Below are 55,313 nucleotides of genomic sequence, written 5' to 3'. Positions count from 1 at the left end.
CTGGCCGAGGAGCGGGGCCTCCGTCTTGAGACAGAGTTGCCGCCCCGGCTCCGGCTCCGGGGCGATGGCGACCTGCTGTTTCAGATGTTCGCCAATCTGCTGGATAACGCCATCAAATTTTCCCCCGCCGGAGGGGTAATCCGCCTCACGGCCGGGCTGGAAAAAGGCCGCATCACCACCTGTATCGAAGATCAGGGCAGCGGTATTGCGGAGAGTGAAAAGGCGGATGTGTTCAAGCATTTCTATCGCGGTGACAGCAGCCGCAGCACCCCCGGAAACGGCCTCGGCCTCAGCCTGGTGAAGGCGGTGGCCGAGTTGCATCAGGCGCGTATCCTGCTGGAGGATGCCGAGCCGGGCCTGCGCGTTCGCCTCATTTTCCAACCTTACCAATAATTAAGGATTGCGTAAGCTGAAGGCAAAGGCGCGGGGTTTATAAGCGTCATCACTAACAGCAGGACGACGCCTTGAGCAGCATTGAACGCAAGAAAATAGCAATTATCGGCACCGGGATTTCCGGCCTCGGCGCCGCGTCATTGCTGCATCCGCATCATGACATCACGGTGTATGAGAAAAATTCCTATGTCGGCGGGCACAGCCGGACCGTGACGGTGCCGGGGGAGGCGGGGGATATCCCCGTCGATACGGGATTCATCGTTTTCAACAATCGCAACTATCCGCTGCTGACACGCTTGTTTGCGCATCTGGAGGTGCCCGTCGCCCGGAGCGATATGTCCTTCGGGGTGAGTGTCGCGGGCGGCTGGCTGGAATATGGCACGCGCACGGCGGGCGGTCTGATCGCCCAGAAACGCAATCTGATCCGCCCTGCTTTCTGGCGGATGCTGCGTGATATTCTCACCTTCAACAGCAAGGCGCGAACCTATCTGGAGGCGGATCCCGATGTCACGCTGGGTGATTGCCTTGATGAGCTGGGCATGGGGCGGTGGTTCCGCGATTATTACCTGCTTGCCATGGGCGGCGCCATCTGGAGCACGCCGGTTGAGGATATGCTGGATTTTCCGGCGCAAAGCTTCATCCGTTTTTTCGACAATCATGGTCTGCTGACCGTTAATGACCATCCCGAATGGTCCACCGTCAAAGGCGGCAGCCGAGAATATGTCCGCCGCCTTATCGCTCCTTTTGAGAAAAATATCCGCCTTGACTGCGGCGTTAACGCCGTCCAGCGGGAGGAGGCAGGGGGCGGTGTCATTATATCGGACAGCCGCGAAGAAATGGCGCGTTATGATGAAGTTGTCTTCGCCTGCCATGCCGATCAGGCGCTGCGCCTGATGGCGGATGCAACAGGGCAAGAGCGGGATATCCTGTCCGCCTTCCGCTATCAGCCGAACCGCGCCGTGCTGCATGGCGACACGCGCTTTCTGCCGTCCCGCCGGGCGGCCTGGTCAAGCTGGGTTTATCTGTCCGATGAACGTGCCGATACGTCCCCCGCTGTATCGCTGAGTTACTGGATGAATAATCTGCAACCCCTGCCGACGGATCAGACGCTGATCGTCACCCTCAATCCGGGGCGGGAGCCGGATCCGGCGCAGGTTTATGATGATTTCCTCTTTGACCATCCCGTTTTCGACGCCGCCGCCCTGCGCGCGCAGAAGGCCATGCCGACCCTTCAGGGGCGCGACCGCTATCGTTTCTGCGGGGCCTGGCTGCGCTATGGTTTTCATGAGGATGCCCTCGCCAGCGCCGTCGCCATGGCGGAGGATATGGGGATACAGCCATCATGGTGACTAAGCCGCAAATCTATACCGCCACGGTCATGCACAAGCGGCTTTTCCCAAAGAAAAACGCCTTTTCCTATGGCGTTTATTATCTGGCCTTGCCGCTGCCCGCCGCGCCGGTGCCGGGCTGGCTCGCCAGCTTTCACGCCCGCGATGTGGGGCGGCGGGACGGCAGCGATCCGGAAGGCTGGGTTCGCGATATCCTGAACGATCACGGCCTCAATGAACAGACGGCGGAGATTGTCCTCGTCACCATGCCGCGCGTGCTCGGCTATGTGTTCAACCCGGTCAGCTTCTATCTTTGTCTCGATGGGGCGGCGACGCTTCGCGCCGTGCTGTGCGAGGTGCATAACACCTTCGGCGAACAGCACAGCTATCTCTGCGCTCATCCCGATCAGGCGCCGATCACGGGGGATAACTGGCTGGAGGCGGAGAAACTCTTCCATGTCTCGCCCTTTCTGGAGCGGAGCGGCCGTTACAGATTCCGCTTCGACCTGACCGGCGACACTCTCGATATCCGCATTGACTATCACGATGCGGAAGGAAAACGGCAGCTTGTCACCGCATTGAACGGGCGGTTTTCGCCCCTGACGCAAAGCACGCTTTCCCGCGCCTTCTGGCGGCATCCGCTTGTGACGTTGAAGGCTATCGGACTGATCCATTGGCAGGCCCTGCGGCTTTTCCTGCGCGGGATCCGCGTCCGGTCAAAACCGCCGCAGCAGGCGCAGAAGATCAGCGCAAGTCATGGCCTTGAAGCCACTGCCGCCGGTGCGGCGGCGGACAAGTCGGGGCGCGAGGGAAAGCACACAGGGGAGGACAAGCGCATTGCCTCATAATTTTGCTATCGCAAGGGGAACATCATGTTTGACCGCCAGGTAACAACCCGGTTTCTGCAAAGCCTTGAACATATCCGCCACGGCGCGCTGACCGTGACCCTGCCGGACGGCAAAATCCGGCATTTCGAAGGGCCGGAGCCGGGCGCGGAGGCGGTGCTGATCCTGCATGACTGGCGGGTCATTGGCGCGGCGCTCCGGCGCGGGGATATCGCCCTTGCGGAATGCTATCGCGACGGGCTTTGGGATTCGCCCGATCCGACCCGCCTGTTCGAATTCGGAATGCAGAATCAGGCCGCCCTCGATAGCTATATCTGCGGCGGGGCGTTTGGCCGCATTGCCGCGCGCATGGCTTATCTTTTCACCCGCAACACCGTGCGCGGCAGCAAGAAGAATATCCATGCCCATTATGATCTCGGCAATGAGTTCTACGCCCTCTGGCTGGATCAGACCATGACTTATTCCTCTGCGCTCTTTGATGAGGGGGAGGACACGCTCTTCGATGCCCAGCACCGCAAATATGACCGGATCATCGACCGTGTCGGACCGTCGGGCCGGCTGCTGGAAATCGGCTGCGGCTGGGGCGGGTTTGCCGAACGGGCTGTGCAGCGGGGTGATTATGATTTCAAGGGGCTGACCATCTCAAAGGCGCAGCATGAATTTGCCTCAAACCGCGTGGGCAAGGAGGCCGTCATCGCGCTTGAGGATTACCGATACCAGAAAGGCCGCTATGACCAGATTGTCTCCATCGAAATGTTCGAGGCGGTGGGCGAGAAATTCTGGCCGCTTTACTTTGACAAGCTGAAGTCGCTGCTGGCGGGCAAGGGCAAGGCGCTTGTCCAGACCATCACCATCAGCGATGACGCCTTCGATCAGTATCGGCGGGGCGGGGATGCCATCCGCACCTTTATCTTTCCCGGGGGCATGCTGCCGTCGCCGGAAAAATTTCGCGCCGCGAGTGCGAAGGCCGGTTTGCAGGTGACGGATGCCTTCGCCTTCGGGCCCGATTATGCCCGCACTCTCACACATTGGCTGGACAATTTCGAAGCCCAGCTTGATGAGGTGCGCGCCCTTGGTTTTGACGAACCCTTTATCCGTCTCTGGCGGTTTTACCTGACCTCCTGCATCGCCGCCTTCCGGCACGGGCGCACCGATGTCATGCAGTGGGAATTACGTCATGCCTCGTAAATTTCTTGCGGCATTGGTCGCGCTGCTGCTGTCGGCCGGGCTTGTCCGCGCTGATGATATCATTAACCAGACCGTCCCCGATGCGCGTATGGTCGGTCAGGGAGTGCTCAGCTATGCCTTCTGGGATATCTATGAGGCGACGCTGTATGCACCGGGCGGCAAGTGGGATCCGTCGCGGCCCTTCGCACTCTCCATTGACTATTTCCGAGCCCTTGACGGCCGGGCGATTGCTGACCGGTCGGTTCAGGAAATGCGCAATCAGGGCTTTACCGATGAAGTCCGCCTTGCCGCCTGGCACGGGCAGATGGCGACCATATTCCCCGATGTGCAGAAGGGCACGCGCCTCACCGCCATTCATATGCCGGGGGCGGAAACCGATTTCTATCAGGATGGCAGGGCCATCGGCACAATTCGAGATGCGGAATTCGGACGCCGCTTTTTCGCCATCTGGCTCGCGGAGAACACCTCCGAACCGGGGCTGCGGCAGGCCCTGCTGGGGATGCCATGAAGTCGACTCCCATCACCAGCCGCGCCCTTGCCCAATATGCGCTGATCGCCCTGCCGCTGGCTTTTGCGGGCTTTCCGCTCTATGTGCTGGCGCCGGATTTCTATGCGACGGAATATGGCGTACCGCTGGCGACGCTGGGCGCGGCGCTGCTGGTCATCCGCCTGTTGGACGCGGTGCAGGACCCGCTGATCGGTCGGATCTCCGACCGGCTGGCGGGGCGGCTGATGCCTATTTTGATCGGGGCGGGGATATGCCTCTGTCTGTCCGTTTTTCTGCTGTTCAACGCGACGGCCATGAGCCCGCTGCTGCGCTTTTCTCTCTGTCTATTTGTGGCGACAACCAGCTACAGCATGATTGCCATCGCGCTTGGCGTCCGGGCGACCCTCTGGACCACGGAGAAGGCGGATCAGACCCGCATCGCCGCAGCGCGGGAAGGGGTGGGCCTTGCCGGGCTGGTGCTCGCGGTATCGCTGCCGACGCTGCTGCAACGGCTGGTGCCGGAGACGCAGGTTTATCTTTATTACAGCGCCATCCTGGCCCTGTTAACGGTGGCCGGTCTGGCGGCGTTTGCCCGCATTGCAGCTGTGCCTCGCACACCGGACGGGGATATGCGACATCGCTCATTGCGCGCTGCAATCGGAGCGTTGCCATCGGCCAGCCGCCGGTTATTCCTTGCCTATGGGATCAGCATGCTGGCCTCCGCCATACCGGCGGTGCTGGTGATTTTCTTTGTACGGGATCTGCTGGGGGCAGAGGCGCTGACCGGTCCATTCCTGCTGCTGTATTTCCTCGCCGGGATGGCCGGGATGCCGCTCTGGAAACGGCTGTCGGCCCGTTTCGGCAAATATGAAGCCTGGGCCATTGCCCATCTTGTCGCCCTCGCCGGGTTTATCGGCGCCTTCTTTCTGGGGGCCGGGGATATCTGGTTCTACGGGCTTGTCTGCACCCTGTCCGGCCTTGCCCTCGGCGCGGATTTGAGCCTACCGCCCTCGCTGCTCGCCGATCAGGTGCATGCAGCGGGGAATGAATCCTATTCCGGCACCCATTACGCCTTTCTGGCGTTTCTCGCCAAGGGCAGCCTTGCCCTTGCCTCGGCATTGGCGCTGCCGTTTCTCGATCTCGCCGGGTTCCAGCCGGGAACGGGGAATACGGCCGGGGCGTTGCTTGCCCTCTCCGTCATCTATGCGCTGATCCCCTGCCTGTTCAAACTGCTGGCGGCGGGATTGCTTTACTTCCTCTTTATCAGACCATCTTCGGGACAGAATGATGAACATATTCAAATTCATGGCAATAACAGGAGTTCTTCTCATGCTGAGCGGCTGCGGCGGAAACAGGCTTGACCTATATGAAGGCACGACGCCCACGGCGGATTTGCAGGATTATTTCAACGGTCCTGTAAAGGCCTGGGGTCTTGTGCAGGACTGGCGCGGCCGCGTGGTGCAGCGCTTCGATGTGGAAATGGTCGGCAGTTGGGAAGGGAATGTCGGTACCCTGCGCGAAAAATTCGTCTATTATGACGGCAAGACGCAGGAACGCGTGTGGACAATCCGCAAGCTGGCCGACAACCAGTATGAAGGCACGGCATCGGACATCATCGGCACGGCCAGCGGCGCGACAGATGGCAGCGCGGTGCGATGGAACTATGTGATGGACCTGCCGGTGGATGATACAACCTATCGTCTTACATTTGATGACTGGATGTGGGTGATGAATGACGGCGTGCTGATCAACCGTTCCTATCTCAAGAAATTCGGCATCACGGTGTCCGAACTGACCATCTTCATGCAAAAACAATAAGAAGACTATTATGACCACAGGCGATTATCATAACCGCATTGTCTGGATCATCGGCGCCAGCAGCGGTATCGGCCGCGCGCTGGCGCGGGAGCTGGATGCGCGCGGCGCAACCTTGGCGCTCTCCGCTCGCCGTGAGGAGGAGCTGGAGATGATGAACACCGCCCTTCGCGGGCGGCACCGGGTGTTCGCGCTCGATATCACCGAGGCGGAAACCGTCGCCCGCACCGCCCGCGCCATTGCGGCCGCCTTCGGGCGGATTGATCATGTGGTCTGCCTCGCCGCCGCTTATACGCCGATGCGCTTTGCCGAAATGGATATGGCCGTCGCGCGGCAGATGGTTGATATCAATCTGAGTGGCATGCTGAATGTCGCCCATGCGGTGCTGCCGGTGTTTGAGGGGCAGACGGCGCGGGGGCAGCTCGCCCTCTGCGGCAGCGTCGCCGGTTATATCGGCCTGCCAGGCGGGCAGCCCTACAGTGCGACCAAGGCCGCCATCATCAACCTTGCGGAAAGCCTGCGGGTGGAATGCCGTGAGAGCTGCGATGTCCGGCTGATCAGCCCGGGTTTCGTCCGCACGCCGCTGACCGACAAGAACAGTTTCGATATGCCGATGATGATCGAGCCGGAGGCCGCGGCGCAGGCCATTGCCGACGGTCTTCTCTCCCGGCGCTTTGAAATCCACTTCCCGAAGCGATTCACTTATGTGCTGAAACTGCTGCGGCTGTTGCCCTATGGGCTGCTGCTGCCGCTCCTCAAGCGGATCAGGCCCTGAGGGCGGGCTTATTTCGGCGCGGTGAAGATGAAGAAGGCACCTGCCGCAATCAGCGTAAAACCGCCCAGATGGTGCAGCGTGATTTTCTCACCCAGATACAGCACGGAAAAGCCGACAAAAACGATCAGGGTGATGATCTCCTGAATGGTTTTGAGTTCCGCCGCGCTGTAGACGGCATAGCCGAGGCGGTTGGCGGGCACTGCGAAGCAATATTCCAGCAGCGCAATCCCCCAGGAGACAAGGATCACCAGCCACAGCGCGGCCTGCGGAAATTTGAGATGGCCATACCAGGCGAATGTCATGAAAATATTACTGATGGAAAGCAGCAGGACGGGCGTGAGATAGGCAAGATGCTGAAACATGGACAACCCCTGTAATTTGCCGGGAATTTACCACTCAATCAAAGGCCGATAAAGCGTGATTAACGGGCGCCGCTGCCCTTCTCTTCCCCGCAGAACAAGGGGCGCAGGGAAGGGGAAGCGCGTTGCCGTCTTCCCCTTCAGGCTGTCCTCAGATAACGCCGAGGGCGTCCATCGCTTCGGCCACGCGGACGAAACCGGCGACATTTGCGCCGAGCACATAATCGCCGGGCGTGCCATATTCCTCCGCCGTGGCGGCGCAGGTGTCATGGATGTTATGCATGATTTCTGCGAGACGGGCCTCCGTCTGCTCGAATGTCCAGCTATCGCGGGAGGCGTTCTGCTGCATCTCCAGCGCCGAGGTGGCGACACCGCCCGCATTGGCCGCCTTGCCAGGGGCGAACAGCACCCCGGCTTCCTGGAAGAAGCGTACGGCCTCGGGCGTTGTGGGCATGTTTGCGCCTTCCCCGACAGCCATGACGCCGTTTTTGATCAGTATCTTGGCGTCTTTGCCCGTCAGTTCATTCTGCGTGGCGGAGGGCATGGCGACATCGCAGGGCACATCCCAGATTGAGCCGCCCTCCACATAGCGGGCATGACCGCCCTTGATCTTCGCATATTCGGAAATGCGGCCGCGGCGCCCCTCCTTGATGTCCTTCACAAGGGCAAAATCTATCCCCGTTTCATCGACCACATATCCGTTGGAATCAGAGCAGGCGATCACTTTACCGCCAAATTCGATGACCTTTTCCATGGTATAGATGGCGACATTGCCGGAACCGGAGACGACGACCTTCTTCCCGTCGAAATCATGGCCTTTCGTCTGCAACATGCGGCGGACGAAATAGGCGGCGCCATATCCGGTCGCCTCCTTGCGCGCGCGGGAGCCGCCATAGAACAGCGCCTTGCCGGTCAGCACACCCGCCTCATAACGGTTGGTCAGGCGCTTATACTGCCCGAACATATAGCCGATTTCGCGGCCGCCGACGCCGATATCGCCCGCCGGAACATCGACATATTCGCCGATATGGCGGTGCAGCTCCGTCATGAAGGACTGGCAGAAGCGCATGATTTCGGCATCCGACCGATCGCGCGGACTGAAGTCCGATCCGCCCTTGCCGCCGCCGATGGGCATGCCGGTCAGGGCATTCTTGAAGGTCTGCTCAAATCCGAGGAACTTGATGATCCCGACATTGACCGAGGGGTGAAAGCGAATCCCGCCTTTATAGGGGCCGAGGGCGGAATTGAACTGGACGCGAAAGCCGCGGTTGATGCGCACCTGGCCGCGGTCATTGACCCACGGCACGCGGAAAATGATCTGCCGCTCCGGCTCGCAAATCCGCTCGATCAGGGCATTGTTGGCGTAGCGGGGCCGCTTGGCGATCACCCGGCCGAGGCTTTCAAGGACTTCACGCACCGCCTGATGAAATTCATGTTCGCCGGCATTCCGGCGCAAGACATCATTCAGGATCGGTTCCAGTTTTTCATCAACATTGACCACAATTCTTCTCCAATGTGGGGACAGGGGGAGGTGAAACTGGCTCTCTTTAGGCTAATAATTAGGCAAGATGAACAATTATTTTGCAGTTTTCTGATGATATTTTAGGCGGCCCGCTATTATTCCGCCGGGTTCCTCTTCTCGCGCGTCAGGAGGAGGGAGGCGAGGATGCCGGTGGCGAGGATGGCGAGGGTGATGGCGAGTGAGTATTCGGGCGGGAATTTCGGCCAGCCAAGCGCCTTGGCGATAAAAATCTTTGAGCCGATAAAAACCAGCAGCGCCGACAGCGCATATTTCAGATAGGCGAAGCGGCGCAGGATGGCGGACAGCGCGAAATACAGCGCCCGCAGGCCCAAAATGGCGAAGATGTTCGAGGTATAGGCGAGGAACGGATCCGTCGTGATGGTGAAGACGGCGGGCACCGAATCAACGGCGAAGAGGACATCGGCAAGCTCGATCAGCACAAGCGCGAACAGCAGCGGTGTCGCATAGAGCGCCTTCTTGCCTCCTTCCTCCCGGGGCAGGCGGGCAATAAAATCGTGGCCGTGCAAACTGTCCGTCACGGGCAGACGGTTTTTCAGGAAGGATATCAGCCGGTTACGAGACAAATCTGGCGTTTCGTCGGAGGCGAACAGCATCTTCACCCCCGTCACCATCAGAAAGGCGGCGAACAGATACAGCACCCAGTGATAATGCGCCACGATGGTGGCGCCGAGGCCGATCATGATCCCGCGCAGCACAATGACGCCGATAATCCCCCAGAACAGCACCCGGTGCTGATACTGCGGCGGGATGGCGAAATAGCTGAAGATCAGCGCAATCACGAAAATGTTATCCATCGCCAGCGTCTTCTCGACGACGAAGGCGGTCAGATATTGCGCCGTCGCCGCGCCGCCCATCTGCCACCAGATAAAGCCGGAAAAGGCGAGGCCGAGGGAGATATACAGGGCGGAAAGCGCCAGGCTTTCGCCGATGCCGATGACGTGATCGGTGCGGTTCAGCACCCCGAGATCGAACGCCAGCAGGCCGATAATCAAGGCCATGAACAGCAGCCACATCCACAGCGGCTTGCCGAGAAACAGGATCAGAAGCAGTTCCACACCACACCTCGCGTCAGAATTGCCGGTGGTTGCGGCTGAAATATCCCCGGTCACACGGCACGCAGAATGCGGTCCGACATCGCGATAACACAGATCGCCAGAGGGGCCCGGGCCAGCCCCGCATACGTGGGCAGTCATGCCCGTCATTACAAGAACCACGTTGCCGTTCTGTAAAATTTTCCGGGCTGAGAGGGCTGTTGATTTTGGGTCACGCGCGGCGGTTTAGGGTGCGGGGCAGGGACAACGCCGGTTGTCTTGGCGCATTTATTTCAGTAACCTTGTTCCGGTTAATCGGCCTTCCCGACACTTCCATACTGAGGACGTTGCCTGAAAGGGCGGCAGCGGCAGGGGAAGTTGTGGGCGAAGTCGACAGTACAGCTGAAAGTTCCGGATATGCCGCCCGCAACAATGATCGAACAGAATTTGCTGCTGCTGCTCGCGCTGCTGCCCTTCATCGGCGCGGTATTTGCCGCGACCCTGCCGGGCACGGCGCGGAATGCGGCGGCGCTGCTGTCGGGGCTCAGCCTGATCAGCGCGCTTGTGGTTCTCTGGGGGCTGCACCGGCGGGTGATCGACGAGGGGGTGGTTCTCAGCACCCTCGACTGGGTGCCGAGCATCGGGCTCCGCCTTACCTATCGGATCGACGGTTTTGCACTGTTCTTCTCTGCCCTGATCCTGATCCTCGGCCTGCTGATCGTTCTCTATGCGCGTTTCTATATGGCCAAAAGCGACCCGATGCCGCGCTTTTATGCCTTTCTGATGCTGTTCACCGGGGCGATGACGGGCATTGTCATTTCCGGCAACATTCTGATGCTGGTGGTTTATTGGGAACTGACCTCGATCATGTCGTTCCTGCTGATCGGTTTCTGGCATGACCGGCCGCAGGCGCGTGAGGGGGCGCGCACGGCGCTGATCGTCACCGCCGGGGGCGGGCTTTGCCTGCTGGTCGCGATACTGCTGCTGGGGGCGATGGTGGACAGCTATTCGCTGGATGTGGTGCTGCAGTCGGGAGATCTGATCCGCGCCCATCAGCTCTATCCGGTGATGCTGTCGCTGTTTCTGCTGGGCGCTTTCACCAAATCGGCGCAGCTTCCCTTTCATTTCTGGTTGCAGGGGGCGATGGTCGCGCCGACGCCGGTCTCCGCCTATCTGCATTCGGCGACCATGGTAAAGGCGGGGGTGTTTATCCTGATCCGCTTTTCCCCCGCCCTCGGCGGGACGGAGCTATGGTTCCACACCGTCACCGGGGTCGGCATGGCGACCTGCCTGCTGGGGGCGATCGTGGCGCTGTTCCGCCATGATATGAAAGGCTATCTCGCCTATTCGACGATCAGCCACTTGGGCCTGATCACGGCGCTGGCGGGCATGGGCGGGCCGCTCGCGATTTTCGCGGCCATCTTCCATATCGCCAATCACGCGACCTTCAAGGCGGCCATGTTCATGACGGCAGGCATCATTGATCACGAGACCGGCACGCGCGACATGCGGCGGCTTGGCGGGCTGTATCGCGCCATGCCGATTACCAGCGCCCTCGCGGTACTGGCGACTGCGGCGATGGCCGGGGTGCCGTTCTTCAACGGCTTTTTATCAAAGGAAATGTTCCTCGCCGAGAGCCTGCAGCCTTTTGACGGATCGCTGCTGGCCACGCTTCTGCCATGGGGCGCGGGGCTCGCCGCCTTCTTCTCGGTCGCCTATTCGACGCGGTTTTTGAAGGCGGTGATTTTCGGCGCGCCCGCCACCGATCTGCCGCGCCCGCCCCATGAACCGGCGCATGGCTTGCGCCTGCCCGTGGAACTGCTGGTCGCCGTCTGCCTGATTGTCGGGATCGCGCCCGCTGTGACGCTGGGGCCGATCCTCAATCTGGCCGCGACCTCCGTGCTGGGGCCCGGTTTCGTGGCGCCGCATCTGTACATCTGGCATGGCCTGACCCCGGCGTTGCAGATCAGCCTCGCCGCGCTTGGCCTTGGCGGCATCGCAGGCCTGCTGCTGAGCGGCTATATCGCCCGCGGACCGGAGGGGCCGCCACTTGTGCATCGCTTCCAGATCGCGCGGCTTTATGAATGGGCGCTGCTGACCTTTAGCTGGAAGCTGCCGCGCGTCGTCGAACGGCTGATCGGCTCGGAGAAGCTGCAACCGCAACTCCGCCTGCTGATCGTGCTGGTCATCGGCTTTACCGTGGCGGCGCTGTGGCGCGGCCTTAAAATCTATGACAATCCGGTGCAGAATGCGCCGAGTGTCGGCTTTGCCCTGATGTGGCTGGTCGGGGCCGCCTGCGCCCTCGGCGCGGCGTGGCAGGCGAAATATCACCGGCTGGCCGCCCTTGTCATGCTGGGCGGGGCGGGGGTCATCACCTGCCTGACCTTCGCCTGGTTTTCCGCGCCCGATCTCGCGGTGACGCAGCTTCTGGTGGAGATCGTGACGACGGTTCTGCTGCTGCTGGGCCTGCGCTGGCTGCCCAAGCGCGATGAGGAGATTGCCGCCGACAAGCGGCCCGTCGCGCATCTGCGCCGCGGCCGCGATTTCATCATTGCGCTGATTGCGGGCAGCGGCCTTGCCATGATTGCCTATGTGATGATGACCCGGCCGCTCACCCCCAGCATCGGCGACTGGTTTCTGGAGAATGCCTATCACGAAGGCGGCGGCACCAACGTGGTGAATGTCATCCTGGTTGATTTCCGCGCCTTTGACACTTTCGGCGAGATTACCGTCCTGGTCGTGGTGGCGCTCACCGTCTACGCCCTGCTGCGGCGTTTCCGCCCCTCCGCCGAGAGTGCGCCCGCACCGGTGCAGCAGCGCAATACCGGGCCCAATGCGCTGCGTGATTATCTGCATATCCCCTCCGTCATCATGAGCTGGATGTTCCCCGTGCTGATCGTCATTTCCGCTTACCTCTTTTTCCGCGGCCATGATCTGCCGGGCGGCGGCTTCTCGGCCGGGGTGACGCTCGCCATCGGCTTCCTGCTGCAATATATCGCCAGCAATGTCCGCTGGATCGAAAGCCGCCTGACCGTGCTGCCGATCCGCTGGATGGGCATCGGGCTGCTGATTGCCGGGCTGGTCGGTCTTGGCGCGCTGCTGTTTGGCGCACCGTTTCTCACCATGCATGCGCAATATATCGATGTGCCGCTGATCGGCCGGGTGCCGGCGGCGACGGCGCTGATTTTCGATCTCGGCGTTTATGCCGCCGTTGTCGGGGCGACGGTGCTGATGCTGATCGCCATCGCCCACCAGACGCTGCGTGCGGCGCGTGTGCGGGATATTGAAGAAGCGGCCGCTGCACAAGCTGCGGAGCAGGCTGAACAACCGCCCACCGGGGCCCGCGCCCCGGCCGCAGAACCGACGGGGGCCGCCTGATGGAAGTGATCCTCTCCCTCGCCATTGGCATTCTGTGCGGCTCCGGCGTCTGGCTGCTGCTGCGCCCGCGCACCTATCAGGTGATTGTCGGGCTGTGCCTGCTGTCCTATGCGGTCAATCTGTTCATCTTCTCCATGGGGCGGCTCAGCCCCGGCGCGGCGCCGATCATGCCGCGCGACGGGATGATTGACCCCGCGCAATATGCCGACCCGCTGCCGCAGGCGCTGGTGCTGACGGCCATTGTCATCAGCTTCGCGACGACGGCGCTGTTTCTCGTGGTCCTCACCGCCGCCCGCGGGATGAGCGGCACTGATCATGTGGATGGGGAGGAGCCGCGCGAATGAGCACATTGCCCAACCATCTGATCATGGCGCCGATCCTGCTGCCCTTCCTGACCGGGGCGATCATGCTGCTGTATGATGACCGGCAGCGGCAGGCGAAGATCGGCCTCGGCATTGTGTCGGTGATTTTGCAGATCGCCGTGGCGGTGGAGCTGGTGAGCGTCGCCAAGGAGGGGCTGCCGGTGGTCTACCGTTTGGGTGACTGGCTGGCGCCTTTTGGCATCACGCTGGTGCTCGACCGGCTGTCGGCGATGATGCTGCTGCTCAGCAGCGTGCTCGGCCTCGCCTCGCTCGTCTATGCGGCGGCGGCATGGCACCGGCAGGGGCAGAATTACCATTCGCTGTTCCAGTTCCTGTTGATGGGGCTGCATGGCGCCTTTCTGACCGGTGATCTCTTTAACCTGTTCGTCTTTTTCGAAGTGCTGCTGGCCGCTTCCTATGGATTGCTGCTGCATGGCTCGGGCCAGACACGGGTCAAGGCGGGGCTGCATTATATCGCGGTCAATCTGACGGCGTCGCTGTTTTTCCTGATCGGGGCGAGCCTTGTCTATGGCGTGACGGGCACGCTCAATATGGCGGATATCGCCCGCGTTGCCGCCGTGCTGCCGGGCGGGGACAGGCCGCTGTTCTACGCCGCCATCGCCTTCCTCTCGCTCGCTTTTCTGGTCAAGGCGGGGAGCTGGCCGCTCTGTTTCTGGCTGCCTGCCGCCTATATGGCGGGGGCGGCGCCGGTCGGCGCGATGTTTTCGATCATGACCAAGGTCGGCGTCTATGTGATCCTGCGTCTCGCCATGCTGGTGATCGGCGCGGGCGGCGACGCGGAGGAGGGGATCGCCGCCGAAATCATCATGGCCTGCGGCTTTGTGACCATCGCTTTCGGCATGGCCGGGGTGCTGGCGTCGCAGCTTCTGGCGCGCATGGCGAGCTTTCTGGTGCTCGTCTCCTCCGGTACGGTGCTGACGGTGATCGGTTTCGCACTGGAAGTTGAGAGCGCGGCCATGCTGACCGGGGCGCTTTATTACCTCGCCATATCGACGCTGGCGCTGGCGGCGCTGTTTCTGCTCAGCGAGCCAATGAACCGCGATGACGGCGGTTTTGCGGCCATGCTCGCCCTGACGGCGGAAACTTATGGCTTTGAGGAGGAGGAGACCCGCGAAGTCTCGCCCGCCCGGGCCATGCGCGGCGCGACGACGCTGCTCGCGCTCAGCTTCCTGATCAGCCTCTTGGTGCTGGCGGGGATGCCGCCGTTCGCCGGATTTATCGGCAAGGTGACCATGCTTGGCGCCGCGTTCGAGGTGGAGGGGTTCAGTCCGCCGGTGATCTGGTGTTTTGTCGGCCTGCTGATCCTGTCCGGTTTCGCCGCCATGATCGGCCTTGGCCGCATCGGCATCCAGACATTCTGGGGCACCGATGATCCGCCGCAGCAGGTGCCGGTGCTGGAGGTGGCGCCGATCCTGTTCCTGATTTTCATGCTGATCCTGCTCAGCATCGGGGCCGAGCCGGTGGTCCGCTATATGGCGGAGACCGTCACGGTCCTGGAATTGCCCGACTATTATATCGACGCGACGCTGCCGACGAACGATCTGGATGAGCCGAATGTGGAGGCGCCGCAAGCGCCGCCGTCGCCCCTGATGAAAAGGGGCGCGCCATGATCCGCCGCCTGATCCCCCATCCGCTGCTGTCTTTTGCGCTGCTGCTGTTCTGGCTGGTGCTGACCAGCTTTTCGGTCGGCAATCTGCTGCTTGGCGGCGTAATTGCCCTGTTCGCGGGCACCATGATGGCGAAGCTGCAACCCGCCACGCCGCGCCTGCGCCGCGTCATCCTGCTGCCGAAGCTGTTCGGCATCGTCTTTTATGACATCATCCGCTCCAACCTCGCGGTGTCCTGGCTGATTATCACGCGCGGGCGGCGGGGCACGCGGCATTCGGGCTTTGTCCCGCTGGATCTGGAGCTGAAGGACCCGACGGCGCTTGCCCTGCTGTCGATGATTATTACCGCGACGCCGGGCTCCGCCTGGATCGAATATAGCGCCGATGAGGACCATCTGGTTGTGCATGTCTTTGATCTGATTGACGAGGATCTGTGGCGCGCGCAGATCAAGGGGCGTTATGAATCCCTGCTGATGGAGATTTTCGAATGAGCGAACTGATCATGAATGCCGCCCTGTTTTATGCCCAGGCCACACTGTCGCTGGCGGCGGCCTGCGCCGGATACCGCATCCTGATCGGCCCGCGCGCGCAGGACCGCATCCTCGGCCTCGATACGCTCTATGTCACGGTGATGCTGCTGTTCCTGGTGGTCGGTCTGCGTCTCGGCTCCATCTTCTTTTTCGAAGCCGCCATGGTCATCGCCGTCATGGGCTTTGTGGCGACGGTCGCACTCGCCAAATTCCTCTATCGCGGGGAGGTGATCGAATGACCGATTTTGCGACCATCCCCCTCTGGATCATCCTGCCCATCGCCCTGTTTCTGGTGATCGGCTCAACCCTGACGCTGCTCGGCGCCATCGGGCTGGTGCGCCTGAAAAGCTTCTATGACCGCATCCATGCGCCGACTTTGGGGACGAGCTGGGGCACCGCCGGGATTGTCATTGCATCCATGCTGTTCGGCAGCTATATCGAGGGCAGGGCGGTCATTCATGAAATAGCCCTCGGGCTGTTCATCACCATTACGACGCCGGTGACGCTCATCCTGCTCGGCCGGGCGGCGCTGCACCGCGACCGGCTGGAAAAGGCGGATCACCTGCCGGAAGAGCTGCGATCGCTGCCTGAAGCGCGGGACCGGGCCGCGTCGGACTAGCGGAGCGGCGCATCCGGCATCACGCAAGAGGAGGAAGCGGATCATCATGGCGCGCAACATTTTCTTCGGCATTTCCATCGGCGGGCTGCTGTTTATCTTTCTGGTGCAGTTTTTCTGGTCGCCCGTGATCTATCTGCTGTGGCTGCTGGTGCCCTATATCCTGCTCGGCCTCTATGACATGAATTTCGCGCGGCATAATGTGCTGCGCAATTATCCGGTCATCGGCCATATGCGCTATGCGCTGGAATTTATCAGCCCGGAAATCCACCAGTATTTCATCGAATCCAATGAAAGCGGCCGTCCCTATAATCGTCAGCAGCGCAACATGGTCTATCAGCGCGCCCGCAAGGCCATGGACAGCCAGCCCTTCGGTACCCAGTGGGATATCGAGGAGGTGGGCTATCAGCGGGCCAGCCATTCCCTGGCCCCGCGGCATGTGGCGGCGGACAAGATGCGGCTTGTCGTCGGCGGACCGCAATGCACACAGCCCTATCAGGCCTCCCGCCTCAATATCTCGGCCATGAGTTTCGGCGCGCTGTCCTCCACCGCCATTCATGCCCTGAACGCGGGCGCGCGGCGCGGCAACTTCGCCCATAATACCGGGGAAGGGGGCCTCAGCCCTTATCATCTCGCGGGCGGCGGCGACATTATCTGGCAGATCGGCACCGGTTATTTCGGCTGCCGCGCGGCGGATGGCAATTTCGATCCCGACAAATTCCGTGAAAATGCCGGCAAGGACATCGTGAAGATGATCGAGGTGAAGCTCAGCCAGGGCGCGAAACCGGCCCATGGCGGCGTTCTGCCGGCGGCCAAGGTGGATGCGGAAATCGCCCGCATTCGCGGCGTGCCCATGGGGCAGGATGTGCTGTCCCCGCCTGCGCATCCGGCCTTTTCAACACCCGAAGGGTTGCTGGAATTCGTGCAGACTTTACGCGAGCTGTCAGGTGGCAAGCCGGTCGGATTCAAGCTCTGCATCGGGCGGCGCAGCGAGTTTATGAGCATCTGCAAGGCGATGCTGAAAACCGGCATCCTGCCCGATTTCATCACCGTCGACGGGGCGGAAGGCGGCACCGGCGCCGCGCCCGCCGAATTTTCCAACCGCCTTGGCGTGCCCATTGATGAGGCGCTGATCTTCGTGCATAGCTGCCTCAAGGGCATTGGCCACCGGCAGGATATCCGCGTCATCGCCAGTGGCAAGATCGTCTCCGGCTTCGACATGCTGGAAAAACTCGCTCTCGGCGCGGATATGTGCAATGTGGCGCGGCCGATGATGTTCGCCCTCGGCTGCATCCAGTCGCTGCGCTGCCATAACAACACCTGCCCGACCGGCATCGCGACGCAGGACGCCATTCGCGCCCGCGCCGTCAATGTCGGCACCCGGCAGCAGCATGTCGCCAATTATCATGCCGCCACGGTGGAAAGCCTGCGCGAGCTGATCGGCGCGCTCGGCCTTGACGGACCGGAGGATCTGGGCCCGCAGCATATTCATCAGCGCCTCGCCGACCAGACGGAGGTCACGACCGATGAAATCTATGAATATCTGGATGAGGGGGAGCTGCTTTCCGACACCATCCGGCCCGGATATCTGAAAGACTGGCAGAAGGCGCAGGCGGAAATTTTCTGAAAAAGCCGCCTCATCCGCCCCGCAACCTTGTGACAAAAAAAACGGCGCCTTGATCCGGCGCCGTTTGTCTTTTCATCTTTCGGACAGGATCAGCAGTAACGCTCAATGCCGATAATCTGCGTGTCGGAATAGCGATCGCCATGGGCGAAGCCGACGGGCAGGATCCTGTCAATCTCGGCAAGTTCATCCGCGCTCAATTTCATTTCCGCCGCCGCCGCGCATTCTTCCAGATGCGCCGCGCTACGCGTGCCGGGGATGGGAATCATGTCGCCCGGTTGCGCCAGTACCCAGGCAAGGGCCAGCGTGGCGGGAGAGACGCCCTTGTCCGCCGCGTAAGTGAAGAAGGGCTGAAGTGCCTTCATGTTATGACTGAAGTTCGGTTCGGTAAAGCGCGGGTTGCCTTTGCGGAAATCCGCCTTGCCGAAGATCTCCGGGTCCAGCCGGGTGCGGCTGAAAATCCCGCGCCCGACCGGGGAGAAGGGAACAAATGTTGTCCCGAGTTCGCGGCAGGCCTGCGTCATGCCAAGTTCCGGCAGCCGCGTCCAGAGGGAATATTCGCTCTGCACCGCCATCACGGGATGCACGGCGACGGCGCGGCGGAGTGAGGCGGGGGCGATTTCCGAAAAGCCGAAACCGCCGATCTTGCCCTCCTCCTTGAATTTGACCAGCGTGCCGACCACCTCCTCGATCGGGATGGACTGATCGCGCCGGTGAATATAGTAAAGCGCCACATGATCAACGCCGAGACGTTTCAGCGATCCTTCAAGTTCCGCCCGTAAATAGGCCTCACTGTTATCAAAACTGCGTGTGTTGGCCTTCACATCGCGCTTGATCCCGCCCTTGGTGGCAATTTTGAAAAAGCCGGGATTGTCCTTGAGGAACGCACCGATGACATCCTCACTCTTGCCCATGCCATAGATGTTGGAGGTGTCGAGAAAATCAACGCCGAGGTCCATCGCCTTTTTGAGTGTCGCATGGCTTTCCGCCATATCGGTCGCGCCGTAAAAGCCCGCGAAACTCATACATCCGAGGCCGATGGCCCCCACCTGTGGCCCGTTTTGCCCGAGCGGTCGCTTCTGCATGTTTTGTTATCCTTGTAAAATCAGCGTCTTGTATTTTTCTTAAAACCGATCCTATGCTAGGGTCAAGGCGCGAAGGTTAAAAAAAACAACAGTAAAGGAGGCGACCCGTGCAGACCCTTGAATTTTTCTTTGATTGTTCCAGCCCCTGGACCTATCTCGGCTTTGAAAGCCTGCAACAGCTCCACGCGCGGCATCCAAAGCTTGAGGTCAGCTATCGCCCTATCCTGGTCGGCGGCATTTTCAACACCATCAACCCGTCCGTCTATGCGTCGCGGCAGAATCCGGTCAAGCCAAAGCTGCGCTACCAGAAGAAGGATTTGCAGGACTGGGCCGAATATGTCGGCATCACGGTGAAGCATATGTCGGAGTTGCCGGTCTTCCCCGTCAACAGCGTGAAGGCCATGCGCGGCGCCATCTATGCCGATGAACAGGGCAAGCTCGTGCCTTACGCGCGGCGGGTGTTCGAAATTTACTGGAGCGAAGGCAAGGATATTTCCCAGGATGACGTGCTGAAAGAGGTGGTGAGCGAGGTCAATCTCGACATGACCGAATATTTCGAGAAGATCAAGGACCAGAAATACAAGGACGCCCTCAAAGACAATACCGAAGAGGTGATGGCGCGCGGCGGCTATGGCACACCGACCATCTTCCTGAACAAGACGGATATGTTTTTCGGCAATGACCGCTTCCCGCTTATCGAAGCGAAGCTGAACAAGGCATAAGGGACGCGTCATGATTGATCTTTACTACTGGCCGACGCCCAATGGCTGGAAAATCTCCATCGCGCTGGAGGAAATGGGCCTCGATTACCGTGTCGTGCCCGTCAATATCCAGAAGGGGGAGCAGTTCGAGCCGGATTTCCTGAAAATCAGCCCCAACAACCGCATGCCCGCCATTGTCGATCAGAACCCGGCGGATGGCGGCGCGCCGATTTCTGTGTTCGAGACCGGGGCGATCCTGCTCTATCTCGCGGACAAGACGGGGCAATTCATCCCCGCCGATATCCGCGGCCGCAATGAGGTGATCGAATGGCTGATGTGGCAGATGGGCGGGCTCGGCCCCATGCTCGGCCAAAACGGCCATTTCAAATTCTACGCGCCGGAACAGATTCCTTATGCCCAGAACCGCTACTCGACGGAGGCACTGCGGCTTTATGACGTGCTGGATCGCCGCCTTGACGGGCGGGACTATATCTGCGGTGAATATTCCATTGCCGATATGGCCTGCTGGCCATGGATCCTGACCTATAAGAAGCAGGAAATCGACCTCGCGGAATTTCCCAACATCCGCGCCTGGTATGACCGCTGCAAGGCGCGCCCGGCGCTGCGGCGCGGCTATGAGGTGGGGCGCGATCTCAGCAAACCGACCGGCAAATGGAGCGATGAAGCGCGGCAGAATCTGATGGCGCAGCGCGTGCCCCGACAAAGCTGATCGCGTATGGAGAGCCTCGCCGTTTATGGCGGCCTGTTGCTGTCGGCCTTTGCCTCGGCGACAGTGTTGCCCGGCACGTCCGAAGCGGCGATGGTCCTGCTGCTGAATGAAGGGAAGGGGACGCCGCTGCTGTTGCTGCTGGTGGCGACGGCGGGCAATGTGCTGGGGTCCGTTCTCAACTGGCTGCTCGGCCGGTTTTTCTCCGCCTATCGGGACCGCCGCTGGTTCCCGATCAAGGAAAAGACCTTCAACCGGGTACATGACTGGTATGAGCGCTATGGCCGCTGGTCGCTGCTGCTCGCCTGGGCGCCCTTTATCGGCGACGCGCTGACGCTGGTCGCCGGAACATTCCGGGTGAATTTCTGGTTTTTCCTGCTGCTGGTGACCATCGGCAAGGGCGCGCGCTACCTGTTCGTGCTACAGGCAGCGCAGCTTGTCATCGACTAGGCGGTCAGGCGCGGGCCGGATCGCGGACGCAGGATCAGTCTTTCAGATCCGCTTCCAGATACTGCCCGGCGGTCCAGCCGGTCATGCCGTTATATTCGATATTGCACCATTTGCGGCGGGTTTCGACTTTGCGCACCGCAGTGGTGGAGGTGCGCCATTCCAGATAGGGCATGCCCACATGGCAGCCGAGATTGACAATGCCGCCCGCTTCGGCAGGCAGGGAGCCAATCTTCTGCCCCTTCAGGGACGGATCCTTGCGGACATTGAGCGTGCCACCCGCTTTCATATTGACGCGGACGACGGCGGGATCTTCAGGGTCATCCATGGCGGTTGCGGTGCCGGCGGACAGGGTCACGCCAAGCCCGATGGCAAGAGCCCCGAAAGCGAGAGCCGACTTTGCAGCGGCGGCTTTGACGGCGGCGAGAGAAGTTGAAAATGAGCTCACAATAAACCTCATCGGCTGGGTAATCAGAATGTACAGTTGGCCATGTTCGACAGAAGGTATTAAAAAACGATTGTTAAGGAAAGTTAATAAAGGGTTATAGGCCAAAAAAAGTGCATTTTTCATCAATGGAGGCGTAAAAAATTGCATTTCCGGACCGTTATTGCCCGCAAAATGCCTTTTCCCGCCGGATTCACGTTGCCCAGAATGGCATATCCTGAGAGGGCGGAGGCTTTGCTGTTCCGTCACACAGATCCGGGCGCTTATCCGTCATTTGGGGGATAAGCGGGGGCGGAACCGGCATAAATTAACGAAAGTTTAATGTTAACTATTCGTAAATTCTGTACCCCATTGATATTAATGATAAATACTGAATTGTGGCATTTTCGGAAAACCCCCTGAATGAGGTATGCGGGGTGTTGATCATTTCGCTAATTTACCCGTAAGTGAAATATAGTCGCAGGAATTTATCGCCTGAACAGGCGGATGGAGCGGTGATATATGATCGGGGAAGACGTGACAGAGGATATTCTGTTCATCGATGATACGGCCGAAGGGCCGCGTATCGAAACCCTGCCGTATGATCTGGCGACTGTCGCGCTGATCGAAGGGCATGATCATATGCTCGGTGCACCGGGGGAGGAGCTTGTCCTCGCCGATAGCCTAGAGGAGCATGACCTGCTGCTGGAGGAGCATATTCCGCCCGTTATGGAAGATGCCTTTTTCGATGTCGATCAGGTAATCGGGGAGCATGATGGCTCTGTCCCGGCGACGGCGGCGATCCCGGATATCCCGGCGTTGCTGATTGATCCGGCGACGGACATGCTCGATCTTGACCGGCTGTATGACAATATCCGCCTGACCGCAACGGGAGAGGACAGTCCCGCCGATCTTGACTATGCCACCTCGCTGCTGCCGCCCTTCGCCGCCGTAGAGACAGCGGATGTCTCCCATGCCCTGCTGGGGGGCGATTATCCGCCGCCGGGCGGCCCCGCCCTCGATTTCATATTCAAAAATCTGCTGGCCGGCGACGAAAGCTGATCGCCGCGCCGTCCGCCGCGCCCGCGCCGCTGCCCGTGCGCTGTTTTTAGGCGCATCCCCCGCCATGAAATGCTACAACTTGCCGAAGGCATATAGACATTGAACGGGAAGGAGCGGGTCATGCAGACGGAAGAGATCACATTCGAGGGCACGGATGGACGGCTGGCGGCCAGGCTCGATCTGCCCGTCGGCAAACCGCTGACCTATGCGCTGTTCGCCCATTGCTTCACCTGCACGAAGGATATTTTCGCGGCCAGCCGCATTTCCGAAACGCTGACCGGCCTTGGCATCGCCACGCTGCGTTTCGATTTCACCGGGCTTGGCGAAAGCGACGGCGATTTCGCCAATACAAACTTCACCTCGAATATTCAAGATCTCCTGAAAGCCGCTGAATTTCTTGCTGAAAATTATCAGGCGCCAAGCCTGCTGGTGGGGCACAGCCTGGGCGGCGCGGCGGTGCTGGCGGCGGCGGTCGAGCTGCCGGATGTGAAGGCCGTGGCGACCATCGGCGCGCCGTTCGATCCGGCCCATGCGGGGCAGCATTTCCTGGATCAGCATGCCGAGATTCGCGCGAGCGACACGGCGGTCGAGGTGAATATCGGTGGCCGCCCGTTCCGGGTGAAGCGCCAGTTTCTCGACGATATCGACAATTTTGCGCAAACCGACCGGCTGAAGAAACTGAAGAAGGCGCTGCTGATCCTGCATGCGCCGCTGGATCAGATCGTCGGCATCAACAACGCCACCAATATCTTTGTCGCGGCGCGGCATCCGAAAAGCTTCCTCTCGCTCGACCGGGCGGATCATCTTCTGCGGCGCAGCGCCGATGCCGCTTACGCGGCGGAGATGATCGGCAGCTGGGCGCGCCGCTATATTCCCACCCTGATGGAGACGGAGCCGAAGACCGGTCTCACCGGAGAGGCGACGGATACCTTCGTGATCGAGGCGGGGGACGGCTTTCGCCAGCATATTTCCGCCGCCGGGCATCGTCTGACTGCGGATGAACCCTTCGCCATGGGCGGGACAAATCGCGGCCCCAACCCCTATGATCTGCTGCTGAGCGGCCTCGGGGCCTGCACCTCCATGACCATCCGCATGTATGCCAACCGCAAGAAATGGCCGCTGCGGCATGTCTCGGTCCGGCTCAGCCATGCCAAGATCCACGCCGAGGATTGCGCCGACTGCGACACGAAGGAGGGCAAGATCGACCATATCGAGCGGGAGATCGAGCTGATCGGCGATCTCGATGACGAGATGCGGGCGCGGCTGCTGGAAATCGCCGATCGCTGCCCGGTTCACCGCACCCTGCATTCGGAGGTGAAAATCTCGACCCGTCTCACCTGAACGGAGCATCCCGGCGGCGGCGGATCACTACGGAAAAACTGACGGCGGGGCAGAGTAAGGCGGCTTTCCTGCCCGTGAATTGTTCTGTGAGCTGTCTGTAATCTGTTCCCTGTTTTGTTGCCTCTCTTCCGGCAAAAACTGATTCAGACATAGTTTCGCCATGATTGTATAGCATACTGTGAAAACTCGATAAATTTTTATCAAAATGCGACACAAACAGCACAGTTTGTTCCCCCGGGTGATTTCTTTCTCCGCCGCCGTGGCAAAATTAACCAAATCTTAAATCTTTCCCGCGACACTATCCGTAGGACCTTTGTATCCATCGGGTTTGTACGGCGTATCGGTGGGAGGATTTTATCGTGACGGAACAGTTTCATCGGAATTTCGGCGTTTTGCTGGCCTTTGTGGCGGCGCTCTTTGCCCTGCTGTTTTTCTGGACCTATCAGGTCTATTCCCTGAATGCGCCAACCCGCTGGCTGAAGGAGGACCGTCACTTCGCCGATATCACCGATAACCGCGAACAGGTGATGAGCCTGGTCGGCTTTCATGGCATGATTCACAACTTCAAGGATTATCTGCTGCGCGACGATCCGGCGGACAAGGCGGAATTTTTCCGCCATTTCGAAGCGGCGCGCGCGGAGCTGACCGTCATCCGCCAGCATTTCGGCGCGGCGGCGGAAGCGGATGTGGCGGCCATCGACGCCGCCTTGCGCAATTATTTCGTCAGCCTCAACCGCATTGACCAGCTGCGCGGGGAGGGCCGGTCCATCGCCGAGATCGACGCCACCATCAATATCAATGACGATGCCGCCTTTGCCGCGTTTGGCAATATCCTGAAACTTTATGAGGCGCAGAAATCGGCCTTTCGCAATCAGGTGGTTCAGGCCATCGAGCAGGATAGCAACAATCTGCAATCGCTCTATACGACGCTGTTCGCCATCGGCCTGCTGCTGACGGTGGCGGTGGTGATGGGGCTGCGGTTTGAATATCTGAAGCGCCGCGCGGTGCGCGAGAGGAGCGAAACGAAATCGCTGCTCGACAGTTTTCTCGATCATTCGACGGTGCCCTTCCTGATCGCCGGGCCGGACAAGATCATCCGCCATTGCAATCTGGCGGCGGCGAAGCTGCTGGAGACGAAGCCCGAGAATCTGATCGGCGCCAGCCTCTCGCAGATTATCGAGGCGCCGATCCCCGATAACGCGGCCATGTCGTTCGAAACCGGCCGGGCGCGCCGGATTGCCACGGAAATCGAGCTGCAAAGCGGGCGTAAAATTCCGGTCCGCGCCGATTTTTCCACCAACCGCGCGGGCACCATGCGCATCGTCGCACTGTTTGACCAGAGCAGCGAAATCCGCATTCGCGAGCGGCTGCTGGTCGAGGCCGAGCATCGCCTTGCCAATGACACCATCGATGAAAGCCTCGCCATTCGCCGCGATATCCAGAAGCTGACCGATCTGGTCGGCGACTTCACCCGTGAGGCCGAGGCTGTGGGGCAGGATTTCGGCCCGCGCGCGCAAGAAATTGCCACGTCCCTCAAGCAGCATCTCGCCGATTTCCTGGATAGTGCCACGGCGATGAGCGAGGGGCGGCTGGCCGTCGGGCTGAACGGCCCGGCGAAGCAGAAAATCAGCAAAACCCTCGCGGATGCCCTCGCAAAATTCGACAAGCCGGTGCAGGAACGCCAGCTCCTGTTCAACTGGGTCAACCATGTGCCGGACGGGCGCGAGATCGACTTCCCCGCGCAGCTTCACCGTATTCTCTGCACGCTGGTCAGTAACGCCATCAACTATACCAAGCCGGGCGGCGCGGTGAAAATCTCCACCTCGCTGGAGGAGGAGACGCTGATCCTGAAGGTGGAGGATACCGGCATCGGCATCGAGGAGGCGGACATCCCGCGCATTTTCGAACGCGGCGTGCGGCTGAAGAATGCGGCGCAGATGGCGGGCGGCCTCGGCCTTGGCCTGCATGCGGCGGGGGAAACGCTGCGCCATCTCGGCGGCGAGATCATCTGTAATTCCTATGCCGGGATCGGCTCCGACTTCGTGGTGCGGATTCCGCTGGTGCAGCAGGCGCAGAATGTCGTCACCCTGCCACGGGGGGAGCGGAAAGAGGACGCGCCGCGCGGTGCACAGGAAGGAATCTGAGAGAGATTTAGCGACGGCGTAAGGGCAACCGGTCCGACAACGCCCCCGCCCGTGATGGTCAACACCGCCCGGTCGATGCGGGGCGCAGGGCCGGGAAGGGGCGGCGTTACAGGCGGGTGAGACCCGCCGTCTTCAGCGTGTCAATGATGAGGTCGCGCAGCCAGTTGCTATGCTGAAGAAACATATCCCGCGCCGCATCTTCGCGGGCGGCGAGCAGCAGCTCCTTCACCTCGTTATGATCGCGCAGGCAGCGTTCCTTGTGGGATCCATCCACATGGCGCATGGCTTCGAAATGCCCGCGCTGGACAATATCGCGATAGGCGAGGCCCGCCTCCTGCAATTTCATATTGCCGTTCAGGATGAACAGGCTGCGGTGGAATTTCTCGTCCGCGTCCTGCCAGGCGGCTTCGTCATGGCTGCGCAGGGCCGTTTCCTCGCCCGACAGGGCATAGAGCATCGGCATGATGTCGGTGCGGCTCAGCCCGCGCGCGCAGATATTGCCGATGGCCTGCAATTCCAGCCCGGTGATGATCTGATAGTAATCCGCAAGATCGCGCGTGCTGAGGGCGAGCAGACGGATGCCGCGCTTGGGCACAATCTCCACCACTTTTTCCGTTTGCAGCCGCAGCATCGCCTCGCGCACCGGAGTGCGGCTCATGCCGAGCTGCTGTTCGATCTCGGGCATGTTGATGAAGCTGCCGGGCGGGATTTTGCCCGCGTTGATTTCCGCCTTGATGGCGGAATAGGCCATCTCGGTGCGGGACTGTTTTTTCGGCACCAGGGAGGGGCGCGCTTTATATTGCAGGGCTGTGGTCATAGTGGCGTTATCCTGCCACCGTTATCCTTGCCAAAGTGTTAAGGAAAGCGGCAATTACGCGCAGAATTTTATCTTGTCCGCCGACTTTATCGCCATTTCAGGAAATATTTCTCCGCCTGTCCGATCAGCCAGGCGAAGACAAGCCCCATCAGCGAGAGAAGGGCGACCCCGGCGATCAGCTGGTCCGTCGCCATCAGGCTGCCCGCCAGCAGAATATAGGCGCCGACGCCATATTCCGCCGCGATCATCTCCGCCGCAACCAGCAGGATAATGGCGATGGCCGCCGAAATGCGCGCGCCGGACAGGATGGCGGGCAACGCGCCGGGCAGGATGATTTTGCGGATGATGGACAGCTTTGACAGGCCGAAGGACTGCCCCATGCGGATCAGGTTCCTGTCCACATTGTCGATGCCGCCATAGGTGGCGATGACCGTCGGGAAGAAGGTGCCGAACAGGATGGTCGCCACCTTCGATCCCTCGCCGATGCCGAACCAGATGACGAACAGCGGCAGCAGCGCGATTTTCGGTACCGGGAAAATGGCGGAGACCAGCGGTTGCAGGCCGGAGCGGGCGAGGGAGAACAGCCCGATCAGCGTGCCGACAAAAATACCGAGCAGCGTGCCCGCCGACCAGCCGATCAGCAGCCTTTGCAGTGATGCCGCAAGATGATCCCAGAGCAGCCCGGTGCGCACCAGATTCATGAAGGCGTCAAACGCCTCCGACGGGGCGGGCAGGATCAGCGGGCTGATAAAGCCGACGCGGCAGCCAAATTCCCAGAAGGCGATCAGGGCGATAAAGACAATCGGCGCGACAATCCGCCGGGGTTTCGGCAGGAAGCCGCCGCCGCGAAAGGGGACGGGTTTTGCCGGGCTTTCCGGCCCTTCGCTCTCCCGCAATCCGTCAGACATCGAGTAACTCCCGATCAGCGGCAAGGGCCTCCTCGCGCATCAGGTTCCACAGCCGTTTCTGGATCGCCTCCAGCTCGCTATTGTCACTGCGGCGGTCGCTGAGCGGCATGTCAATCTCGACAATTTCGCGGATTTCGCCGGGACGGCGCGACAGCACGACGATGCGATGGCCGAGGCGGACGGCCTCATTCAGGTTATGGGTGACATAGGCGGCGGTATACTGCTCCTTCTCCCACAGATCGACGAGGTCATCCATGAGCAACTCCCGCGTCTGGGAATCGAGGGCCGACAGCGGCTCATCCATCAGCAGCACGGCGGGCCGCACGGAAAGCGCCCGCGCAATGGCGACGCGCTGTTTCATGCCGCCGGATAGCTGTCGCGGATAGGCTTTGCGGAAATCGGCGAGCTTCGTGCGGGCCAGCACATCGGCAATGATGGCCTCCCGCGCCGCCGCGCTTAAATCATGATCCTCCAGCACGAGGCTGACATTCGCCTCCACCGTGCGCCAGGGCAGCAGGGCGAAATCCTGAAAGATGTAGGTGAGGGGGTTGAGGCATCCCTCCGGCACTTCGCCCGATTGCAGCACCTCCCCGCCTGTTGGGCGTTCCAGCCCGCCGATCAGGCGCAAAAGCGTGGATTTGCCGCAGCCCGACGGGCCGATAAGGCAGACAATCTGGCCGCGCCGGATGTCCAGATTGATATCCCGAAGGACCTCAACCTCATCATAATGATGGGAAATATGGCGGAGGTTGAGGTCCATTTTACTCAGAACGTCTCGACATAGCTGGTGTTGACCAGCGTCTCGATGGCGATGTCTTTGGAGACCAGCCCCTCCGCCTTGAACCAGTCGAGCTGGTCGGTGATGTTGGTCATGTTGAGGGCCGCGCCCTTGTTCATGCGCATCGCGCCATTCTGGATGGACGGGGCGGCCTTTTCGATCGGCTGATCGGCATAGACATATTTATGGATCAGGGTGATCATGGCATTTGCGCCGTCCTCCCCTTCGGTTTTATCGACAAGCGCGGCGTTGAAATCATCGGCGCCCTTGGAGAAGGCGGCCAGGAACCGCTTCACCAGATCGGGTTTTTCCTCCGCATTCTTGGTGGAGGTGAAGACCGTTGTCACCTGATAATCGGGGATATAATCGGCGACCATGCCGATCTGCACCACCGCATCCCCCTTGGCGAGCGGGATGCCGATATGCGGCACGATGGACCAGGCGTCGACCTGCCCGGATTTGAGCGCGCCGATGATCGCGCCGACCTTCTGCAGCGGCACCAGCTTCATATCAGCGGTTGAAAAGCCTTCCTTCTCGGCGATCTTGGCGGCCATATAATGAAACGACGATCCGGCCTGCGTAATGCCGAAGCTGCGGCCCTTCAATTTGGACGGATCCGTCAGCCCATCGTCATAGGCGCCCTTGGAGGCGAGGATCACCTGACCATTGACGCCCGGCTCTTCCTGAAGCCCGCCGCCGATCACCTTCACCGCGCCCTTTTCCGCGAGATTGATCAGCCCGCCGGAAATCGCCGTGATGCCGAAATCCACATCGCCGGAGGCAATGGCGACAGCCATCGGCTGCGCCGCCTGAAAGAATTTGAACTCGACTTCCAGCCCCTCGTCCGTGAAGTAGCCTTTCTCATAGGCCACAAAGCTCGGCGCATGGGAGGTGAATCGCAGTGCGCCCACTGTGATCTTGTCGGCGGCGAAGGCGGGCAGGCTGCTGGCCCCGAGCGTTGCAAGCGCCAGCGCGCTGCCGATGACAGCTTTCTTGAAAGACCGTCTGGTCATGGAATTCATTGAAGTATCCTCCCGAAAGGTGAAGAAATTATCGCGTTTTTATACCGGCTTTTCTTGTAAGGTTATGGGGCGCGGAAAGTCAAACGAATATCCGCGCGTCCTATTCCCCCGCAATCCAGCTTTGCCGCACGCTGAGGTCCGGCGCCAGGCGCAGCAGGTCGGCGCGGTATCCGGGCGCGATATGGCCGTGGCTGTTCTGAAGACCGAGGAAGCGGGCGGGCGACGCGCTCGCCATCTCCACGGCTGTCTCCAGTGGCTGATCCAGATGCCGGACGGTATTCCTGACCGCGCTCGCCATATCAAGGGCGGAACCGGCGAGCGTGCCGTCCGCCGTGGTGAGGCGGCCGCCCTCAAGACGGATGGTGCCGCCATTCCAGGGCATTTCCGTTGCCGCCGTACCGACAATTCCCATAGCGTCGGTCACCAGCATCAGACGATCCGCGCCCTTCGCGGCAAGGGCGATTTTCAGTGTCGCCGGATGCACATGATAGGTGTCGTTGATCACCCCGCAGAAGACATCTGGGGCATTCAGGCCTGCGCCGATCAGGCCGGGATCGCGAGAGAGCAGGGACGGCATGGCATTATAAAGATGCGTAACGCCGGTGAGGCCTGCGTTGATCGCCGCCTGCATCTGATCGAACGTCGCGGCGCTGTGCCCCGCCGCGACCCGCACGCCCGCCGCCGTCAAGGCCCGGATGTCATCAGTGCGGACAGCTTCCGGCGCGAGGGTGACGAGAACTTTTCCGATATCGCCGCGCGTCGCAAGGGCCAGAAACGCCGCGTCCATCTCGCGGATTTTCGCTTCCGGATGGATGCCCTTGCGGTCCGGGTTGAGATACGGCCCCTCAAAATGAAGGCCGAGGATGCCGGGAACACCCGCCGCAAGCGCCGCCGCGATCAGATCGGCGGCCTTTTCCATCGCCGCGAAATCATCGCTGATCAGGGTCGGCAGCATCCCGGTGGTGCCGAAGGCGCGGTGGGCGGCGGCGATTTTCCGGATATCATCAAGGCTTTCCGCGCCGTTCAGCATCACCCCGCCGCCGCCATTGACCTGCGTATCAATAAAGCCCGGCAGCAGGTAATCGCCGTCGAGGGCCTGCCGTTCATAACCCACCGGAATGTCCGCGGGGCGGCAGATATCCGCGATCAGCTCCCCCTGGATCAGCAGCGCCGCATCGTCGCGCCAGCCGGTGGGCGTGAGGATTTTCGCATCCAGCAGCGCCCGCTTCATGCCCGCACCGTGCCCGTCTTGTTGATCAGCCCCGTGCGGTTGTTGATCAGCCGCAACGCCCCGTCGAACACATCGCCCTCCGCCGTTGCCGCATGGCGGGCGAGGGCGGTATCCAGCCATGGGCGCACCGGTTTTGCAAGGCCGCCCACATGATGCACCTCCTTGATGCCGCGCTTGACAAGGGCGCGGGTGAGCTGGTCAATCTCGGCGGCGATCCCCTTGATCAGGCTGATCGCCACTTCATCCTGTTTCACGGCGTAATCGAAGGCGAGGCCCGCAAAGGCGCCATAGTCGGCTGGCGTGGCGGTGAGCGCCCAGCGGCTCACCTCCGGCGGCGATCCGCCCGCCTTTTTCAGCAGCGCCTTGCAGAAGGGGGAGGTGGGCAGAATCCCGTCCGCCGCCTGCACCGCGCGGCGCAGCGCGAGATAGCCGAGCCGCGCGCCCGAGCCCTGATCGGAAATCTGAAAGCCCCAGCCGCCGATGTAGAATTTCTCCGCCCCCTTGACGCCGAAGGCGCAGGAGCCGGTGCCGGTGATCAGGACGCCGCCATCGCCGCCCGCAAAGGCGCCAAGCTGGGCGACAAAGGCATCCGTCTCCGCCGTCATGGAGGCGAAGGGATGCGGCATTTTCACAAATTCATCGCGCCGCCCCTGATCCACCAGCCCGGCCATGGCGAATCCTGCATGCAGGCGGGAGAGGGGGATCGTTTCCCCCTCCAGCTTGTCGAGCGCCTGCCGGGTGGCGCGGAAAATCTCGCTCATCACCGGTTCCAGGCTGCGCGCGGCATTGGCGGCCCCGCCATGCCCCTCCGCCAGCATCAGGCCATTGCGGTCATAAAGCCGCACGCGGCAGGTGCTGCCGCCGCAATCCGCCGCCAGATAGACCGGTTTATCGCCCGTGATCGCCATGCAAATCGGCCTTTCGCCGCCTCACAACTTTAAAGAAAATTCTTATCCCCTTTGTTTCAATTTGAAATTTGAAACGTCTTTTCGCCCCTATAGTATGGTGACAACGAAAAGGCCGCAATGGCATCCGTGGGAAAATCGTGATGAAAACGCAGGTCGTGATTATCGGCAGCGGCCCCGCCGGTCTGCTGCTCGGCCAGTTGCTGCACCGGCAGGGCATCGACAGCGTCATTCTCGACCGGGTGACGCCCGACTATATCCTCGGTCGTATCCGCGCCGGGGTGATCGAAAACGGCTTCGCCCGCCTGATGCGGGAGGCGGGCGCGGCAGCGCGCATGACGGCGGAGGGGGAGGTGCATGACGCCGTGGAAATCGCCGTTCATGGTGTCTATCACAAGATTGACCTCGCGGCGCTGACCGGCGGGGCGACCGTCACCGTCTATGGCCAGACGGAAATCACGCAGGATCTGATGCAGGCCCGCGCCGCCGCCGGGCTGCCCGGCTTTTACGGGGCGGAGAATGTCCGGCCCCATGACATGACCACGGATCATCCTTATGTGACATTTGAGAAAGACGGCGTAACTCACCGGATTGACTGCGATTATATCGCCGGGTGCGATGGCTTTCACGGCGTCTGCCGCCCCAGCATTCCGAAACATAAAATCCGCGAGTATGAGCGGGTCTATCCCTTCGGCTGGCTCGGCCTGCTCGCCGATACGCCGCCGGTGAATTATGAGCTGATCTACGCCAAGAGCGATCGCGGCTTCGCCCTTTGCTCCAAACGCTCCGCCCGGCGCAGCCGCTATTATCTGCAGGTGCCGCTTGCGGAGAAGCTGGAGGACTGGTCCGACGACCGCTTCTGGGAGGAGCTGAAACGCCGCCTCCCGGCGGATGCGGCGGCGCGGCTCGTCACCGGTCCGTCGCTTGAGAAAAGCATTGCGCCGCTCCGCAGTTTTGTGGCCGAGCCGCTGCAATATGGGCGGATGTTCCTGGTGGGCGATGCCGGGCATATCGTGCCGCCGACGGGGGCGAAGGGCCTCAATCTCGCGGCCAGCGATGTGAATACTCTCTATCGTATCCTGACGAAAGTCTACGGGCAGGGGCGCACCGACCTGCTCGCCCGCTACTCGGAAATCTGCCTCCGCCGGGTGTGGAACGGGGTGCGCTTTTCCTGGTGGATGACCGACATGCTGCATCATTTCGAACGCGACAGCATGGAGGACAAAATCCGCGACAGCGAGCTTGATTTTTTCCTTGCCACCCCCGATCGCCGCCGCATCCTCGCCGAGCAATATGTCGGCCTGCCCTATGAGGAAATCGAGTAGCGCAGCGGGCTTGCCTACCAGACGCCGAAATAGATGCCGCGCGTCTTCGCGCTGTCCGTCCGCTTCTCAATCTCTTCATGGGACATGGTGGTGCGGTTTCGCCGGAGCCGCAGCCAGGCATTGAGCCGTCCCTCCCATTCCGCACGGATACCGGCATGGGCAGTGCTTTGCCCGAGATCATTCATTTCCTCAGGATCATCAGCAATATCAAAGAGTTGCGGCGCAAAGTTATCATAGGAGATATATTTCCAGCGGGACCCGCGCAGCATATAGCCGCGGGTTTTATCGGGCGGCAGGTTAAGGGCGAGACGCGCCCCGCGCCAGGCATAATCCACCTCGCTCACCACAAAATCGCGCCATTCCTCCGGCGCATCCCCGGCCAGCAGCGGGGCCAGCGACCGCCCCTCCAGCAGATGCGGGCGCGCCCCGCCGCCAAGGACATCAACGAAGGTGGGGATGAGGTCAATGGCCTCCACCAGCCGTTCCTCAATATGCCCGCGCGCGCCGTCCGCCGCTTTGCGCGGATCGCGAATGATGAGGGGGATTTTCACGCTCTCCTCATGGAACAGCTCTTTCTCGCCGAGCCAGTGATCGCCGAGATAATCCCCATGATCGCTGGTGAAAACGATCAGCGTATCTTCAAGCCGTCCGGCTTTTCCAAGAAACGCCATCAGCCGCCCGATATGATCGTCAATCTCCGTGATCAGCCCCATATAGGCGGGGATGACATGGCGGCGCTTTGAATCGATGGAGAAATTGAGCGACTCCTCATGCCCCATGAAGGCCTTCACCACCGGATGCGGAGTGTCCTTCTCCGCCTCCTGCCGGTTGGCGGGCAGGATGTCATCGGGCCCATACATATTGTGATAGGGGGCGGGGGCGATATAGGGCCAGTGCGGCTTGATATAGCTGAGATGCAGGCACCAGGGAGCCTCCCCCAACTCGGAAATTTTCGCCATGGCGCGATCCGTCATATAGGCGGTTTCCGAATGCGCCTTATCGACGCGCGCGGGCAGATGGGCATTCCTGAGATACCAGCCGCTCGCCACATTGCCATTCTCATCAAGACCGGAATTGGCGTGGCTATGCCACGGGTTATCGCCGTCATAGCCCCTTTCCGCCAGGTAACGGTTATAGGCGAGGTTCGGGTCGGTGAAATCGTCGGGGTGGAGGCCGTCATCGCGCTCCCACGGCTCAAAGCCGCATTCGGCGGCGAGCAGGCCATGAAGGCTGCTCCGGTCAATGCCGAGGCGCTGCATGCCGCCCAGATCCGCCGCCATATGCGTCTTGCCAATCAGCCCGGTCTTGAGGCCAAGGTCCCGCATATGATCGCCGAGCGTCATTTCCCCCACCTTCAGCGGCACGCCGTTATAGGTCGCGCCGTGGGACTGCACATAGCGCCCGGTATAAAAGGACATGCGCGACGAGCCGCAGACCGGTGCCTGGCAGAAGGCGTTGGCAAAGCGCAGGCCGGCGGCGGCGAGGGCGTCGATATGCGGGGTTTTAAGATGCGGATGCCCGGCGCAGCCGAGGTAATCGGCGCGCAACTGATCGCACATGATGAACAGAATATTGCGGATTTCCCCCATGACGCCGCGACCTCCCCCTTATGGCTTTGCCCCAGTATGGCGGGGGGCGCGGGGAAAATTCAAGCCCGTTGTGGCCTTAAAAGGGCGACGCGGCGGTGAGGGTGATAGGCTCCCCCGTTTCCGGATGCGCGAAGCTGAGCCGTTCGGCATGGAGTTGCAGGCGGCTCGCGGCGGCCCTTGCCGCCTCCGTCCCGTAAAACCGATCGCCGAGGATGGGATGGCCGATGGCCGCCAAATGCAGGCGCAGCTGATGCGTCCGCCCGGTTTCGGGATAAAGCGCGAGAAGGCTTGTGCCGTCGGTCACCGCAATCCGTTCCCATCGGGTGCGGGCGGGCTTGCCGTTCTCTTCATCCACTTTCTGAAGCGGGCGGTTCGGCCAGTCGGCGGCAAGGGGGAGGGTAATCTCGCCTGTTTCCTCAGAAACTTCTCCCAACACTCTGGCGATATAGCGTTTTTCGACTTCACGATCGGCGAACATGCGGCTTAAACGCCGATGCGCCTCCGCCCCCTTGCCGAACAGCAGCAGGCCGGAGGTATCCATATCCAGCCGGTGGACGATGCGGGCGTTGCGGTCGATTTTCTTCGCGCGGTGTTCGGCGCAGTCTTTGAGGTGCGCCTCCCGCCCGGGGACGGAAAGCAGGCCGCTCGCCTTCACAAAGGCCAGCAGCCAGCCATCCTGATACAGCAGCTCCGCCGCGCTTTCGGGCGGCGGATTGTAGGGCATCTCGCTGGGGCTTTTATGCATCCGTCGAGAGTTTCATCATCACCAGCCCGGTGATGATGAGACCCGCCGCGAGGATGCGCATGGGGCTCGCCGCTTCGCCCAGCACCATAATGCCGAGCAGAAACGCGCCGACCGCGCCGATGCCGGTCCAGATGGTATAGGCGGTGCCAAGCGGCAGGGTTTTCATGGCGAGCGCCAGCAGCACAAAATTTATCACCATGGCGACGAGGGTAATAACGCTCGGCGTCAGGCGGGTAAAGCCATCGGACTGCTTCATGGAAAAAGCCCAGATAATTTCGAAAACGCTGGCTGAGATGAGATAGACCCAGGCCATTGCATAACTCCTTCAATTGGCGGGTCGTCCCGGATAATCGTCTACGGGGAGGTCGTCCTCCCGCGGGCATAGATAATAAATCGGCTCGCAAAGGGCAAGGAATTTCGGCGCGTTTTTTACGCCCGTTCCAGCATCACCGCATGGACCTGCTCACGGGTGCGGAAGCCGAGATTTTCATACACCCGGATGGCCCGTGTATTCGCGGAATAGACCTGCAGATAGGGTGTCTCCCCGCGCGCGAGGATCTGTTCCACCACCTTCACGCAGAGCGCATGGGCGAGGCCGCGGCCCAGATGATCGGGGTGCGTGCAGACGCCGCTCACCTCCGCATAGCCGGGATGGCGGAAGCGTTCCCCCGTCATGGCGATGAGTTTGCCGTCCTCCTTCACGCCCCAGAAACTGCCGAGCAGGCGGGTATCGCGATAGTAGGGGCCAGGTTTGGTCAGCGTCGCCAATTCCAGCATGGCGTCCGCATCGGCCGCGCTGAGACGCTCGATCCTGTGGTCCGGCGGTGCCGTGGCGGTCAGCTTTTCAAGCACCATCTGCTCCCCCCGGCCGGCCTGAACCCTGCGAAACCCGTCCGGCACGACAACCGGCGGCACCTGAACGAAGAAGAGCGCGCCACCCTCCGGCGTCAGGCGGCTGAGGGATTTGAGGCTTTCGGCGCTGTCATCCCGTGTGGCGGCGAAAATGCCGACCCCGTCCCGGAAGCGGCGGGCGCGATCATTGCCGACGGCGAAGCGGGCGTGGCAACTGGTCAGCGTGTTCCAGATCGGCCGGTCGAGAATATGGCTATTCATTGCCGCCCTCCCTATCCCGCGACGTGACCCGCCGGAGCAGGGATTTTTCCGTGAGCGCGGCTTCCAGATGATCAAGCTGGTCAAGCAGGGGCGCGCGCCTGTCGCCGCATATCTCCGCGAGCGTTTGAGCAATCAGCGGCCAAAGGCTGTGCTTGCCCTGATCGACCAGGGCGCGGCCCCTGGCGGTGAGGGTGACGACTTTCGTGCGCTGGTCCGTCCGTCCGCGCACCGCCTTGACGACGCCCGCCCGTACGAGCTGCCCGATGCTGCGGGTAACGCCCGGCTGACTGACGCCGAGCGCGGCGGCGAGATCGCCAACGGTCAGCGGCCCCAGCTCATCGAGCGCGGCGAGCAGGGGATACTGCCCCGTCTGCACGGCAATGCCGTCCGCATCGATCAACTGCTGCACATCGGCCTGCAACCTATCACCAATGCGCTTGAGCCGCGTGCCGAGGGTGAGATACCCCTTGCCGCGAACAAAATCCTCAACCATGACACTGCCTCATCCTGTTATTTCATAGCATGATATATAACATGTTATATGAAAGCAAGAGGCAATGGCGGGAGGCGGCAGAAGGTGGGGAGGCCGAATAAAAAGAGGCGGAAGGAAGGAGGCCGGAAAGCCGGGTTTCGCAGGGCAAGGCAGCCTAAAAACGGAGGAACAGGCCGGGACAGCGCGGCGCGGCGGCATAAAAAAAGCGGGGGAACAGGGCGTGGCAGCGCGGCGGCATAAAAAAAGCGGGCGAAAAAACGCCCGCTTTTCATGTATGTCTGATGGAAAGATCAGTCCTTCAGCAGATCGCGGCTGATGATTTCCTTCATGACTTCCGTGGTGCCGCCGGCGATGCGCGACATGCGGTTGTCGGCCCAGGCGCGGCAGATGGGATATTCCCACATATAGCCATAGCCGCCATGCATCTGCACACAAGAGTCGAGCACCTGCCAGAGGATTTCCGTCGATTCCATCTTGGCGATGGCGGCGGTGACGGCATCAAGTTCGCCCTTCACATGATCGGCGATGCAGCGATCGACAAAGGCGCGCATCATCACCGCTTTCGCCTGTATTTCCGCGAGCTTGAAGCGGGTGTTCTGGAAATCGGCAATGCTCTGGCCGAACGCCTTGCGTTCCTTGGTATACTGGACCGTCCAGTCAAGCGCCGCCTCAATGCTGGTGGCGGAGCGGACGGCGATGACAAGCCGTTCCTGCGCGAGCTGCTGCATGAGCTGCTTGAAGCCTCGCCCCTCCACGCCGAGCAGGTTCGATTTCGGCACCCGCACGTCATTGAAAAACAGTTCTGACGTATCCTGCGCCTTGTAGCCCGCTTTTTCGAGATTACGCCCGCGCGTAAAGCCTTCGCGGTCCCCTTCGACGAGGACGAGGGAGACGCCGCGTCCGCCCGCGCTCGGGTCCGTTTTACAGGCGAGCACGACGAGATCGGCGAGCTGGCCGTTCGAGATAAACACCTTCTGGCCGTTGATGACATAATCATCGCCATCGGCAATGGCGGTGGTGCGGATATTCTGCAAATCCGAGCCGGCGCCGGGTTCGGTCATGGCGACGGCGGCGATCACTTCGCCCGAGACCATTTTCGGCAGCCATTTCTTCTTCTGTTCCTCCGTCCCGTAATGGATGAGGTAGGGGGCGACAATTTCCGAATGCAGATGGAAGGAGGGGCCCGTCGCGCCCATGCGCGCGAGTTCTTCCGTAAAGACGGCGCCGAAGCGGAAATCACCGCCAACCCCGCCATATTCCTCCGGCACTGCGCAGCAGAGGAAACCGCCTTCACCGGCTTCGCGCCAGACTTCGCGGCTGACCTGTCCGGCCTTTTCCCATTCCGCATGGAAGGGGACAATGCGTTCCTCGACAAAGCGGCGGGCGGAGGCGCGGAAAAGTTCATGTTCTTCTTCGTAGATGTGGCGTTTCATGATCGTCCTGTGTTTTTATTCATTTTTCTGGGCTCTGCGGCGGGATCATAAAGCGCCGCTGCCGCCTTGTAAATTAAAAGGCGCGGATGTGCACGGCTTTTCTGGCCCGCCGACGCGCCCGCCGATGCCGCCCAAAGCCATGCCCGCGCGGGGCGGAAGGGCCGCATCACCCGCATTGTGCGCCGCCCGACCGGCAGGCGGGATTATGCCTGCGCGATTAACCATTTCTTTATCCTGAGTTCCTATGCTGGTCCGGTTCTTTACATCTTGGCCGGATTGAGACGGAATGACAGACAGCCCCAACTATTCCCATTACGTCGTGCAGACGCTGATCGACACGCAATGGCGCAGCTTCGAGCGGTATCCGGCCGAGAAACCGGCACAGGACATCGCCCACGCCCTGATCGAAGACTGGGGCGCGCAGCGGGTGCGCATTCTCGGCGGATTTTTCTCAAACGAAAAGGACCGCAATGTCTATTACCGCATCGCCCTGGCGGCGCCGCAGCGTTTCTTGGCCTCCCGCGGGTGGCAGAATTCGAAATTCATCTTCGGCAGCACCGCCCTTGGGGTCGCGATGCTGGCGATTTTCCTGATCTTTTACAGCGTTATTCTTCCCATTGCCTCTGTGGCCGCGGACGGGAAGGGACCGGAGACTATGGCCACCAGCGGCCACTCTCCGATCGCCCCCATCGCGAAGCCCGTCGATTTGCGCGCGCGCTTTGGCGAGGTCGCCCATCTCCCCTATGCCCGCATACGGGAAATGGACACCGTTCCGCTCAGGCTGCGTGGCCCGTGGGGAACGGCTTGCGATACAGACGGAGGGGAACTCGTCCTGGCGCCCGGCGCCCTGTCGCACCTCGTGGAGGGAGAGAGCCGGGAAACCCTGACATCCGTCTGGCAGACCGGCCAGCGCTACGGCCTGGTCCAGAGCGACGGTTCCATACGCATGGTGAGCCTGATCTCTGCGGATCGTTTGCAGATGATCGGCACCATGAACCGTCTCGGCGATTTCACCGCCGATACTTCCGGGGCCATCCTGTCACGCTGTCTCTGAAGGGAGGACCCTGCCAGCCTGCGCATTATTGACAGACTGGCCGCTCCTGTCCTTTAAGGGGCCGACCTTACCCCGGACAACGCCGCCCGGCTTACCGGATAACAGATACCCCCCGCAACATCCGCCCGAAGGCCGCGCCGCATCAACGCCGGGTATCCTTTTTTCGCATATATATGGAAATGACTGGCGGGGCAGTCCCCCCGCTCATACGACGTGAGACCTGCATCGCCTCTCGCATGAAGACTGTATTATATAAGATATTTGCCATTTATGCAAGAAAAATGGCGATGAGGCCGCAACCCGGGGGCTGATCCGCTACAGACTCACCCCGAAATATTGCAGGCCGAACATGGCGGCGAAGCCGAGCGCCATGGTGATGACCACGTTATTGCTGAGGATCGCGACGGCAAGCGCGAACAGGGCGGCAAGCCAGACGGTGAGGTCGGAATTGGCGAGCGAGGCGGCAACCAGGGCGACGATCAGGCAGCCCGGCAGATCATCGAGCAGGGTTTTAAGCCGCGCATTCCGGATAATCGCCTGCCCGCCGATCAGCCCGGCGAGGCGCAGCCCATAGGCCCCGACGGCGAGACAGAGGATGAGCAGCCAGTGATCGGGGCTCATGATGCGCTCTCCAGCTTCTTCTGCCGCCGCCGCAGCAGCGCCGCCATGGCGACGCCGACAAGGCTGGCGAGGAGGATGGCATAGGCGCTCTCCACCCCCGCCTTGACCAGCAGCACCGTCACCGCGAAAGTCACCGCCCAGGGCACGACATTGCGCAGGCCCCGCCACATCGCCCGCGCCATGGCGATAAACGCCGCGGTGAAGGCGAAGCCGAGGCCGTAGCTCGCGAGATCCGGCATCGACTGGCCGAACAGCGCACCCAGCGTTGTCGACAGCGTCCAGCCCGTGATCATGGTGAGGCCGGAGCCGATCAGGAAGGCCGCGCCGATGGCCGGGTCCGCCGCGTGGCGCGCCAGAGTCAGCGCCCAGTTCTCATCGCCGGTGATATGAATGGCGACGAGCCGCCGCCACAGCGGGATTTCCTGCAACAGGGCGCTCAAGGACGCGATAATGCCGAGATAGCGCAGGTTGAGCGCGATCCCCGCAATCGCCGCGCCGATCACCAGACCATCGGCGCCGAACCGCTCGATGGCGACAATCTGCGACGATCCGGCATGCACGGTGAGGCTCATCAGCGCGACGCCCCACCACGGATAGCCCGACTGCGCCGCCAGAATGCCAAACGCAAACCCATAGGCCGCCGCGCCAACCGCAAAAGGCAGAATGCCGTAAAATCCCTGTTTCATAAGGGCACAATACCGCCCCCGGGCTTTGCTGGCGAGCAAACAATTGGGGGAGGGGGTGTTCCGCGTATATCTAAGGAAATCGGCTGGAGGGGCGGGAGCCCGCTCCGATCATACGTCTGAAAGCTTAATTGCATCAAAATATTGCATGCAACAAGGTTATACTATTGCTTACTGTCTATAATTGGCATTAGATCTTTAAAACGAAAATATATTCTTTTTGAAATTTCTTCATTGTCGGCCAAATCACATATTGATGTTGCAGCAATAAAACAAAAGCTGCGCGACAAACTTAATATCTCAAGAACTTCCAGAGGATCATAATTGGGGGTAATTCTAGAGCCTGATATTCGGCGAACTATAGCGCGCTGACCACTATGTGTATAATCATTCAGTATATTATCAGTTCTATTTTTAAAACTTAAAATAGTTTTTCCAATGTCGTTGTTTTCGATTTCAATTTGTTTAATTTGCGAATATTGCTTTGGAAATTTTTTAAGGTCAATTTTTTCGACAAAGTTTTGCTTTGCCGCCATCTGAATCCATTTTCCACGAACCAAACTTTCAAAAGTAACTCGTAACAACGAGCTTGCAGGTGCATATTTTAAATTTTCTATAAGTAGGATAATTCCTGATCCTTGTTCTAATGCAATACTGTAGAGTGCCGCAGCTATCGTATTTCTATGATTAGATGGAATTTGCATTCCTTCAATTTGAGATTCCAACCAATTTACATTCTCTTTTATTTCTTCAATTATGGAAGCATCAATCATTCTAAATATCTCTACCCCTCAAACCGCAAACGCCCGTAAAAACTCCCGCTCTCCCGTTGTGCTGAAATTGACGATGCGGGAGCCGTCGATGCGTTTGGCCCAGCCGAGGCTGTAGACGCGGGTGAGGAGCGCGGAGCCGAGGGAGCCGGCGAGGTGGCTGCGGCGGTTGCTCCAATCGAGGCAGGATTTGCAGAGCGGGCGGCGCGCGGCGTCGAGGGGCGCGAGATCAATGGCGAAGTCCGTCATAAAGGCGCGGCCCGCAGGGGTGAGGCCGAGGCCCTCGCTCTCCGGGGTGAGGAAGTTCTTCGCCAGCAGGCTGTCCATCATGCGCACGCCGAGATCGCCCGCCAGATGGTTGTAGCAGACCCGCGCATGGCGGAGCGCCGGGTCCTTCGGCCCCGTCCGGGTGCGCAGNTGNCCNTTCTTGGCGGCGAGGCCCATCATCGCCTCCAGCACNCTGCCGACATCATCATCGGCGAGCGCGAAATAGCGNTGNCGCCCCTGCTTGCGNTGCAGGANAAGNCCGCCCGCCTGCATCTTCGCGAGGTGAGAGCTNGCCGTCTGGGAGGTGATCCCGGCCTCCGCCGCCAGCTCGCTCGCCGTCAGNGCCTTGCCCGACANGAGCGCCGTCAGCATGTTGGCCCGCGCCGGATCCCCGATCAGCGCGCCGAGATAGGCTATGTCCGGTCCTTCTTTCATAGTTCGATGATAAACGAACCATTCGCGCCACGCAAGCGTTATTCTCCGCCGACATCAGAGAAGGAGAGACGCATGATCACCTGTTTTATCCGCTATCATATCGACCCGACCAAGAAAGCCGAGTTCGGGCAGTATGCAAGGAACTGGGGAGAGGCGATCCCGCGCTGCGGCGCCGATCTCGTCGGTTATTTCGCGCCGCATGAGGGATCGAGCACGCTCGCCTATGGCGTCTATCATATCGAGAGCCTGGCGGCCTATGAGGCCTATCGCGCGCGGCTTGCCGCTGATCCGCTCGGGCGGGAGAATTACGACTTTGCGATGAAAGAGAAATTCCTGCTGCGCGAGGATCGGACGTTTCTCAAGCTCGTCTCCAAATAGGCGCGGGGAGGCGGGAGGGGGCACCGCGAGCGGCCCGCACCGCCGCAAGTGCGCGTCGGTTTTCCGCGCGGCGGTCTAGGGCGTTACCAGCGGCAGCTTCGCCGCCGACCAGCCGAGGGTGCCATCCTGCATATGGGTGACATTTGTAAGGCCCGCCGCGACGAGATCGGGGATCGCCTTGCCGCTGCGGTTGCCGGAGCGGCAATGCAGCAGATAATTGCCCGCAGGATCAAGGGTGGCGATTTTCTCTGCGAAATCAGGGTCATTGAAGTCGATATTGACGGCGCCCTTGAGATGCCCATCGGCAAATTCGCCCGGTGTGCGCACATCGAGGATGACAAGATCCGGCGTCGTTTCGATCAGTTTCGCGGCCTCCACCGCCGGAATGTGAAGATANCCGTGTTGATCGCGCCCGTCAGCGGCCATTGCGTTGTCCTTTCCCGCCATGATGAAATAAACGGCGGCCGCGCCCACGCAGNCCGCCAGAANNAGAAGCGCCGCCCCCCGCATCGCGGATCAGACGTGGAAGGAGGAGCCGCAGCCGCAGCGCCCCTTTTCATTGGGNTTTTCNAAGGTGAAGCGCGATTGCAGACCGGCTTCTTCCCAGTCCATTTCGGTGCCCGCGACATATTGCACGGCGTCNTGGTCGATCAGCAGCGTAATGCCGTCCAGATCGACGACCGCATCGTCCTCTTTCCGCTCCTTCGCGTAATCCATGGTGTAGCTGAGGCCGTTGCAGCCGGTGTTGGTGATNCCAATGCGCAGGCCCAGNGGGGCCGAGGGCGCCTTGCCGAGCAGGGATTTGACGCGGTCGGCCGCGCGATCCGTTAATGTCATAATCTGTGTGTCAGTCATCATATCACCTCTACATTTAATATAAGGGCGCGCCTAGAACATTCCAAGATCAAGTTTTGCCGCTTCCGACATATTGTCCGGCGTCCAGGGCGGATCCCAGAGGATCTCNACCTCCACCTCTTTCACGCCGTCAACCGGCAGGATGGCGTCGCGCACCCAGATCGGGATTTCCCCGGCNACNGGGCAGCCCGGCGCGGTCAGGGTCATGCCGACGAACACCTCGCCATCCTCGCTGATATCAATCACATAGATGAGGCCGAGATCGAAGATATTGACCGGGATTTCCGGGTCATACACCTCGCGCAGGGCGGCGATGATGGGTTCCTCCAGCGGCGAGCCTGTGGTGCCTTCCTCAAACGGGCCGGTGGCGACGGGGCGGTCGATTTTATCCATTGCAGTCATGGCTATTCCGTCGAGACCTCCTCTTCATTATCCATGGCCGAGGTCATGGCGTGCCAGGCGAGGGTGGCGCATTTGACGCGCATGGGAAATTCCTTCACCCCGGCCAGCATCATCAGCTTGTCGGTGGCGTCCCCGGCGTCGATGAATTCCTCCTCGCCCTTCACCAGCTTCTGGAAGCCGGTGAAGATGTCGCGCGCCTCCGTTTCCGTCTTGCCCTTGATAATCTCCGTCATCATGGAGGCGGAGGCGAGCGAAATGGCGCAGCCCTTGCCTTCGAACGCGGCATCCTCAATCAGTCCGTTATGGCCGAGCTTCAGATACACATTGACCGTATCACCGCACAGCGGGTTATAGCCATGCGCCTCATGATTGGCGTCTTCGGGATGGCGGAAGTTGCGCGGCCGCTTCGAATGATCGAGGATCACTTCCTGATAGAGTTCACGTAAATCGTCGAGCATCAGCCAAAAATCTCCTGTACCGATTGCACCGCCGCGACGAGGGCGTCAATATCGGCGCGGTTGTTGTAAAGCGCCATGGAGGCGCGGGCCGTCGCCGCCACATCGAAATAATCCATCAGCGGCTGCGCACAGTGATGGCCGACGCGGATGGCGACGCCGCCGCGATCGACGATGGTGCCGATATCATGCGGATGCACCCCTTCCAGCGTGAAGGAGATAATCGCCGCCTTATGCTTTGCCTCACCAATGATGCGCAAGCTGTTGATATTTTTCAACTGTTCCGTCGCATAGGCGAGCAGGGCCTGCTCATGCGCCATGATCCTGTCGAAGCCGATATTATTCACATAGTCGATGGCCGCGCCAAGGCCGATGGCCTGCACGATGGGCGGCGTGCCCGCCTCAAACTTCGAATGGCCCTTGGCGAAGGTGGTTTTCTCGAACGTTACCCGGTTGATCATATCGCCACCACCAAGGAAGGGCGGCATGGCCTCCAGCAGCGCCGCCTTGCCATATAGCACGCCGATACCGGTTGGGCCGAAGACCTTATGCCCGGTGAAGACATAGAAATCCGCGCCTAAAGCCTGCATATCCAGCTTCATATGCGGCGCGGCCTGTGATCCGTCGATCAGGACCACCGCGCCCGCATCATGGGCGGCGTCGATGATCTGGCGCACCGGGGTGATGGTGCCGATGGCGTTGGAGATATGGGTCACCGCGACGATCTTCGTCTTTGGCCCGAGCATCTCGAAATATGTATCGAGCATAAATTCGCCATGCTCATCAATCGGCACGGCCTTGACAATCGCGCCGGTCTTTTCCGCGATCAACTGCCAGGGGACGATATTTGAATGATGCTCGAGGGTTGAGAGAATAATCTCATCTCCCGGCTTAAGATTGGCCCAGCCATAGCTGTAGGCGACGAGATTGATACTCTCCGTCGCATTCTTGGTGAAGATGATCTCCTCCACACTCGCCGCATTGAGATGGGCGCGCACGGTTTCGCGTGCCGCCTCATACAGCTCCGTCGAGGTCTGGCTGAGATAATGCACGCCGCGATGCACATTGGCGTAAGTCTCCGCATAGGCGCGCTGCATGGTGTCGATCACCACCTGCGGCTTCTGGGCCGAGGCGCCGCTGTCGAGGAAGGCGAGCGGCTTGCCATGCACTTCGCGGCCAAAAATCGGGAAGTCGCGACGGATTTTTTCAACGTCATAGATTGTCATGTCATTCATGGCTATACCCTGTCCATCCAGCGGGCGGTGACATCGGCGAAATAGGCGCGGACGGCCTCATTCGAGACTTCCTCCAGCACATCGGCGAGGAAGGCATCAATCAGCATCTTGCGCGCCGCCGTGGCCTCGATCCCGCGTGATTGCAGATAGAAGAGCGCATCCTCATCCAGCTCACCTGAGGATGCGCCGTGGGAACATTTCACGTCATCGGCGTGGATTTCCAGCTCCGGCTTGACCGCCACATGGGCGGTATCGGACAGCAGCAGGGCGCGGCTGAGCTGATCGCCCGCGACTTTCTGCGCATCCTTCACAATCTGGATCTTGCCCTGGAAGACGCCATGCGCCTCCTCATCGAGGATGCCCTTATAGACCTGACGGCTGTCTGTTTCCGCCACCAGATGACGGGTGAGGGTGGTGGTGTCCGCATGCTGCTTGCCGCGGATGAGATAGGCGCCGTTCAGGATACTGGTCGCGCCCGCGCCGGTGAGGCGGGTCTCCAGCTCATTGCGCGCGAGCCGCGCGCCGGTGGTGAGGGCGAAATTCTCAAACGTTGCGCCTTCTGCCAGCGTCACATCCGTGTCGGCGAGATGAAAGGCCGCATCGCTTTCCGCCTGATATTTATAGAAATTAAGGCGGGCGTCCGCCGCGAGGCGGATATCGGCGACCGGATTGGCGAAATAGGCATGGCCGTCCGTGCCGCCATGTTCCTCGATCACCGTAAGGCGGCTCTTTTCGCCGAGGCGGATGATATTGCGCATATGCCGCGCATTCTCCGCCGTTCCGGGCAGGCTGATAAAGCGGATCAGGATCGGCGCGTCCAGCGTCACGCCGGGCGCGGCCTCCAGCACATAGCCATCGGCCATGAAGGCGGTGTTGAGCGCGACGAGGGCGCGGGGATCGGCATCGCTGTCTTCAATGAGGGCGGCGCTGCCTTCCTCCAGCTCCTCGGCGAGGGAGGTAAGGCGCACGCCCTTGGGCAGCGTATCCAGCTTGCTCTCGGCCGGCGCGAACTGGCCATTGACGAAGGTCATGACATGGGGCGTTGCAAATTCCGGAGCCGGGAGGTCGGCATTGGCGGCCTTTTCCGCCGTCCCGTCCAGCCCCTTGGTGAGCGGGGCGAGATTGGTAAAGCGCCATTCCTCCACCTTGCGGCCGGGGAAATCTTTCGCGGCGAACGCGTCCAGCCCGTCGCGGCGGATCAGGGCGATGCGTTCATTGCCGCTGCCGGGCAGGGCCGCGCGCGCCGCATCGAAGCGATCAACGTAAGTCTGAGCTAAAGGCGTTAAGGTTTTCATTTCACTCATCAATATTCCGATCAGGCCGCGCTCAGCGCCGCGTAGCCTTTTTCCTCCAGTTCATGGGCGAGGGTCTTGTCGCCGGATTTGACGATTTTGCCATCGGCCAGCACATGCACGAAATCCGGCACGATATAGTCGAGCAGCCGCTGGTAATGGGTGATGACGAGGGCGGCGCGCTCGGGGCTTCTGAGACGGTTGACGCCATCGGCCGCGATTTTGAGCGCGTCGATATCCAGCCCGGAGTCGGTCTCATCGAGCAGCATCAGCTCCGGCTCCAGCAGCGACATCTGCAACACCTCGTTCCGCTTCTTCTCACCGCCGGAGAAGCCGACATTAACGGCGCGTTTCAGCATGTCGTCCTTGATGTCGAGCTCTTTCGTCTTTTCACGGATGAGCTTGAGGAATTCCATGGCGTCCACTTCCGGCTCGCCGCGGAATTTCCGCTGCGCATTATAGGCGGTCTTCAGGAAGGTGGCGGAGGCCACGCCCGGAATTTCGACCGGATATTGAAAGGCGAGGAAAATGCCCTTCGCCGCCCGTTCATCGGGCGCGAGATCCAGCAGGTTTTCGCCCTTATAGAGGACTTCGCCCGCCGTCACCTCATAGCCATCACGGCCCGCGAGAACGTAGGAGAGGGTTGATTTGCCCGCGCCGTTCGGCCCCATGATGGCATGCACTTCACCGGCCTTGATGGTGAGATTGATGCCCTTCAGGATTTCCTTGCCCCCGACGGTGGCATGTAGGTTTTTGATTTCCAGCATTTCCATAATTCCTTACCCGACACTGCCTTCAAGGCTGATGCCGACGAGTTTCTGGGCTTCCACGGCGAATTCCATGGGAAGTTTCTGAAGCACTTCCTTGCAGAAGCCGTTGACGATGAGCGCCATGCTTTCCTCTTCCGAGAGGCCGCGCTGCTGACAGTAAAAGAGCTGCTCCTCGCTGACCTTGGAGGTAGTCGCCTCATGCTCGATCTTCGCCGTGCGGCTCTGGTTTTCGATATAGGGCACCGTATGGGCGCCGCACTGATCGCCAATCAGCAGGCTGTCGCAGACCGTGTGGTTGCGGGCATGATCGGCCTTGCGCCCCATGCGCACCAGCCCGCGATAGGTATTCTGCGCGCGGCCTGCCGAGATACCCTTGGAGATGATCGTGCTCGACGTATTTTTGCCAAGATGGATCATCTTGGTGCCGGTATCCGCCTGCTGCATATTGTTGGCGATGGCGATGGAATAGAACTCGCCCACCGAATTATCGCCCTGCAGGATGCAGGAGGGGTATTTCCACGTAATCGCCGATCCGGTTTCCACCTGCGTCCAGGAGACTTTCGCATTCTCCCCGCGGCAGGCGGCGCGCTTGGTGACGAAGTTGTAAATACCACCGACGCCATTCTCATCGCCCGGATACCAGTTCTGGACGGTGGAATATTTAATCTCCGCATCCTTCATGATGACCAGTTCGACCACGGCGGCATGCAGCTGGTTCTCATCGCGCATCGGCGCGGTGCAACCTTCCAGATAGCTGACATAGCTTTCATCATCGGCGATGATCAGCGTGCGTTCGAACTGCCCGGTCTGGGCCGCGTTGATGCGGAAATAGGTGGAAAGCTCCATCGGGCAGCGCACCCCCTTCGGGATGTAGCAGAAGGAGCCGTCGGTAAAAACCGCGGAATTGAGCGCCGCATAGTAATTATCCGTATAGGGCACGACGGAGCCGAGATATTTCTGCACCAGCTCCGGATAATCGCGCACGGCCTCCGAGATCGGGCAGAAGATAACGCCTTCCTTCTCCAGCCGCGCCTTGAAGGTGGTGGCGACGGACACGCTGTCGAACACCGCATCAACGGCGACGTTATACGCCCCCTCTACACCGGCGAGCACTTCCTGCTCCTTCAACGGGATGCCGAGCTTGTTGTAAACCTCCAGCAACTCAGGATCGACCTCATCAAGGCTTTTCGGCTTGTCCTTCGTCTTCGGCGCGGAATAGTAATAGATATCCTGAAAATCAATCTTCGGATAATGCACATTGGCCCATTCCGGCTCAATCATCGTCAGCCAGTGGCGATAGGCCTTGAGCCGCCATTCGAGCAGCCATTCCGGCTCCTCCTTCTTGGCGGAGATGAAGCGGACGATATCCTCATTCAGGCCGATGGGGGCGGTATCCGCCTCGATGTCGCTGAAAAAGCCGTATTTATATTTGTCGGAAACAGAGGCAACCTGATCGACGGTTTCCTGGCGAATAGCCATCATATTACTCCGCTTGTAAAGCCGTTCGGGGGCGGGGGGTCGCCCTTTCCCGCAGAACGGCATGAATCTGTTGCGTGTCCTGGCACATATCGGCCAGGGTCACTTCTTCAAGGGCGGCATTGAGCGCCCGGTTGATCTTCTCCCAGCCGCCGCGCATGGGGCATTTTTCCTCCACCGAGCAATCGGGCGTCGCATCATCGACGCAGGAGGTGACCGCGACCGGCCCTTCCATGGCGCGGACAATCTCGGCAATCGAGATATCCGCAGGTCTCCGCGCCAGGCTATAGCCGCCATGGGCCCCGCGCTGCGAGGTGAGGAACGGGCTTTTCGCCAGCGTTCTCAATATCTTCGCCGCCGTCGGCACCGGTAGTCCGGTATAGAGCGAGATATCCGGCGCCGTCATGGTCCGTCCAGGCTGCCGCGCCATTTCGGACATGATAACGACCCCGTAGTCGGTCATTTTGCTGAGCTTGATCATGATGTCTCTTTATATCGTACCAATTCAGTCCGATTTCAAGGGATTTATAACAGACGGATCCGGTCTTGTATAGGCTTCTCCCCCTCGTGAAAAGGTTTTATTTAGATTAATTATAAAAAATGGCGGTACGCCGTCAGAACGGCCTTGACAAGGCGGCGGCAGGGGCGTTTATTGGCCCCATGGCATACACAGCGATCATTATTGTGGCGAAAATTCTCTCCATTCCCCGAATGGCGGAAGTTCGTATGCCCTGACGCAACCGACAGACCGCCCTTTGAGGCGGTTTTTTTGAAAGCATCCGTCTCAAGGGCCCATCCCAAAGGAGACGACGATGTTACAAGAGACCCAGAGAGACACCCAGCCCCCCTACCGACAACCGGACAGCCGACGCAACAGCGCCGTCCTCTATCTGCTGTCCGGCAAGATTGGCGCAGGCAAATCAACACTGGCGGCGCGGCTCGCCGAACGTCCCGGCACCTTCCTGTTTTCCGAAGACAGCCTGCTGTCCGGCCTCTATCCCGGTGAGATTGCGGACCCTGGCGACTATATCCGCGCCACCATCCGGCTCAAGAAAACATTGAAGGACCATATCGTCGGGCTGCTGAAGGCCGGATTTTCCGTTGTCCTTGACTTTCCCGCCAACACGCCGGACAGCCGCCGCTGGGGCCGCGAGCTGTTCGAGGCGGCGGATGTCGCCCATGAGCTGCATTTCATGGATACGCCGGACATGGTGTGCAAGGCGCGGCTGCATGCCCGCAACAGGAGTGGCGCGCATCCCTTCCAGCCGAGCGATGCGGAGTTTGACCTGTTCAGCCGCCTGTTCATCGGCCCGACACCGGAGGAGGGCTTCAATGTCATCCGCCATGCGGAGTAGGTGAAAAGCCGTCATGGGGAATTGCGGAACCCGGCCCATCGGTGTTAGAAGCCTGTCATCAATTCTGACATTCCGGATGAAAGCATTCTATCCCCATGGCGGCACCCATTCTGGCCCTGAAAGACGCGCGCATCACCTTCGGCGGGGGCGATCTGTTCCGTGACATCTCCCTCGGGATCGAGCCGGGCATGCGCATCGCGCTGGTCGGGCGCAACGGTTCGGGCAAGTCGACCCTCCTTAAGGCGCTCGCCGGGGATATCGAGCTGGATGGCGGAGAACGCTTCGTGCAAAGCGGTATCCGCGTCAGCTATCTGCGTCAGCAGCCGCCCGTCTCTCCCGGTATCACCGTGCATGAGCAGGTGGCGCGGGGCCTCTGGGCCCGCGCGGAGGAGGGGGATGTCGGCTATCTGGTTGACCAGATGCTGGAGGGGGTGAAGCTTGACGGCGCGCGGCTGCTCGACACCCTGTCAGGCGGGGAGGCGCGGCGCGTGGCGCTGGCCGAGGCGCTGGTGTCCGAGCCGGATGTGCTGCTGCTGGACGAGCCGACCAACCATCTGGATATCGACACCATCCTGTGGCTGGAGGAAGAGCTGAAGCAGTTCCGCGGCGCGCTGATGATCATCAGCCATGACCGGCAGTTCCTGAAAAACCTCACCAACCGGCTTTTCTGGCTCGACCGGGGAAAACTCCGCACCCATGGCAAGGGCTTCGCCGCGTTTGAGGAATGGTCCGAGGAAATCCTCCGCCGCGAGGAGGTGGAGAATAAGAAGCTCGACAAGAAAATCGCCGAGGAAACCGAATGGTCGCATAAGGGCATCACGGCCCGCCGCGCCCGTAACGAGGGACGCATCCGCGCCCTGCATCGCCTGCGCGCCGAACGGGCGGAGCGGACTGCCCCCACCGGCAACGCCAAACTCAATGTCAAAAGCGGCGAGAAAAGCGGCCGCATGGTGATCGAGGCGCGCGATATCGCCATGCGCTTTCCCGACGCCAATGGCGGGGAGCGGGAGGTTCTCAAAAAATTCTCGACCCGCATCCAGCGCGGCGACCGCGTCGGCATCATCGGCCCCAATGGCGCAGGGAAAACGACGCTGCTTAAAATCCTGCTGGGCCAGTTGCAACCGACGGAGGGGAGCGTCACCCTCGGCACCAATCTCACCCCCGCCATTTTCGATCAGCATCGCGAGCAGCTCGATCCCGATGTCAGCCTCTGGGACACGCTGGCCGATCCCGCCAGCGGGCAGCTCATCGTGCAGGGGGAGGTGCGCCATGTGGTCGCCTATCTCCGCGATTTCCTGTTTGAGGAAAAGCAGGCGAAAAGCCCGGTCAGCGCGCTCTCGGGCGGCGAGAAGAACCGGCTTTTGCTGGCCCGCCTGCTGGCGCGTTCGAGCAATCTTCTGGTCCTCGACGAGCCGACCAATGATCTTGATATGGAAACCCTCGATCTGTTGCAGGACATGCTGGCGAGCTATGACGGCACGCTGCTTGTCATCAGCCATGACCGTGATTTTCTCGATCAGCTTGTCACCTCTACCATCGTGATCGAGGCGGACGGGCGCGCCAGCGAATATGTCGGCGGCTACTCCGATTACATGCGGGCGCGCCGGGCGGACGGTGAGAAAACCACCACCGCTGCAAAACCCGCAAAGGCGAAGGAGACGGCAGACCGGCCCGCCGCGCCGCGCAAGAAACTCTCCTACAAGGATCAGCGCGATCTCGACCTGCTGCCGGGTCAAATCGCCGCGACAGAGAGCAAAATCGCCGCATTGGAAGCAGCCCTCGCCGATCCGGAGCTGTTCGCCCGCGATGCCGCCGCCTTCAACAAAAAAGCCGCCGACCTCACCCGCCTTCAGGAGGAAAAGGACGCATTAGAGACCCGCTGGCTGGAGCTGGAGATTTTACAGGAGGAAATCAGCGGCGGCTGATATCTTCTGCGGCCCGATGTTTCCGTTACAGCAACTCCGGGATGGACAGGACGCATGCGGCTTGCCATCATGATGCTCGCATCATGGGCAGGGGAGGTGTTCATGCGGAATATGACCATAAACGGCGATCGTCTGTGGGCGAGCCTGATGGACATGGCGAAGATCGGCGCGACGGAGAAGGGCGGCTGCTGCCGTCTCGCGCTCACCGATCTGGACCGCGAGGGGCGCGATCTGTTCGTCGCCTGGTGCCGCGCGGCCGGATGCAGAATCAAGCTGGACAAGATGGGCAATATCTTCGCCCGCCGGGAAGGGGCGGATCCCGACCTGCCGCCGGTGATGATGGGCTCCCACCTCGATACCCAGCCGACGGGCGGCAAGTTTGACGGGGTTTATGGCGTTCTCGCCGGGCTGGAGGTGCTGCGCAGCCTTGATGATGCGGGGATTGCGACCCGGCACCCGCTCGAAGTGGTTGTCTGGACCAATGAGGAAGGCTCGCGCTTTGCGCCCGCCATGGTGGCGTCGGGCGTGTTTGCGGGCGCGTTTGACCTTGACTATGGCCTCAGCCGTACCGATCCCGAGGGCCGGACCCTCGGCGCGGAGCTGAAGCGCATCGGCTATGCCGGAACGGAGGAGGTCGGCGGCCGCGAGATCAAAGCCTTTTTTGAGGCGCATATCGAACAGGGGCCCATTCTGGAGCAGGAGGAGAAAACCATCGGCGTTGTCATTGGCGCGCAGGGGCAGCGCTGGTATGAGATCACGATCACGGGGCAGGAGGCCCATGCCGGGCCGACGCCGATGACGCGGCGCAAAGACGCGCTTCTCGCCGCCGCCCGCCTTGTGAGTGAGGTAAACCGCATCGGCCTCGCCCATCCGCCCCATGGCTGCGCCACCGTCGGCATGATGGAGGTGCGCCCCAATTCCCGCAACACCATCCCGGGGGAGGTGTTCCTGACCGTCGATTTCCGCCATCCCGATGATGCGGTCTTGAGCGAGATGGACGCCGCGCTCCGGGCCTTCGCGGAAAACGTCGCGGCGGAAAAGGGGCTTCAACTGGCGCTCGCGGAAATCTGGTATTCACCGCCCGTCCGTTTTGATGCGGACTGCATCCGTGCGGTGCGGGAGGGGGCGCAGGCCGCGGGCCTGCCGCATATGGACATTGTCTCCGGCGCCGGGCATGACGCCTGCTATATCGCCCGCGTCGCGCCGACGGCGATGATCTTTATCCCCTGCGAAGACGGCATCAGCCATAACGAGATCGAGGCGGCCACTCCCGAAGACCTCGCCGCCGGTTGCAATGTCCTGCTGCATGCCGTGCTGGAGCGGGCCGGAACGGCCTGAAAATTATAAGATTGAATTATCTAGAATTTAAAACATAAAATAAATTAAAAATTAGAAATATTTTTTGAGAACATAGTTTTATTTTATTAGGGCGCAATTTTTATTAGTATATGCATTTTCATACCAGATTTTGTTCAATTTTTCGTTGTTCCAGCACAATGGACAATCATTAGCGTTGTTGTCATAAATATGTGTGCCGATAGATTTCCAAATTACTCCGAGGATGAAATCATCACTAGGACCATCTAAATTAGCGAGCACGCCTACAGGAACATTTTGATCAATATCTGATTTTTTTATTTTATTGTTTTTTATCGCATAGAGAAAAGATTTTCCGGAATTCATGCCAATATTAAACAATCTTTTTCGTTCGTCAGATTTCCCAGAGTTTAGCGATAATATTGAGCATTCAAATGCTGACCATGTCGTTCTGCCTAGCTTGGCATATTCCAGTGAATTTTTTTCCTCTGCTGCTGCTACTGTGGAAAGAAGGCTTAAGGCCAGCATGAAAATTGCTAATAATGCGTTATGACTCATTATTTCACCTCTCTAGATCGCCTTAAATGTCAAAACACAACAATCCCTTTAATTGTATATTACATTGATAATTCAATTACGGAATCTAAATCGGTCTGTTTTCCGTTTCAGCCCTGTTTCTGCTTCTGTCGGCGCTCCTGATAGAGCACATAGAGGCCGCTGCCGACGATGATGGCGGCGCCCAGAATGGTGAACCCATCGGGGAAATTGCCGAAGAAGATCAGCCCGATGATCGTCATCCAGATAAGCTGCGTATAGTTGAACGGCGCGGTGGTGGAGGCGGTGGTATATTCAAACGCCTTGATCATGATGAAATGGCTGACTCCGCCGATCAGCCCGACAAGCGCCAGCAGGCCCCAGCCGAACAGATCGGGCGTCGTCCAGAAAAACGGTACGATGCAGCTCACCACCACGGTGCCGACCGAGACGGAATAGAAGGCGGTGGTCAGCGAATCATCCACGCCCGCCAGAAACCGCGTCGTCAGCTGATAGAGCGCATAGCAAAGCGCCATCAGCAGCACGAGGAACATCGCCGGATGCACCTCCGCCAGGCCGGGGCGCAGCACGATCATCGCGCCGGTGAAACCAACCGCGACGGCGATCCATTTCTGTTTGTTGACCTTTTCCTTCAGCAGGATTGCCGAGAGCAGAATCACGAAGAAGGGGGACGTCGCCCCGATCGCCCCGGCATCGGCGAGCGGGATATATTTGACGGCGGTGAAGATGGAGACAGTCGCGCCGAGCAGCAGGATGGAACGCACCACCTGCATTTTAAGATTATTGGTGCGGATCAGCTTGCGGCCATGGGTTGGCCCCAGAATGATGACCATCAGCAGGATATGAAAGAAACAGCGCGCCCAGACCACCTGGATGGGATTGAAAAACCCCGAGGCATATTTGGCGACGGCATCCATTGTCGCAAACAGGAAAATCGCGCAGCAGAACAGCAGAATGCCCTTATGGGCGGATTGCACCTTGAGCGGAATGGCGGAGGCGGACATGAGAAACCTTTTTATTGTTATTGGAGGAGCGGCCTCCCTCCGGACAGAATTCTTCCCCTTCACATGAATGTCAAGTATCGGCAGAAGCCCGCCGGACAGAAGCATATATTTACCGCTTCCTATTTGCCGCGCGATTGGGTAGTTTCTGCCATCATGACAAACGAACTTATCTATGAACAAGATGGGGGGATCGTAACCCTCACGATCAACCGGCCAGAGGAGCGCAATGCCCTCGCGGGAGATGAATTTTTCGCGGCATTTATGAATGCCGC

The 55,313-nt window shown here is 60.3% G+C and carries 59 protein-coding genes (1 of these 59 running past the window's edge); 27 read left to right on the top strand and 32 right to left on the bottom strand.

The annotated features are described in order from the left end of the window. The 8 genes from CMN55_RS14025 to CMN55_RS13990 all read left to right on the top strand — a co-directional run. Window positions 1–393, top strand: partial view of a sensor histidine kinase gene (locus CMN55_RS14025; protein WP_293950440.1) — the final stretch only. It extends 966 nt beyond the left edge of the window; the window shows 393 of its 1,359 coding nt (coding positions 967–1,359); its start codon lies off the left edge, out of view; it ends in the stop codon at window positions 391–393. A gap of 71 nt (window positions 394–464) precedes the next feature. Then, on the top strand, window positions 465–1,742 hold the full coding sequence (locus CMN55_RS14020) for an NAD(P)/FAD-dependent oxidoreductase (RefSeq protein ID WP_293950439.1): 1,278 nt from the start codon (window positions 465–467) through the stop codon (window positions 1,740–1,742). Then, complete coding sequence (locus tag CMN55_RS14015; protein ID WP_293950438.1) at window positions 1,736–2,569, top strand: DUF1365 domain-containing protein; 834 nt, start codon at window positions 1,736–1,738, stop codon at window positions 2,567–2,569. Before CMN55_RS14020 ends, CMN55_RS14015 begins: the two co-directional genes overlap by 7 nt. Before the next feature lie 24 nt (window positions 2,570–2,593). Continuing rightward, a complete protein-coding gene (locus CMN55_RS14010; RefSeq protein WP_293950437.1) occupies window positions 2,594–3,754 on the top strand; it encodes an SAM-dependent methyltransferase in 1,161 nt (386 codons plus the stop codon). Further along, window positions 3,744–4,262, top strand: coding sequence for a chalcone isomerase family protein (locus tag CMN55_RS14005; protein ID WP_293950436.1), 519 nt, complete (start codon window positions 3,744–3,746; stop codon window positions 4,260–4,262). The genes CMN55_RS14010 and CMN55_RS14005 overlap by 11 nt, the downstream gene beginning before the upstream one ends. Next, the gene (locus tag CMN55_RS14000; protein WP_293950435.1) at window positions 4,259–5,602 is read left to right on the top strand and encodes an MFS transporter; all 1,344 of its coding nucleotides are present in this window, start codon (window positions 4,259–4,261) and stop codon (window positions 5,600–5,602) included. The genes CMN55_RS14005 and CMN55_RS14000 overlap by 4 nt, the downstream gene beginning before the upstream one ends. After that, window positions 5,571–6,059: a DUF3833 domain-containing protein gene (locus tag CMN55_RS13995; protein WP_293950434.1), complete on the top strand. Its 489-nt coding sequence runs from the start codon at window positions 5,571–5,573 to the stop codon at window positions 6,057–6,059. Before CMN55_RS14000 ends, CMN55_RS13995 begins: the two co-directional genes overlap by 32 nt. A 10-nt stretch (window positions 6,060–6,069) precedes the next feature. After that, entirely contained in the window at window positions 6,070–6,831 is a 762-nt protein-coding gene (locus CMN55_RS13990) for an SDR family NAD(P)-dependent oxidoreductase (protein ID WP_293950433.1), read from the top strand. Window positions 6,832–6,839: 8 nt separating this feature from the next. Here the strand turns inward: CMN55_RS13990 and CMN55_RS13985 are convergent, their stop codons facing one another. The 3 genes from CMN55_RS13985 to CMN55_RS13975 all read right to left on the bottom strand — a co-directional run bounded on the left by CMN55_RS13985 (window position 6,840) and on the right by CMN55_RS13975 (window position 9,788). Continuing rightward, window positions 6,840–7,193, bottom strand: coding sequence for a DMT family protein (locus CMN55_RS13985; RefSeq protein WP_293950432.1), 354 nt, complete (start codon window positions 7,191–7,193; stop codon window positions 6,840–6,842). A gap of 148 nt (window positions 7,194–7,341) precedes the next feature. Then, the gene (gene gdhA, locus CMN55_RS13980) at window positions 7,342–8,691 is read right to left on the bottom strand and encodes an NADP-specific glutamate dehydrogenase (RefSeq protein WP_293950431.1); all 1,350 of its coding nucleotides are present in this window, start codon (window positions 8,689–8,691) and stop codon (window positions 7,342–7,344) included. A gap of 116 nt (window positions 8,692–8,807) precedes the next feature. Further along, window positions 8,808–9,788: a TerC family protein gene (locus tag CMN55_RS13975; RefSeq protein WP_293950430.1), complete on the bottom strand. Its 981-nt coding sequence runs from the start codon at window positions 9,786–9,788 to the stop codon at window positions 8,808–8,810. Window positions 9,789–10,196: 408 nt separating this feature from the next. Between CMN55_RS13975 and CMN55_RS13970 the strand changes: the two genes are divergently transcribed. From CMN55_RS13970 to CMN55_RS13940, 7 genes are read left to right on the top strand one after another with little or no spacing between them, the layout of a single operon-like run. After that, window positions 10,197–13,142, top strand: a complete 2,946-nt coding sequence (locus CMN55_RS13970) for a monovalent cation/H+ antiporter subunit A (protein WP_366932073.1) — start codon at window positions 10,197–10,199, stop codon at window positions 13,140–13,142. Beyond that, window positions 13,142–13,486: a Na+/H+ antiporter subunit C gene (locus CMN55_RS13965; RefSeq protein WP_293950428.1), complete on the top strand. Its 345-nt coding sequence runs from the start codon at window positions 13,142–13,144 to the stop codon at window positions 13,484–13,486. Before CMN55_RS13970 ends, CMN55_RS13965 begins: the two co-directional genes overlap by 1 nt. Beyond that, entirely contained in the window at window positions 13,483–15,135 is a 1,653-nt protein-coding gene (locus CMN55_RS13960) for a monovalent cation/H+ antiporter subunit D (RefSeq protein ID WP_293950427.1), read from the top strand. Before CMN55_RS13965 ends, CMN55_RS13960 begins: the two co-directional genes overlap by 4 nt. After that, the gene (locus CMN55_RS13955; protein ID WP_293950426.1) at window positions 15,132–15,623 is read left to right on the top strand and encodes a Na+/H+ antiporter subunit E; all 492 of its coding nucleotides are present in this window, start codon (window positions 15,132–15,134) and stop codon (window positions 15,621–15,623) included. Before CMN55_RS13960 ends, CMN55_RS13955 begins: the two co-directional genes overlap by 4 nt. Further along, window positions 15,620–15,901, top strand: coding sequence for a K+/H+ antiporter subunit F (locus CMN55_RS13950; RefSeq protein ID WP_293950425.1), 282 nt, complete (start codon window positions 15,620–15,622; stop codon window positions 15,899–15,901). Before CMN55_RS13955 ends, CMN55_RS13950 begins: the two co-directional genes overlap by 4 nt. Then, the gene (gene mnhG / locus CMN55_RS13945) at window positions 15,898–16,281 is read left to right on the top strand and encodes a monovalent cation/H(+) antiporter subunit G (protein WP_293950424.1); all 384 of its coding nucleotides are present in this window, start codon (window positions 15,898–15,900) and stop codon (window positions 16,279–16,281) included. Before CMN55_RS13950 ends, mnhG begins: the two co-directional genes overlap by 4 nt. 46 nt (window positions 16,282–16,327) lie before the next feature. Continuing rightward, a complete protein-coding gene (locus CMN55_RS13940) occupies window positions 16,328–17,905 on the top strand; it encodes an FMN-binding glutamate synthase family protein (RefSeq protein ID WP_293950423.1) in 1,578 nt (525 codons plus the stop codon). 89 nt (window positions 17,906–17,994) lie between these two features. Here CMN55_RS13940 and CMN55_RS13935 read toward each other — a convergent pair whose 3' ends face one another. Further along, entirely contained in the window at window positions 17,995–18,987 is a 993-nt protein-coding gene (locus CMN55_RS13935; protein ID WP_293950422.1) for an aldo/keto reductase, read from the bottom strand. A gap of 107 nt (window positions 18,988–19,094) precedes the next feature. On the opposite strand from CMN55_RS13935, the gene CMN55_RS13930 reads away from it, so the two are divergent. The 3 genes from CMN55_RS13930 to CMN55_RS13920 are packed head-to-tail and all read left to right on the top strand — an operon-like array spanning window position 19,095 to window position 20,865. Further along, window positions 19,095–19,709, top strand: coding sequence for a 2-hydroxychromene-2-carboxylate isomerase (locus tag CMN55_RS13930; RefSeq protein WP_293950421.1), 615 nt, complete (start codon window positions 19,095–19,097; stop codon window positions 19,707–19,709). A gap of 10 nt (window positions 19,710–19,719) precedes the next feature. Next, on the top strand, window positions 19,720–20,418 hold the full coding sequence (locus CMN55_RS13925) for a glutathione S-transferase N-terminal domain-containing protein (protein ID WP_293950420.1): 699 nt from the start codon (window positions 19,720–19,722) through the stop codon (window positions 20,416–20,418). A gap of 6 nt (window positions 20,419–20,424) precedes the next feature. Beyond that, on the top strand, window positions 20,425–20,865 hold the full coding sequence (locus CMN55_RS13920) for a YqaA family protein (protein WP_293950419.1): 441 nt from the start codon (window positions 20,425–20,427) through the stop codon (window positions 20,863–20,865). A 34-nt stretch (window positions 20,866–20,899) separates the two neighbouring features. Here the strand turns inward: CMN55_RS13920 and CMN55_RS13915 are convergent, their stop codons facing one another. Beyond that, window positions 20,900–21,310: an SH3 domain-containing protein gene (locus CMN55_RS13915; RefSeq protein ID WP_293950418.1), complete on the bottom strand. Its 411-nt coding sequence runs from the start codon at window positions 21,308–21,310 to the stop codon at window positions 20,900–20,902. A 498-nt stretch (window positions 21,311–21,808) separates the two neighbouring features. Between CMN55_RS13915 and CMN55_RS13910 the strand changes: the two genes are divergently transcribed. The 3 genes from CMN55_RS13910 to CMN55_RS13900 all read left to right on the top strand — a co-directional run bounded on the left by CMN55_RS13910 (window position 21,809) and on the right by CMN55_RS13900 (window position 25,833). Further along, complete coding sequence (locus CMN55_RS13910) at window positions 21,809–22,348, top strand: hypothetical protein (RefSeq protein ID WP_293950417.1); 540 nt, start codon at window positions 21,809–21,811, stop codon at window positions 22,346–22,348. Window positions 22,349–22,468: 120 nt separating this feature from the next. Further along, window positions 22,469–23,689, top strand: coding sequence for a bifunctional alpha/beta hydrolase/OsmC family protein (locus tag CMN55_RS13905; protein ID WP_293950416.1), 1,221 nt, complete (start codon window positions 22,469–22,471; stop codon window positions 23,687–23,689). A 359-nt stretch (window positions 23,690–24,048) separates the two neighbouring features. Further along, a complete protein-coding gene (locus CMN55_RS13900; protein WP_293950415.1) occupies window positions 24,049–25,833 on the top strand; it encodes a sensor histidine kinase in 1,785 nt (594 codons plus the stop codon). Window positions 25,834–25,939: 106 nt separating this feature from the next. On the opposite strand, the gene CMN55_RS13895 is transcribed toward CMN55_RS13900, so the two are convergent. From CMN55_RS13895 to CMN55_RS13870, 6 genes are all read right to left on the bottom strand, one after another. Next, window positions 25,940–26,650 (bottom strand): GntR family transcriptional regulator, encoded by a 711-nt coding sequence (locus tag CMN55_RS13895; RefSeq protein ID WP_293950414.1) that lies wholly within the window; start codon window positions 26,648–26,650, stop codon window positions 25,940–25,942. 86 nt (window positions 26,651–26,736) lie between these two features. After that, the gene (locus CMN55_RS13890) at window positions 26,737–27,558 is read right to left on the bottom strand and encodes an ABC transporter permease (RefSeq protein ID WP_293950413.1); all 822 of its coding nucleotides are present in this window, start codon (window positions 27,556–27,558) and stop codon (window positions 26,737–26,739) included. Further along, entirely contained in the window at window positions 27,551–28,318 is a 768-nt protein-coding gene (locus tag CMN55_RS13885) for an ABC transporter ATP-binding protein (protein WP_293950412.1), read from the bottom strand. Before CMN55_RS13885 ends, CMN55_RS13890 begins: the two co-directional genes overlap by 8 nt. Window positions 28,319–28,323: 5 nt before the next feature. Then, a complete protein-coding gene (locus tag CMN55_RS13880) occupies window positions 28,324–29,358 on the bottom strand; it encodes an ABC transporter substrate-binding protein (RefSeq protein ID WP_366932069.1) in 1,035 nt (344 codons plus the stop codon). Window positions 29,359–29,458: 100 nt separating this feature from the next. Beyond that, entirely contained in the window at window positions 29,459–30,589 is a 1,131-nt protein-coding gene (gene nagA, locus CMN55_RS13875; RefSeq protein WP_293950410.1) for an N-acetylglucosamine-6-phosphate deacetylase, read from the bottom strand. Next, on the bottom strand, window positions 30,586–31,497 hold the full coding sequence (locus CMN55_RS13870) for a glucosamine kinase nucleotide-binding domain-containing protein (protein WP_293950409.1): 912 nt from the start codon (window positions 31,495–31,497) through the stop codon (window positions 30,586–30,588). Before CMN55_RS13870 ends, nagA begins: the two co-directional genes overlap by 4 nt. A 140-nt stretch (window positions 31,498–31,637) precedes the next feature. Here CMN55_RS13870 and pobA point away from each other — a divergent pair, with 140 nt between their 5' ends. Then, entirely contained in the window at window positions 31,638–32,819 is a 1,182-nt protein-coding gene (gene pobA / locus CMN55_RS13865; RefSeq protein ID WP_293950408.1) for a 4-hydroxybenzoate 3-monooxygenase, read from the top strand. 14 nt (window positions 32,820–32,833) lie between these two features. Here the strand turns inward: pobA and CMN55_RS13860 are convergent, their stop codons facing one another. The 6 genes from CMN55_RS13860 to CMN55_RS13835 form a co-directional block, all read right to left on the bottom strand. Continuing rightward, a complete protein-coding gene (locus tag CMN55_RS13860) occupies window positions 32,834–34,408 on the bottom strand; it encodes a sulfatase-like hydrolase/transferase (RefSeq protein WP_293950407.1) in 1,575 nt (524 codons plus the stop codon). A 76-nt stretch (window positions 34,409–34,484) separates the two neighbouring features. Further along, on the bottom strand, window positions 34,485–35,153 hold the full coding sequence (locus CMN55_RS13855; protein ID WP_293950406.1) for an RluA family pseudouridine synthase: 669 nt from the start codon (window positions 35,151–35,153) through the stop codon (window positions 34,485–34,487). After that, the gene (gene sugE / locus CMN55_RS13850) at window positions 35,146–35,466 is read right to left on the bottom strand and encodes a quaternary ammonium compound efflux SMR transporter SugE (RefSeq protein ID WP_293950405.1); all 321 of its coding nucleotides are present in this window, start codon (window positions 35,464–35,466) and stop codon (window positions 35,146–35,148) included. Before sugE ends, CMN55_RS13855 begins: the two co-directional genes overlap by 8 nt. 116 nt (window positions 35,467–35,582) lie before the next feature. After that, a complete protein-coding gene (locus CMN55_RS13845) occupies window positions 35,583–36,266 on the bottom strand; it encodes a GNAT family N-acetyltransferase (protein ID WP_293950404.1) in 684 nt (227 codons plus the stop codon). After that, window positions 36,259–36,759 carry a MarR family winged helix-turn-helix transcriptional regulator gene (locus CMN55_RS13840; RefSeq protein WP_293950403.1) on the bottom strand — a complete coding sequence of 167 codons (501 nt, stop codon included), beginning with the start codon at window positions 36,757–36,759 and terminating at the stop codon, window positions 36,259–36,261. The genes CMN55_RS13845 and CMN55_RS13840 overlap by 8 nt, the downstream gene beginning before the upstream one ends. A gap of 290 nt (window positions 36,760–37,049) precedes the next feature. After that, a complete protein-coding gene (locus CMN55_RS13835) occupies window positions 37,050–38,195 on the bottom strand; it encodes an acyl-CoA dehydrogenase family protein (RefSeq protein WP_366932071.1) in 1,146 nt (381 codons plus the stop codon). 283 nt (window positions 38,196–38,478) lie between these two features. Between CMN55_RS13835 and CMN55_RS13830 the strand changes: the two genes are divergently transcribed. Next, a complete protein-coding gene (locus CMN55_RS13830) occupies window positions 38,479–39,246 on the top strand; it encodes a hypothetical protein (protein ID WP_293950401.1) in 768 nt (255 codons plus the stop codon). A 315-nt stretch (window positions 39,247–39,561) separates the two neighbouring features. On the opposite strand, the gene CMN55_RS13825 is transcribed toward CMN55_RS13830, so the two are convergent. The 4 genes from CMN55_RS13825 to CMN55_RS13810 all read right to left on the bottom strand — a co-directional run bounded on the left by CMN55_RS13825 (window position 39,562) and on the right by CMN55_RS13810 (window position 42,022). Then, a complete protein-coding gene (locus CMN55_RS13825; protein WP_293950400.1) occupies window positions 39,562–39,867 on the bottom strand; it encodes an AzlD domain-containing protein in 306 nt (101 codons plus the stop codon). Then, window positions 39,864–40,553, bottom strand: a complete 690-nt coding sequence (locus CMN55_RS13820; protein ID WP_293950399.1) for an AzlC family ABC transporter permease — start codon at window positions 40,551–40,553, stop codon at window positions 39,864–39,866. Before CMN55_RS13820 ends, CMN55_RS13825 begins: the two co-directional genes overlap by 4 nt. Before the next feature lie 161 nt (window positions 40,554–40,714). After that, entirely contained in the window at window positions 40,715–41,323 is a 609-nt protein-coding gene (locus CMN55_RS13815; protein WP_293950398.1) for a DUF6988 family protein, read from the bottom strand. Window positions 41,324–41,341: 18 nt separating this feature from the next. Continuing rightward, window positions 41,342–42,022, bottom strand: coding sequence for an ArsR/SmtB family transcription factor (locus CMN55_RS13810; protein WP_293950397.1), 681 nt, complete (start codon window positions 42,020–42,022; stop codon window positions 41,342–41,344). Between the two features lie 72 nt (window positions 42,023–42,094). Here CMN55_RS13810 and CMN55_RS13805 point away from each other — a divergent pair, with 72 nt between their 5' ends. Next, window positions 42,095–42,400 carry an NIPSNAP family protein gene (locus CMN55_RS13805; protein WP_293950396.1) on the top strand — a complete coding sequence of 102 codons (306 nt, stop codon included), beginning with the start codon at window positions 42,095–42,097 and terminating at the stop codon, window positions 42,398–42,400. A 75-nt stretch (window positions 42,401–42,475) separates the two neighbouring features. Here the strand turns inward: CMN55_RS13805 and CMN55_RS13800 are convergent, their stop codons facing one another. The 9 genes from CMN55_RS13800 to CMN55_RS13760 form a co-directional block, all read right to left on the bottom strand. Beyond that, window positions 42,476–42,826: a rhodanese-like domain-containing protein gene (locus tag CMN55_RS13800; protein ID WP_293950395.1), complete on the bottom strand. Its 351-nt coding sequence runs from the start codon at window positions 42,824–42,826 to the stop codon at window positions 42,476–42,478. Window positions 42,827–42,916: 90 nt separating this feature from the next. Beyond that, window positions 42,917–43,237 (bottom strand): HesB/IscA family protein, encoded by a 321-nt coding sequence (locus tag CMN55_RS13795; protein ID WP_459253672.1) that lies wholly within the window; start codon window positions 43,235–43,237, stop codon window positions 42,917–42,919. Window positions 43,238–43,288: 51 nt separating this feature from the next. Next, window positions 43,289–43,648: an SUF system Fe-S cluster assembly protein gene (locus CMN55_RS13790; RefSeq protein WP_459253671.1), complete on the bottom strand. Its 360-nt coding sequence runs from the start codon at window positions 43,646–43,648 to the stop codon at window positions 43,289–43,291. A gap of 11 nt (window positions 43,649–43,659) precedes the next feature. After that, window positions 43,660–44,115, bottom strand: coding sequence for a Fe-S cluster assembly sulfur transfer protein SufU (sufU, locus tag CMN55_RS13785; protein ID WP_293950392.1), 456 nt, complete (start codon window positions 44,113–44,115; stop codon window positions 43,660–43,662). After that, window positions 44,115–45,347 (bottom strand): cysteine desulfurase, encoded by a 1,233-nt coding sequence (locus tag CMN55_RS13780; RefSeq protein WP_293950391.1) that lies wholly within the window; start codon window positions 45,345–45,347, stop codon window positions 44,115–44,117. The genes sufU and CMN55_RS13780 overlap by 1 nt, the downstream gene beginning before the upstream one ends. Window positions 45,348–45,349: 2 nt before the next feature. Next, complete coding sequence (gene sufD, locus CMN55_RS13775; protein ID WP_293950390.1) at window positions 45,350–46,651, bottom strand: Fe-S cluster assembly protein SufD; 1,302 nt, start codon at window positions 46,649–46,651, stop codon at window positions 45,350–45,352. Window positions 46,652–46,662: 11 nt separating this feature from the next. Then, entirely contained in the window at window positions 46,663–47,406 is a 744-nt protein-coding gene (sufC, locus tag CMN55_RS13770) for a Fe-S cluster assembly ATPase SufC (RefSeq protein WP_293950389.1), read from the bottom strand. 12 nt (window positions 47,407–47,418) lie between these two features. After that, window positions 47,419–48,888 carry a Fe-S cluster assembly protein SufB gene (sufB, locus tag CMN55_RS13765; protein WP_366932070.1) on the bottom strand — a complete coding sequence of 490 codons (1,470 nt, stop codon included), beginning with the start codon at window positions 48,886–48,888 and terminating at the stop codon, window positions 47,419–47,421. Window positions 48,889–48,892: 4 nt separating this feature from the next. Then, a complete protein-coding gene (locus tag CMN55_RS13760) occupies window positions 48,893–49,366 on the bottom strand; it encodes an SUF system Fe-S cluster assembly regulator (protein WP_293950387.1) in 474 nt (157 codons plus the stop codon). A gap of 331 nt (window positions 49,367–49,697) precedes the next feature. Here CMN55_RS13760 and CMN55_RS13755 point away from each other — a divergent pair, with 331 nt between their 5' ends. The 3 genes from CMN55_RS13755 to CMN55_RS13745 all read left to right on the top strand — a co-directional run bounded on the left by CMN55_RS13755 (window position 49,698) and on the right by CMN55_RS13745 (window position 53,503). Next, on the top strand, window positions 49,698–50,240 hold the full coding sequence (locus CMN55_RS13755; protein ID WP_293950386.1) for an AAA family ATPase: 543 nt from the start codon (window positions 49,698–49,700) through the stop codon (window positions 50,238–50,240). A 95-nt stretch (window positions 50,241–50,335) separates the two neighbouring features. Next, the gene (locus CMN55_RS13750; RefSeq protein ID WP_293950385.1) at window positions 50,336–52,165 is read left to right on the top strand and encodes an ATP-binding cassette domain-containing protein; all 1,830 of its coding nucleotides are present in this window, start codon (window positions 50,336–50,338) and stop codon (window positions 52,163–52,165) included. A 102-nt stretch (window positions 52,166–52,267) separates the two neighbouring features. Next, window positions 52,268–53,503 carry a Zn-dependent hydrolase gene (locus CMN55_RS13745; protein ID WP_293950384.1) on the top strand — a complete coding sequence of 412 codons (1,236 nt, stop codon included), beginning with the start codon at window positions 52,268–52,270 and terminating at the stop codon, window positions 53,501–53,503. A 78-nt stretch (window positions 53,504–53,581) separates the two neighbouring features. On the opposite strand, the gene CMN55_RS13740 is transcribed toward CMN55_RS13745, so the two are convergent. Continuing rightward, window positions 53,582–54,040 (bottom strand): hypothetical protein, encoded by a 459-nt coding sequence (locus CMN55_RS13740; protein ID WP_293949712.1) that lies wholly within the window; start codon window positions 54,038–54,040, stop codon window positions 53,582–53,584. 107 nt (window positions 54,041–54,147) lie between these two features. Continuing rightward, entirely contained in the window at window positions 54,148–55,041 is an 894-nt protein-coding gene (locus CMN55_RS13735; RefSeq protein ID WP_293949713.1) for a DMT family transporter, read from the bottom strand. Between the last annotated feature and the right edge of the window lie 272 nt (window positions 55,042–55,313).

Source organism: Sneathiella sp., from assembly GCF_002694385.1.
Taxonomy (GTDB): domain Bacteria; phylum Pseudomonadota; class Alphaproteobacteria; order Sneathiellales; family Sneathiellaceae; genus Sneathiella.
Note: the sequence above shows the minus strand (reverse complement) of the source record. Positions and strands in the feature narration are given on the sequence as shown.

What these genes read in the sequence shown, in the direction of transcription:
- CMN55_RS13830 (WP_293950401.1), top strand. Translation starts at nt 38,479, where the DNA reads ATGACAGACAGCCCCAACTATTCCCATTACGTCGTGCAGACGCTGATC.
- CMN55_RS13825 (WP_293950400.1), bottom strand. Translation starts at nt 39,867, where the DNA reads ATGAGCCCCGATCACTGGCTGCTCATCCTCTGTCTCGCCGTCGGGGCC.
- CMN55_RS13895 (WP_293950414.1), bottom strand. Translation starts at nt 26,650, where the DNA reads ATGACCACAGCCCTGCAATATAAAGCGCGCCCCTCCCTGGTGCCGAAA.
- sufB (WP_366932070.1), bottom strand. Translation starts at nt 48,888, where the DNA reads ATGGCTATTCGCCAGGAAACCGTCGATCAGGTTGCCTCTGTTTCCGAC.
- sugE (WP_293950405.1), bottom strand. Translation starts at nt 35,466, where the DNA reads ATGGCCTGGGTCTATCTCATCTCAGCCAGCGTTTTCGAAATTATCTGG.
- CMN55_RS13820 (WP_293950399.1), bottom strand. Translation starts at nt 40,553, where the DNA reads ATGAAACAGGGATTTTACGGCATTCTGCCTTTTGCGGTTGGCGCGGCG.
- mnhG (WP_293950424.1), top strand. Translation starts at nt 15,898, where the DNA reads ATGACCGATTTTGCGACCATCCCCCTCTGGATCATCCTGCCCATCGCC.
- sufD (WP_293950390.1), bottom strand. Translation starts at nt 46,651, where the DNA reads ATGAGTGAAATGAAAACCTTAACGCCTTTAGCTCAGACTTACGTTGAT.
- CMN55_RS13780 (WP_293950391.1), bottom strand. Translation starts at nt 45,347, where the DNA reads ATGAATGACATGACAATCTATGACGTTGAAAAAATCCGTCGCGACTTC.
- CMN55_RS14015 (WP_293950438.1), top strand. Translation starts at nt 1,736, where the DNA reads ATGGTGACTAAGCCGCAAATCTATACCGCCACGGTCATGCACAAGCGG.
- CMN55_RS13990 (WP_293950433.1), top strand. Translation starts at nt 6,070, where the DNA reads ATGACCACAGGCGATTATCATAACCGCATTGTCTGGATCATCGGCGCC.
- CMN55_RS13965 (WP_293950428.1), top strand. Translation starts at nt 13,142, where the DNA reads ATGGAAGTGATCCTCTCCCTCGCCATTGGCATTCTGTGCGGCTCCGGC.
- CMN55_RS14000 (WP_293950435.1), top strand. Translation starts at nt 4,259, where the DNA reads ATGAAGTCGACTCCCATCACCAGCCGCGCCCTTGCCCAATATGCGCTG.
- CMN55_RS13740 (WP_293949712.1), bottom strand. Translation starts at nt 54,040, where the DNA reads ATGAGTCATAACGCATTATTAGCAATTTTCATGCTGGCCTTAAGCCTT.
- sufC (WP_293950389.1), bottom strand. Translation starts at nt 47,406, where the DNA reads ATGCTGGAAATCAAAAACCTACATGCCACCGTCGGGGGCAAGGAAATC.
- pobA (WP_293950408.1), top strand. Translation starts at nt 31,638, where the DNA reads ATGAAAACGCAGGTCGTGATTATCGGCAGCGGCCCCGCCGGTCTGCTG.
- CMN55_RS13950 (WP_293950425.1), top strand. Translation starts at nt 15,620, where the DNA reads ATGAGCGAACTGATCATGAATGCCGCCCTGTTTTATGCCCAGGCCACA.
- CMN55_RS13940 (WP_293950423.1), top strand. Translation starts at nt 16,328, where the DNA reads ATGGCGCGCAACATTTTCTTCGGCATTTCCATCGGCGGGCTGCTGTTT.
- CMN55_RS13855 (WP_293950406.1), bottom strand. Translation starts at nt 35,153, where the DNA reads ATGCATAAAAGCCCCAGCGAGATGCCCTACAATCCGCCGCCCGAAAGC.
- CMN55_RS13880 (WP_366932069.1), bottom strand. Translation starts at nt 29,358, where the DNA reads ATGAATTCCATGACCAGACGGTCTTTCAAGAAAGCTGTCATCGGCAGC.
- nagA (WP_293950410.1), bottom strand. Translation starts at nt 30,589, where the DNA reads ATGAAGCGGGCGCTGCTGGATGCGAAAATCCTCACGCCCACCGGCTGG.
- CMN55_RS13885 (WP_293950412.1), bottom strand. Translation starts at nt 28,318, where the DNA reads ATGGACCTCAACCTCCGCCATATTTCCCATCATTATGATGAGGTTGAG.
- CMN55_RS14010 (WP_293950437.1), top strand. Translation starts at nt 2,594, where the DNA reads ATGTTTGACCGCCAGGTAACAACCCGGTTTCTGCAAAGCCTTGAACAT.
- CMN55_RS13750 (WP_293950385.1), top strand. Translation starts at nt 50,336, where the DNA reads ATGGCGGCACCCATTCTGGCCCTGAAAGACGCGCGCATCACCTTCGGC.
- CMN55_RS13845 (WP_293950404.1), bottom strand. Translation starts at nt 36,266, where the DNA reads ATGAATAGCCATATTCTCGACCGGCCGATCTGGAACACGCTGACCAGT.
- CMN55_RS13995 (WP_293950434.1), top strand. Translation starts at nt 5,571, where the DNA reads ATGCTGAGCGGCTGCGGCGGAAACAGGCTTGACCTATATGAAGGCACG.
- CMN55_RS13985 (WP_293950432.1), bottom strand. Translation starts at nt 7,193, where the DNA reads ATGTTTCAGCATCTTGCCTATCTCACGCCCGTCCTGCTGCTTTCCATC.
- CMN55_RS13920 (WP_293950419.1), top strand. Translation starts at nt 20,425, where the DNA reads ATGGAGAGCCTCGCCGTTTATGGCGGCCTGTTGCTGTCGGCCTTTGCC.
- CMN55_RS13805 (WP_293950396.1), top strand. Translation starts at nt 42,095, where the DNA reads ATGATCACCTGTTTTATCCGCTATCATATCGACCCGACCAAGAAAGCC.
- sufU (WP_293950392.1), bottom strand. Translation starts at nt 44,115, where the DNA reads ATGCTCGACGATTTACGTGAACTCTATCAGGAAGTGATCCTCGATCAT.
- CMN55_RS14005 (WP_293950436.1), top strand. Translation starts at nt 3,744, where the DNA reads ATGCCTCGTAAATTTCTTGCGGCATTGGTCGCGCTGCTGCTGTCGGCC.
- CMN55_RS13925 (WP_293950420.1), top strand. Translation starts at nt 19,720, where the DNA reads ATGATTGATCTTTACTACTGGCCGACGCCCAATGGCTGGAAAATCTCC.
- CMN55_RS13735 (WP_293949713.1), bottom strand. Translation starts at nt 55,041, where the DNA reads ATGTCCGCCTCCGCCATTCCGCTCAAGGTGCAATCCGCCCATAAGGGC.
- CMN55_RS13840 (WP_293950403.1), bottom strand. Translation starts at nt 36,759, where the DNA reads ATGGTTGAGGATTTTGTTCGCGGCAAGGGGTATCTCACCCTCGGCACG.
- CMN55_RS13955 (WP_293950426.1), top strand. Translation starts at nt 15,132, where the DNA reads ATGATCCGCCGCCTGATCCCCCATCCGCTGCTGTCTTTTGCGCTGCTG.
- CMN55_RS13960 (WP_293950427.1), top strand. Translation starts at nt 13,483, where the DNA reads ATGAGCACATTGCCCAACCATCTGATCATGGCGCCGATCCTGCTGCCC.
- CMN55_RS13890 (WP_293950413.1), bottom strand. Translation starts at nt 27,558, where the DNA reads ATGTCTGACGGATTGCGGGAGAGCGAAGGGCCGGAAAGCCCGGCAAAA.
- CMN55_RS13870 (WP_293950409.1), bottom strand. Translation starts at nt 31,497, where the DNA reads ATGGCGATCACGGGCGATAAACCGGTCTATCTGGCGGCGGATTGCGGC.
- CMN55_RS13760 (WP_293950387.1), bottom strand. Translation starts at nt 49,366, where the DNA reads ATGATCAAGCTCAGCAAAATGACCGACTACGGGGTCGTTATCATGTCC.
- CMN55_RS13970 (WP_366932073.1), top strand. Translation starts at nt 10,197, where the DNA reads ATGATCGAACAGAATTTGCTGCTGCTGCTCGCGCTGCTGCCCTTCATC.
- CMN55_RS13905 (WP_293950416.1), top strand. Translation starts at nt 22,469, where the DNA reads ATGCAGACGGAAGAGATCACATTCGAGGGCACGGATGGACGGCTGGCG.
- CMN55_RS13745 (WP_293950384.1), top strand. Translation starts at nt 52,268, where the DNA reads ATGCGGAATATGACCATAAACGGCGATCGTCTGTGGGCGAGCCTGATG.
- CMN55_RS13755 (WP_293950386.1), top strand. Translation starts at nt 49,698, where the DNA reads ATGTTACAAGAGACCCAGAGAGACACCCAGCCCCCCTACCGACAACCG.
- CMN55_RS13910 (WP_293950417.1), top strand. Translation starts at nt 21,809, where the DNA reads ATGATCGGGGAAGACGTGACAGAGGATATTCTGTTCATCGATGATACG.
- CMN55_RS13860 (WP_293950407.1), bottom strand. Translation starts at nt 34,408, where the DNA reads ATGGGGGAAATCCGCAATATTCTGTTCATCATGTGCGATCAGTTGCGC.
- CMN55_RS13815 (WP_293950398.1), bottom strand. Translation starts at nt 41,323, where the DNA reads ATGATTGATGCTTCCATAATTGAAGAAATAAAAGAGAATGTAAATTGG.
- CMN55_RS13935 (WP_293950422.1), bottom strand. Translation starts at nt 18,987, where the DNA reads ATGCAGAAGCGACCGCTCGGGCAAAACGGGCCACAGGTGGGGGCCATC.